Source organism: Micromonospora sp. SYSU B005 (assembly GCF_055362685.1).
The window spans coordinates 57,081-111,350 of the sequence record NZ_JAXCFU010000014.1; the positions used below are offsets into that span (position 1 = coordinate 57,081).

Sequence of the window (54,270 nt, forward strand, 5' to 3'; positions counted from 1 at the left end):
GACGCGCTCACCAAACGCGGCGACTTCGAGGCGGCGACCGCGGCGCTGGAGGAGTCGGTTCGGCTGGCCCGGGAGCTCAACCCGGCCTCCGAGCCGGGCTTCCAGCTGATCTGGCTCGCGGCCATCCGCGCCCGCTCCGGCGACGTGGCCGGCGCCAAGGCCGAACTGCGCCGGTTCGTGACCGACCGGGACGGCCGGGACGGCGCGTTCGGGCTGATGATGCTCGGCAGCATCGCCCGCTCCGACGGCTCGCTGGACGAGGCGCAGGAGTGCCTCGCCGAGGCGATGCGCCGCCAGGCCGAGACGCCGCTCGTCGCCCCGCAGTTCCGGGGCCTGCTGCTGGCCGAGATGGGCCACCTGGCGCTGGCCCGCGATGATCTGCCGGGCGCGCGCCGGTGTCTCGACGAGGCGACCACGCGGGCCCTCGCCGCCCGGGACATGCCGGTGGTCGCGATCGTCACGGTCGGCTGGGTGGCGTTGGCGGTGGCGGAGGGCCGGTACGAGCGGGCCGCCGAACTGCTCGGCGTCTCCGACTCGCTGCGCGGCCGGCCGGATCGGTCCAACCCGGACGCGCAGCGGCTCGCCGAGCGGCTGCGCGCCGAGCTGGGTGAGGACGGGTACGCCGCCGCGTACACGAGGGGTCACGGCCGTAGCCGGGCCGACGCCCTCGCGTTCGTGGGCGGCGACCCGGCTGGTTGATCCTCGTGCGGCCCGGCCCGGCCCGGCGCGGACCGGTCCCGGGCGGCGCGGCCGGTCAGGCGCGGCGGCGGTAGGCGCGGACGGCGAGCGGCGCGAACACCGCGATGATCGCCACGGTCCAGAGCAGCGACCGGCTCACCGGCCCGGCCACCGGACCACCGATCATCAGGCCCCGGGCCGCCTCCATCACGTCGGCCACCGGGTTGACCCCGACCCACCACTGCAACCAGCCGGGCAGCGTGTCCGTCGGCACCATCATGTTGGTGCCGAAGGTCAGCGGGAACAGCAGCAGGAACGCCGTGCCCTGCACCGCGCCCGGGCTGCGCATCAGCACCCCGAGCAGCACGCCGATCCAGCTGACCGCGAACGCGAACGCGATGGTCAGCAGGCACGCGGCGAGCGCGGACAGCGGATCGGTGCCGATCCGGAATCCGAGGGCGTAGCCGAACCCCAGCAGCACCACGATGGAGACCACGAATCGGACCAGGTCGCCGACCACCGAGCCGACGAGCGGCGCGGACCGGGCGATGGGCAGGCTGCGGAACCTGTCGAACACACCCTTCTCCACGTCGGTGTTGAGGCTGACGCCGGTGGCGATGGACGCGAACAGCACGGTCTGCACCATGATCGCGGGCAGCAGGAACTGCAGGTACTCGTGCTGTGAGCCGGCGACCGCGCCGCCGAGCAGGTAGACGAAGATCAGCACGAAGACGACCGGCTGGAGCGTGACGTCGAGCAGTTGCTCCGGGGTCCGGATCGTCTTGACCAGGCTGCGGCCGGCCAGCGCCAGACTGTGCCGGGCCATCCCGAACGGACGGACCGCGGCGTGGGCGGTGGCGGGCCGGGACGGCGTCGCCGTCGTACGAGTGGTCGTGGTCATGCCGCCACCTCCGCCTGCTCCTCGGCACCGTGGCCGGTCAACGTGAAGAACACCTCGTCGAGGCTGGGCAGCCGCAACGCCAGCTCGACCACCCCGATGCCGGCGTCGTCGAGCCGGCGGACCACTGCGGTGAACGTGGCGTCGTCGTCCACCGGCACGGTGAGCACGCCCGGCCGGGGCAGCTCGGGATCGGTCCCGGTGGCGGCGCGCAGGATCTCGGCGACCGCGCCGATCCGGCCCGGATCGGTCGGCCGGACCACGATCGTCTGACTGCCGGCGATCCGCTTCAGCTCGCCCGGCGTACCGTGCGCGATCACCCGGCCGTGGTCGATCACCGAGATCTCGTCGGCGAGCGCGTCAGCCTCGTCCAGGTACTGCGTGGTCAGCAGCACCGTCGACCCGTCGTCGACGAGCGAGCGGACCACGCCCCACATCTCCTCCCGCTTGGCCGGGTCCAGGCCGGTCGTCGGCTCGTCCAGGTAGATCACCTCCGGCCGGCCGACCAGGCTCGCGGCCAGGTCCAGGCGGCGGCGCATGCCACCGGAGTACGTCTTGGCCGGGCGCCCGGCCGCGTCGGTCAGGCCGAACCAGGCGAGCAGCTCCGCAGCCCGCGCCCGCGCCTCGCGGCGGCTCAGGTCGAGCAGCCGGCCGATCAGCACCAGGTTCTGCGTACCGGTCAGGTCCTCGTCGACCGAGGCGTACTGGCCGGTCAGCCCGATCAGCCGCCGTACCCGGGCGGCGTCGGTGACCACGTCGTGGCCGCCGACAACGGCGCGCCCCCCGTCCGGGCGCAGCAGCGTGGCGAGGATCCGTACCGCTGTGGTCTTGCCGGCGCCGTTGGGCCCCAGCACCCCCAGCACGGTCCCGCGGCGTGCGGCGAGGTCGATCCCGGCCAGCGCGGTGGTCGTACCGAACCGCTTGACCAGGCCCTCCGCCTCGAATGCGTAACTCATGCGCCGACGATGACCGGGGCCGCTGGCACCGGGCGCACACGCCGCGCACACCGCCGTGTGCGCGGCGGCGGAATCGAGTACGCGTGCTCATTCGCCCGCCCCGCCGGCCGGGCAGGATCGGAGGCGTGACGACGAGACGTACGCTGCTCGGCGGCCTGATCCTGGCGCTGGCCACGGCCGGCGCCTGGGTGGCCTGGCTGAGCTGGGAGTCCGGCTGGACCGTGGACCCGCGGACCGGCGACATGAGCGGGCCGTATGCGGTCTGGCAGGTCGCCGCCGCGGTGCTGACCCTGGGCGCGCTGGCCGCCGTCGCCGGCTGGTGGCTGAACGTCTGGCTGGTGGCGACGGTGATGACAGTGGCGTTCACCGTTCCGTGGGCGGTGCACGCCGCCTCGACCGACGACACCGGCCTGTGGGCGGTCGGTGCGGCGATGGTGGCGATCGGCACCACCATCGGGACGACGCTGGTCGGCGGGGCCGCCGGGTGGCTGCGCCGCCGGACCGCGTGACGGGCCGGATGCCGCGGCTGCGCCTGCTGCTGCCATAGGATGGCGTCATGAGCGCTGAGGCAGTCGGCATGCACATGCCCGCCGTCGTGACGCTCGACGACGTGGCGGCGATGAATGCCGCGGACCCGAACGGTCACCGCTACGAGACCAGCCCCGACGGGGTTCTGTCGGTCATGCCGCCGACCGACTCCGAGCACGCCATCATCGCGAGCCGGATCTTCGCCTGGCTGATCATGGCGGGCTGGCCCGCCGAGCAGGTGCTTCAGGCCGTCGGTGCGCGGGTGCCGGGGCCCAGCGGCGACGGTGGCCGGATCCCCGACATCACGGTGTGGCGGAAGCCGCCCAGCCGTCGCGTCTGGTCCGCCGTCACGGACCTGGTGCTGGTGGTCGAGATCGTCTCGCCCGGTTCGGAGACCATGGACTCGGTGACGAAGGCCAGGGAGTACGCCTCGGCCGGCATCCCGCGTTACTGGGTCGTGGAGCGGGACGGCGCGCAGACCGTCACGCTCCACGAACTCGGTGGCGACGGCCGGTACACCGAGCACGCCCGGATGCCGCTCGCCTGGCTGCTGCAGACCGCACCCGCCGACCACCTCGACGGGTAGGGCGGTCGTACCGGCAGGCGTCAGTCGCGGTTCAGGCGTTCGGCGTACGCGTCGCGCAGGTCCGCCCAGCCGAAGTCCTTCGCCTCCGCGCCCCGGATCGGGCCGACCGGGTCGCCGTCGAGCAGTTGAACGGCGACGTCGAGGCAGAGGTGCCAGCCGGCGGCCGTCATCGGGGCGAGGTCCGGACCGCCGACCCGGTGCCGCAGCGTGAGCGTGGTGCCGTCGCCGTTCGCTGTCAGCTCCCAGCGGAGCCTGTCGTCGCCCCAGGCGTACTCCAGCAGGTGCGGCCGGTCGGCGCGCAGCACCCGGGCCGGCGCCGGGTGGGTCCGGTCGCCGTCGACGGCGCTGAGTACGGCGTCGCCGGGGCGGCTCAGGTCGCGGTCGGCCAGGAACGGCGCCCACTCGGCGAGCCGATCCGGGTCGGTGAGCGCGGCCCAGACCGTCTCCGGCGGGTGTCGCAGGTCGCGGACGAAGACCAGTTCGTTTTCGGGTGTCAGCTTCACCCGGGCGAGCGGGCCGGGGCGGAACGAGTCGCGGTCCATCTGTCACTCCTGACTGTCGAGATGGCGTTCCAGGGCGTCGAGATGCGCGGTCCACATCGACCGGTACGGCCCGAGCCAGTCGTCCACTGCCCGTAGCGGCGCTGTGTCGACCCGGTAGATCCGCCGCTGCGCGGCAGTACGGCAGGTGACCAGGCCGGCGTCGCGGAGCACCCGCAGGTGCTTGGAGACGGCCGGCTGGCTCATGCCCAGCGCGTCCACCAGCTCGCCGACGCTGCTCTCCGCCCGGCGCAGCCGGTCCAGGATGCGGCGCCGGGAGGGCTCGGCCAGCACGGCGAAGGCGTCGACGGTCACCCTTGCAATATGCCTTACTGGTTATATGCCTGGCAAGGAATGACAGGTCGCGCTGCCCCGGCCCGGCGGGCTCCATATGCTCGGGGGATGGAACTGCGGATCTTCACCGAGCCCCAGCAGGGGGCCACATACGACCAGCTCCTCGCCGTGGCCCGCCGCGCGGAGGAGACCGGCTTCGCCGCGTTCTTCCGCTCCGACCACTACCTGAAGATGGGTTCGGTGAGCGGCGACCCCGGCCCGACCGACGCGTGGACCACGCTCGCCGGCCTGGCCCGCGACACCACCCGGATCCGGCTCGGCACCCTGATGACAGCCGCGACGTTCCGGCTCCCCGGCCCGCTGGCGATCACCGTGGCGCAGGTCGACCAGATGAGCGGCGGCCGGGTCGAGCTGGGCATCGGCACCGGCTGGTACGCCGAGGAGCACTCCGCCTACGGCATCCCGTTCCCGGCGCTGGGGGAGCGGTTCGACCGGCTGGAGGAGCAGCTCGCCGTCATCACCGGGCTCTGGTCCACCCCGGACGGTGCCACGTTCGACTTTCCCGGCACGTACTACCCGGTCAGTGACTCGCCCGCGCTGCCGAAGCCGGTGCAGCGCCCCCGCCCGCCGATCCTGCTCGGTGGTATGGGCCCGAAGCGCACGCCCCGCCTGGCCGCCCGGTACGCCGACGAGTTCAACCTGCCGTTCGCCTCGGTCGAGGACACCGTCGCGCAGTTCCAGCGGGTACGCGACGCCTGCGCCGAGATCGACCGGGATCCGTCCACGATGACCTGGTCCAACGCGCTCGTGCTCTGCTGCGGCCGCAACGAGGCCGAGGTGAGGCGCCGCGCCGAGGCGATCGGACGCGACCCGGCCGAGCTGCGCGCCAACGGCGCCGCCGGCACGCCCGCCGAGGTGGTCGAGACGCTCGGCCGGTACGCCGAGGCCGGCAGTTCGCGCGCCTACCTCCAGGTGCTGGACCTGACCGACCTGGACCACCTGGAGCTGGTAGCCGCCGAGGTGATGCCCCAGATCTGACCGGGCTCGCCCGCCCCGCCTCCCGTCCCGCCTCCCGCCTCCCGTCGAGATCTTGGTAGGAGACGGCCCCCATAGGGGCCCTTTCCTACCAAGATCTACACCGGTCCACCTCGCGGAACGACAATCTCGCGTCACGGGAGGCACTCCCGCACCACCCCCACAAACCCGCGATCTTGCGGTTGCGGCCCTTTCTGTGCCGGATTTGCGGCTCTTGTCGGGGCAGTAACTGCATGATCAACGGTGTGGGCGCCAGAACTCCAAGATCGTCGCCGAGTCGCGTGAGCGCCGGGGCGCGTCAGCGTGGGGTTGCGCGGCGGACGGTGTCGAGGCGGCCGTCGCGGTCGCTGTCCAGGTATGTCACGTCGGGCACACCGTCGCCGTCCAGGTCGACCTGCACCACGTCGGCCACGCCGTCGCCGTCCAGGTCGGTCACCACCTCGACGGAACCGTCCAGGTGCCGGGTCACGATCGACCGGCCGGACGCCTGGCGCGGCGGCGGCCCCGGGTGGGGCACCGGGTCCGGCTCGGGCTCCGGCGTGGGCCCTGGCACCGGCGCGGTCGCGGCGGGCGTCACCCCCACACCGGCGGTTCCCACACCGGCCGGTCCCACACCGACGGGCCCCACACCGGCTGGCGGCATCTCCGCAGCGTCGGGGTCCACGCCGGTCGGGTCGATCTCCTCCTCCGACGGGTACACGTCGCCGCGGAGGCTCGGGTCGCGGTAGCTGCTCATCCCGCCAGGATTCCCGCCGAGTGGCCGGGGCAACCCTGCCGGCGCATGATGGCGCATGATGCAGCGCATGACGGACACCAACTGGGCCGGAAACGTCAGCTGGTCTGCGCGTACCCGATCGCGGCCGACCTCGACCGACGACCTGCGCCGGCTGGTCGCGGAGGCCGACCTGGTCCGGGCCGTCGGCACCGGCCACTCGTTCAACCGGCTCGGCGACACCACCGGCACCCAGATCGCGCTGGACGGCCTGCCGCCCACCGTCGCGCTCGACCCCGACCGCGGCACCGTCACCGTCGCGGCCGGCGTCCGCTACGGCGACCTGGCCACCGCGCTCCAGGCTCAGGGGTACGCGCTGGCGAACCTCGCCTCGCTGCCGCACATCTCGGTGGCCGGCTCGGTCGCCACCGCCACCCACGGGTCCGGCGCGCGGAACCGCAACCTCGCTGCCGCCGTCGCCGCGCTGGAACTGGTCACCGCCGACGGCGACCTGATCACCGTCGACCGCGGTGACCCGCGGTTCGCCGGGATGGTGGTCAACCTGGGCGCGCTGGGCGTGGTGAACCGGCTCACGCTCGACGTGGTGCCCACGTACGCGGTGCGCCAGCACGTCCGCCTCGGCCTGCCTCGTGCGGCGCTGGACGAGGCGCTCGACGCCGCGTACAGCGTCAGCGTCTTCACCTCGTGGCGCTCGGAGCGTTTCGACCAGGTGTGGGTGAAGCAGTACGCGGACCAGGCGCCGCCGCCCGCCGACTGGCTGGACACGGTGGCCGCCGACTCGCCCCGGCACCCGGTGCCCGGCATGTCGCCGGAGCACTGCACGGCGCAGCTCGGCGAGCCGGGGCCGTGGCACGAGCGGCTGCCGCACTTCCGGCTCGGATTCACGCCGAGCAGCGGCGACGAGTTGCAGTCCGAGTGGCACGTGGCCCGGGCCGACGCGTCGGCGGCGCTCGCCACGCTCGATCCGGTCGCCGACCGGATCGCCGCCGTGCTCCAGATCTGCGAGCTGCGGACGATCGCCGCCGACGAGCTGTGGCTGAGCCCGAACTTCCGGCGCGACTCGCTGGCGCTGCACTTCACCTGGATCGGTGACCCGGTGGCTGTCGCGCCGGTGCTGGCCGAGGTGGAGGAGCGGCTCGCCCCGTTCGCGCCGCGCCCGCACTGGGGCAAGCTGTTCGAGCGCGATCCCGCCGCCGCGTACCCCCGGCACGCCGACTTCGCCGCGCTGCTGCGCGAGTTCGACCCGAAGGGGAAGTTCCGCACCGCCGAGATGGACCGCTACTTCCCCCGGGACTGAGTCAGCTTTCCTCGGGGCTGACTCAGCGCCCGGCGGGCGTCTGCTGGCGCAGGCTGCCGCGCTGGACCGCCCGGCTGATGTCGCTGGGCGAGACGATGCCGACCAACTGTTCGTCGATCACCACCAGCGCCCGGCCGTCGGTGCACTCGTTGAGGCGGGGCAGCAGGTCGGTGAGCTGCTCGTCCGGGCGGGCGAGCACCAGTTCGTCGGCCCGGCAGGACACCTCCGCCAGCGTGGTCGAGGCGCGGCGGTCCGCCGGGATGCCGCGTACCCGATCGAGCGTGACCAGACCGACCGGCCTGCCGTCGACGGTGAGCGGCAGTGCCGAGTGCCGGTACGCGAACAGGTAGTGGTCGACGAAGTCGGCCACCGTGAGGTCGCCGGACGCGGTCTGCGGCTGCGGCGTCATCACGTCGCCGACCCGGATGCCGCGCAGTGCGTCGCCCATCCGGGCGGCGCGTTCCTCCTGGCCGGCGGCGCCGAGCAGGAACCAGCCGATCAGCGCCAGCCAGAGCCCGCCGAACCCGGCGCCGGTGAAGAACCGCCACAGCCCCAGCCCGATCAGCACGACGCCGAGCACCCAGCCCGCGCGGGCCGCCACCACCGACGCCTTGGTCCGGTCGCCGGTGAACTTCCAGACCGCCGCGCGCAGCAGCCGCCCGCCGTCCAGCGGGGCGGCGGGCAGCACGTTGAAGATCGCCAGCAGCACGTTGATGCCCGCGAGCCAGGACAGCGCGCCGAGCAGCAGCCCGTGCCCGCCCGCGGCGGCGACCGCCACCGCGATCCCCGCGAAGAACACGCCGATGATCAGGCTGACCAGCGGCCCGACCCCGGCGATCCGCAGCTCGGCGCCCGGGTCCTTCGCCTCGCCCTTCAGCTCGGCGACGCCGCCGAACAGCCACAGCGTGATGCCCTCGACCTCGATGCCGTTGCGCTTGGCGACCACGGCGTGCGCGACCTCGTGGGCGAGCAGGCCGAGGAAGAAGACCACAGCGGCGGCCAGACCGGCCGCGATGTAGGCGACGGGGGAGTGACCGGGGTACGAGGCCGGGAACAGGCTGGCCGACAGCGCCCACGCGATCAGCACGAAGATGACCAGGACACTCCAGTTGACGCCGACCGGTACGCCAGCGATCCGACCCAGACGGAAACTCGCCCTCATGTTCCCGTCATACCCGGCGCACCCACCCGCACACCAGAACCTGCTGCACGGCGTGCCGGACCTGCGGTGAGTGCAGAGCCAGGAGGATCGGGGTGCCAGGAGGCAGCGCACATGATTGATCAACTTTGATGAGAGAACTAGCCTTGCGTAGATGAGGAGTGTTCGCGGCGTAGCCGTCTGGGTGTTGTTGGTCTTCTTGGGAGGGCTTGTACTGCTGCTTTCCCCGCCCCTGATCGACTACGCCTTCGATCCGAGTACCGACTGGGAGCGCTTGGCGAATATCGGCCAAGCCTACGGCTCGGTATCCATGCTTCTCTCTGCGCTGGCTCTCGTGGGTGTGGTCGCCACCACCATCAGTCAAAACAGGCAGGCCCGCATCGCATTGGAATACGCGCAACGTGACCAGCACGCCTTGTTGCTCAAGATGGCCATAGACGATGCCGTGCTGATGGAGTGCTGGGGGTCGCTGACCCAGGACCCTGCCCCTGAACGGCGAAGGCAGCGGGCCTACATCAACCTGATCCTCAACTTCTGGGCCGCGACCTGGCAACTGGGCGGGATGCCTGAGAGTCAGTTGCGAGGTCTGCTGGCGGCTGACATCTTCGCCACCGAGATCGGCTTGAGGTTCTGGGAGCAGGCGCGGCTTACGCGAAAGGTCGTGCACGCGGGGGCGCAGCCAGCAGCGTTCGACCGGATTGTGGAGGACGAGTACCTGCGCGCCCTTGCGAAGCTACGAAGCGCGGAGGCTTCGGGCACCGGATCGTAGGGCAGGGTGGGCAGGCGATGCCTGCCGCGTTCAGCTCCGGAACGTCTCGTACTTGACGCTCGCAACGAAGGTCGACCAGGCTGCCGGGTCGAAGGCGAGGATAGGACCTCGCGGGTCCTTGCTGTCGCGTAGCCCGACCACGCCGGGCAGGTTGTCGGCGACCTCGACGCAGTCTCCGGAACCGTTGCTGCGGGTGCTCTTGCGCCAGGTCATCGTCGCCTGGTTGGCCTCGTCCACCCGCGCCGTCCTCTCATAGCTCGTCGATCGCCCCCAGGATGAGGTCGCGCGACTCCCGGGCGCCGGCCGCCGTGGCGACCAGATGCTCGAAGACGCGGCTGTACTCCCTGACCTGTTGGCCTTCGAGATAGAGGCTACCCGCGCGGGTCTCGACGTAGACGACCCCCGGATCGGCCGGCTCGGGGAAGGCCAGCACGCTGAAGGCGCTGCCCATCGACCCGTACTCGCCGGCGCCGAACGTCAGGATCTGGATGGTGCGGCCGGGCCGATCGGCCTCCTCGGCCAGTCGCCGCAACTGCGCCGCGAACAGCTCCGCGCCGCCGACCGGCCGCCGTAGCGCTGCCTCGTCCAGCACCACCCAGAGCTTCGGCGGAGTTTCGGTGTCCTGACGGCGCATGCGCAACTCCACCCGCCGGTCGACCTCGTCGTTCGGGGCGTCCGGGTGCTCGGCGCGGATGACCGCGCGGGCGTAGTCGGCGGTCTGGAGCGGACCCGGGACCAGTTGCGGTTGGAACGCGCGGATCTCGGACGCCTCGGCCTCCAGCCCGACGTAGACCTCGAACCAGTCCGGCAGCACGTCGTCGTACGCCTGCCACCAGCCGCGCTTGCGCGCATCTCGTGCGACCTGGACGAGTGCGTCCACTTCGTCGCCCTCCACCCCGTACAGCTCAAGGAGCCCACGGGCGACCGGCGGCATGACGGACACCTGGGCGTTCTCGATGCGGCTGATCGCCGACTTCGAGATGCCCACCTCCTTGGCGGCCTGGTCGGCGGTCATGCCGGTCTGTTCACGGAGGCGACGCAGCGCAGCGGCCAGGCGTCGACGTCGGACGGTCGGGCTTCCAGTCATGCCGGTCAGTGTGGCGGAACCGGACGAGCTTCGCAATGACACACTCCCGAATCGGGAGTTGCGTAAAGGGTGCAGTTCACTGCACGATGAGTGAGTGGCCGGATCGGCTGGGTTACCGCGTTGTCGATCTGGGTCACGCGCTGTGCCCTGCTGACGTACTGCTGGTCGAAGGCTGCGACGGCAGGTGCCGGGGTGGGTCCGCCGGTGCGGGGCGGGCCGGCGGGCCCGCCCTTCCACGGTTCGATCTCGACGGTGAGAGGCAGGTCCTGTCATGCGCGTCTTCCTTCGGCGTGTCCGGCGTCGCCGGCGGTCGGTCCTCGGATCGACCTGCTACCGCTCGTCGGCCTACCACCCGCTGCGCCCCTGGCAGGTCCGTGAGCGGAGCTTCCGGCCGACCCCGCTGGGACGGCGCGGGCTCGATCCGCAGGAGGTGCGGGAGTTCCTCGACCGCGTCGCCGGTGACCTGGCCGCCGTCTACGACGCGCTGGCGCAGAGCCGCCGGGAGACCGACCGGATCAAGAACGCGCTTCGCCGCTGGCAGTCGGAGCAGGCCCGGGCCCGTAACGAACGGGGGTACGACAGATGACCGAGCGCTGGGTGATCCACCTGCCGGTCGTCGTCAACGACCTGCTCTCCGCTCAGCGGCTGGCCCGCGTGGTGGCGCACTGGACCCACGTCCTGCCGCAGACCGAGCCGGGCGGCACCACTGTCTCGGCGGAGGACGACCAGAACGTCCGTCACTGGGTGTTCTGCGACCGGTTGCTGCCCGGTGGGCAGCGGTGTCTGCTACGGCCCGGACACGACGACGAGTGCTCCCGGCGGTTCCGGCCGCGATGAGCATGCGCCGGAGCAGCGTCGGACGCCCGCAACCGGAAGCGGAATATGCACGAGCCGCGGTCGAGAACATCGGTTATGCAGTGACCGACGAGGACGTCGAGCGGGCCCGCCGGAGGCTGGCACAACAGCCGCCGATCACCGACGAGCAGCACGACCGGAACATGGAGTGGCTGCGCCAATTCGGGGGCGACAGGGCGGCTGGCGCGTGAACGGGCTCGTCCTGGACACCTCGGCGCTACTCCCGGCGGCCCCACCCGGCATCGAGGCCCGGAGTCGGTCAGTCGGCCTTTCCGGCCGGGACGACCCACGTCGTCGGCTGGCCGGTGATCGCGGTGATCAGGTCGAAGTCACCGTCGTAGTGCAGAACGGTCACGCCATGCCGTTCGGCCGTCGCGGCGATCAGCAGATCGGCCATCGAGAGCGCTCGGTGGTTGCCCTTGTGCAGCGCCTGCACCTGGACGTCGATCGCACGATCCCAGATGTCGTCGGGCATGGCGAGCCAGTCGAAACCGCGGAGCAGCCACCGAGCGCGCTTCGCGTCCTTGGCCGAGCGGGCGCTGTGCACGACCTCGATCTCGATGGCGCCGCAGACCGCCAGCAGGCCGCGATCGGACAACTCGTCCAGGACCGATGCCACGGCGGGCTTCGGCCACCGGGCCAGCGCCGACTTGTCGAGGAGGTAGCGCTCCCGCGTCATGCCGCTTCGGGCTTCGACGCCTGCCCCGGGTCGGTGAGGTCCGGCAGGCCGCCGCTCTTGAGCCAGTCGGCGAACTCCCGTCGTTTCTCCCGGTTGACCACGTCCTGAAGCGCGGCGTTGACGGTGGCCTTCTTGGTGCCGGTACCGAGGATCTCGGCGGCCTCGGCCAGGAGTTCGTCGTCGACGTCGAGAATGGTGCGGGACATGGCATGCCTCCTCGTCCAGCGGGCGAACGAGGTGATGATATCAAGTTTTCGGTTTCTTGATATACGCATGCGGAGGTGTCGGGCTGGGTCAGCGTCGTCGAGGGGCCTCGGCGACCACCGTCGGGGAGAACTCGTTCGCCGCCTCGACCGCCCACTCCAGCGCGAAGTCCGCCTCCTCCTCCCAGCCCGGTTCGCCGCCGACGAAATGCGACCGGCCGGGGAACTCCCGGTAGCCGGTGAGCGCCGTCGAACTCCGGTAGAGGTTGGCGATCGAGCTGGCCAAGGTTGCGGGCACCACATGGTCCTCGCCGCCCGCGGTGATCAGCAGCGGGGCGCGGTCGCTGCGCTTCTTGTCGATCTCGGTGGCCGAGTTCGGGTCCAGATTGGCGAACGCGGCCTCGAACAGCACGTGCCCGGCGCCCGGTACGGCGTACCGCTCCCAGGCGGCGTCGGACTGCTCCTGGCTGATGGTGTTGCCGAACGCGTACCGGAAGTCCTCCGGCGTGAACGGCACCGCCCGGTGCCGGTTCGCCGGGTTGTGCAGGATCGAGTACCCGGAGCGCAGCGTGCTGGGCGGCAGCTTGAGCACGCCCCGTACCGGCGCGGGGTGCACGGCGACCACCGCGGCGCCGAGGTGCCGGTCCGCCAGCAACTGGGCGATCAGGCCGCCGAACGAGTGGCCCATGACGATCGGCGGGCGCGGCAGGTCCCGGATGATCGCCTCGTAGTGGTCGGCGATGTCGGCGATGCGCTGCGCGGCGATCGGCGCGGGGTCGGCCCGCAGTTCCTCCACCTCGCGGTCCATGCCGGGCCAGGCGGGCGTGAGCACCTGGAAGCCGCGCGCGGAGTACCGCTGCGCCCAGTGCTCCCAGCTCCGCGAGGTCATCCAGAGCCCGTGGATGAGCACGATCGTGTCGACCCGTCCCGTCGGTGCGCTCATGTCCGCCTCCCCGTTTCGCCGCTGGACGGCCCGCGCGTACCCGGACTGGGTGCCGGCAATCCTGTCTGATCGAACAGACGGGAAACGGCCGGCGACCCGGATGATCGCTGTCCTGAGTCGACTGTCAGGATGACGGCATGACGGTCAGACTTGCCGACAGGGTCGCCCTGGTGACGGGCGGGAGCCGGGGAATCGGCGCCGCCGTCGCTCGCCGGCTGGCCGAGGACGGCATCCACGTCGCGTTCACCTACCGCACCGCGGAGGACAGCGCGAAGTCCGTGGTGGCCGAGATCGAGGCGTACGGCCGGACCGGCCTGGCGATCAACGCGGACAGTACCGATGCGACGGCCGTCGTCGGCGCCGTGGAGCGGACCGTCGCCGAGTTGGGGCGGTTGGACATCCTGGTCAACAACGCCGGGGTGTTCGCGGGTGGGCCGATCGAGTCGGTCAGCCTCGACGCCCTGGACCGGGCGATCGCGGTGAACGTGCGCGGGACCTACCTCGCCACCCAGGCGGCGGTACGCCACATGGGTGCCGGTGGGCGGATCGTCAACATCGGCAGCAGCTTCGCCAGCCGCGTCCCGGCACCGGGGGTGAGCGCGTACGCGATGACCAAGAGCGCCGTGAACGGGCTGACCCGGGCGCTCGCCCGGGAACTCGGTCCGCGTGGGATCACCGTCAACCTGATCCTGCCCGGCTCGACCGACACCGACATGAACCCGGCGGACAGCGCCGGCGCGGACGGGCAGCGGTCGCACATCGCCCTCGGCCGGTACGCGGAGCCGGAAGACGTGGCGGCTACTGTCAGTCACCTGGTGGGCGCCGGTGGACGGCACATCACCGGCGCGTCGATCGCGATCGACGGCGGCGCGACGGCCTGAGCGGCCCCAGAACGTGCGGCGTCGGCGGTGTGACCGCCTGACAAATGTCACGGCCGTAAGGTGACTGCCGCTCCGGGGAACCGGACACCCGGCACCGGAGCATCGTGGGCATGACCGAACCCGCACCGGCCGTCGACCTGGCCGGACTCACAAAGACCTTCGGCCCGGTGACCGCCGTCGACGGGCTCGACCTGCGGATCGCCCCCGGCGAGGTGGTGGCGTTCCTCGGCCCCAACGGCGCCGGCAAGACCACCACCGTCGACATGCTGCTCGGGCTGGCCCGCCCGGACGCCGGCACCGTGCGCCTGTTCGGCGGCGAACCGGCCGACGCCGTCCGGCTCGGCCGGGTCGCCGCCGTGATGCAGACCGGCGGCCTGCTCAAGGACCTCACCGTCGCCGAGACGGTACGGATGACAGCGCACTTCTACGGTCACACCCGGCCGGTGGCGGAGGTGCTGGAGCGCGCCGGCATCGCCGGGATCGCCGACCGCGCGGTGGGCAAGTGCTCGGGCGGTCAGCAGCAGCGCCTGCGGTTCGCCCTCGCACTGCTGCCTGACCCGGACCTGATGGTGCTGGACGAGCCGACCACCGGCATGGACGTCGAGGGCCGGCGTGACTTCTGGCAGGCGATCCGGGCCGACGCCCGCTCCGGCCGGACCGTCCTGTTCGCCACCCACTACCTGGACGAGGCCGACGCGTACGCGGACCGGATCGTGCTGATCCGCCAGGGCCGCGTGGTCGCCGACGGCACCACCGCCGAGATCAAGAACCTGGCCGCCGGGCGGGTGGTGCGGGCCACGCTGCCCGGCGCCGACCAGGCCGCGCTCGCCGCGCTGCCGGGCGTCCGCTCGGTCGAGGTACGCGGCGACGTGGTGCTCGTGCACAGCGAGGACTCCGACGTGGTGGCCCGGCACCTGCTGACCCGCACCGGCGCCCGGGACCTGGAGATCACCTCCCGCAACCTCGAGGACGCGTTCCTCACCCTGACCGCCTCCGCCTGAACCGACCCTCGGGGAGTCCTGCCATGACCGCCACGACCTCGTCCACCACCGGCACCCGCGCGGCCGACCGCCGCCCGCCCGCGCTCGGCGGCTTCTGCGCGCCGGTGCTCGGCATCGAGATACGCCGGGTGCTGCGCAACCGCCGTACGCTGCTGTTCATCCTGGTCATGCCGGCCGTGTTCTTCCTGCTGTTCGGGCTGCCCACGCGTGGGGAGAAGTTGGACAACGGGCTGCCGGTCACCGGCTGGATCATGATCAGCCTGGCCGTGTACGCGGCGATGGTCGCCACCACCAGCGCCGGCGCGGCTGTCGCCACCGAACGCGCACTGGGCTGGAGCCGGCAACTGCGGCTGACCCCGCTGCGCCCGGCCGCGTACGTGGCGACGAAGGTCGCCACCGCGATGGTGCTCGGCCTGCTCGGCGTACTCGTCGAGTTCGCCGTCGGGGCCGCCTCCGGGGTCCGGCTGCCGGCGCACGTCTGGGTGGAGTCCGGCATGACCGCCTGGATCGGCGCGCTCGTGTTCGCCGCGTTCGGGCTGTTCGTCGGCTACCTCGCCCCGGCCGAGAACGTCATGCAGTTCATGGGCCCGGCGCTGGCCATCCTGGCCATGCTGGGTGGCCTGTTCGTACCGCTGGAACTGCTGCCCGACGTGATGCAGCAGATCGCCGAGTTCACCCCGGTGTACGGGGTCGGTCAGCTCGCCCGGGCGCCACTGACCGGCACCGGGGTGGACTGGGCGGCGGTGGCGAACGTGACCGCCTGGACCGTGTTCTTCGGACTCGGCGCGGCCCGGCTGTTCCGCCGGGACACCACACGCGTCTGAGGTGGCACTAGCGTGATCGGCGTGACGTCGCCACCCGTCCCGGCCCGGCCGGTGAACCGCCACTGGCGGTTCACCGGCTGGCTGCTGGCGGCGGTCTGGCTGTTCTTCCTCAACATCCCGTTCACCACCGCACTGCACCAGCCGCAGATGTGGCGGCGGCTGGTCGGGATCGGCTCGCTCGTCGCGTTCGCCGTGGCGTACGTGCTGATCTTCGAATGGGCCCGGGCCCGGCGGCAGCGCCACCTGCCGGTGCCGCCCGGCCGGGCCCGGCTGCTGATCGCCGTGCTGCTCGCGCTCGGACTAGCCGGGATCCCCGGCACCGGCGGTGACTGGCTGACCACACTGGTCTTCGTCGCGGCTGCCGCGGTGTTCCTGCTGCCGTCGGTGGAGGCGCTGGTCGTGGTGGTGCTCGCCGCGGCAACGCCGCCGGTGACCGCGCGTCTGGTGCCCGGCTGGGAGCACGAGAGCACGCTCGTCTTCGCGGTGCTGCTCGCCTCGTTCGCCATGTTCGGGGTGAGCCGGCTGGCCCAGCGCAACGGCGAACTCCAGGCCGCGCAGCAGGAGATCCGCCGGCTGGCGGTGGCGGAGGAACGCGCCCGCGCCGCCCGGGACCTGCACGACATCCTCGGGCACTCGCTCACAGTGGTGGCGGTCAAGGCCGAGCTGGCCGGCCGGCTGATGGAACTTGACCCGGCCCGGGCCGCCGCCGAGATCGCCGACGTGGAGCGGCTGGCCCGGGAGGCGCTGGCGGACGTGCGGGGCACCGTCGGGGCGTACCGCGGGGTGGATCTGGCCTCCGAACTGGCCGGCGCCCGGTCGGCGCTGGCCGCCGCGGGCGTCGTCGCGGAGCTGCCGGAGTCGGTGCCGCCGCTGCCGGCGGACCGCGACGAGCTGTTCGGCTGGGCGGTCCGCGAGGGGGTGACGAACGTGGTGCGGCACAGCGGTGCCCGCCGGTGCGTCATCCGGGTGGAACCGTCGGCGGTGGAGGTACGCGACGACGGCCGGGGCCCGGCGGACCAGCGGGGCACGGCCGGGCACGGCCTGGCCGGACTGCGGGAACGGGCCCGGCGGCTGGACGCGACGGTGACAGTGGCGCGGCCGGACGACGGGCGTGGTTTCCTGCTCCGGGTGACCGTGCCCGGGGCGGTTGCGGACGGAGGGGCGCATCGGTGACCGAACCGATCAGGCTGCTGCTCGCCGACGACCAGGCGCTGGTCCGGGGCGCGCTGGCGGCGCTGCTGTCGCTGGAACCGGACCTCACGGTGGTGGCCGAGGTGAGCCGCGGCGACGAGGTGGTGCCGGAGGCGCTGCGCACCGGCCCGGACGTGGCGTTGCTCGACGTGGAGATGCCGGGTCTGGACGGGGTGGCCGCGACCGCCGCGCTGCGGGCCGCGCTGCCGTCCTGCCGGGTGCTCGTGGTGACCACGTTCGGGCGTCCCGGCTACCTGCGCCGGGCGATGGAGGCGGGTGCGAACGGCTTCGTCGTCAAGGACACCCCGGCGCGGCAGCTCGCCGACGCGGTCCGCCGGGTGCACGCCGGGCTGCGGGTGGTCGACCCGGCGCTCGCCGCCGAGACGCTCGCCACCGGGCCGAGCCCGCTGACCGAGCGGGAGACCGAGGTGCTGCGTACGGCACGCGGCGGCGGCACGGTGGCCGAGCTGGCGGCGACGTTGCACCTGTCCGAGGGGACCGTCCGCAATCATCTCTCCGCCGCCATCGGCAAGACCGGCGCCCGTAACCGGGCGGACGCGGTGCGGGTGGCTGAGGCGAACGGCTGGCTGCTGGGCTGAGCCCGGTCAGGGCAGGCGGTCCACCACCACGAAGGCGGTGCCCGGCTCGACCTCGGTCAGCAGCAGGCGCTGGGCGCTGCGGGTCAGCCGGATGCAGCCGTTCGTGACGTTCTTGCCGAGCGTGTCGTCGTTGTACCAGCTGTGCAGTCCGATGTGGGCCCCGCGCAGCCCGGTCGGCACCGCGTCGGGGTCGTCGGGGATCGCGCCGAGGGCGAAGATGTCGACGCCGCCGTAGACGGCCTGCGGGGGCGGGGTGCGGCCCAGCACGAACGTACGGCCCAGCGGGGTGAGCTGCCCGGACATACCGAGGCTGACCGGCCAGGTGCGCATCGCGCGTCCGTCCCGGCTCCAGGTGAGGCGGTGGGTGCGACGCTCCACCACGATCTGGTCGCGCAGCACCACTGTGGTCCAGCCACCGGACGGCAGCCAGGCGATGGTGCGGTTGGCAGACGGCAGCAGCACCGCCGTCCAGCCGGAGCGGCGGTCGACGATCGGCACGGTGAGCCGTACGCCGCTGATGGTCGGCGCGAGGAATGCCAGCGGACGGCCGCCCGGCGCGTCGTACGCGGCCACGTTCCGGTTCGGGCGCAGCCCCTCGCTCAACGGGCGGGTGTCGGCCGGGTCCGGATCGGGCGGGAAACCGCGCGGCGCCGGGTCGTAGGTGACCACCGGCAGGTCGTCCGGCGGCGGCGCGGCGGGCGGCACCGACTCCACCGGCGACGGGCTCGGCGCGGCGGTCGTAGCAGGGGGTGGGGCGGCGGGTGGCGTCGCTTGGCGCGCGGGCGTGGCGGTGAGCGCGCGGCCGACCAGCAGCGCGGTGACGAGCAGCAGCGGTACGGCGAGCGCGGCGATCAGCCAGCCGGGAGGCCGACGTGTGGCGAACCGGTCGAACAGCACGAAACCGACTGTAACCGACCGGAAGCCCTCGTACCCGGTACTACGGGTACGAGGGCTTCGCGGCCCGGGTGGCTCAGCTCAGCTTCGCGCCGATGTGGATGGCGATCCCGTCGTGCGCGGGGACGTTCGCGGCGAACCAGCCGGACGAGTCCACGGTGATCACCGGCCCGCTGCACGAGCCGTTGCTGAACGTGCCGTGGACGACGTCGCAGTAGCGGCCCGCCGGCAGCCCGGTGTAGTACGAGCGGCCGTTCACCGCGCTGTCCTCGTCGTTGATGGTCAGATAGCCCTTGCCGGTACGGCTGAACGCGATGTGCTGGTAGCCGTTGTCGTACCAGTTGGAGACCCCGGCGCCCTCGGTGGCGTTGCGGAAGCCGACCATGTTGGCGATCACCGGCCAGCGGTGCTCGCACTCCCAGCCCGAGTAGCAGGTGACGTTGGTGATCCGGTTGCTGCCGTCGGCGGGCGGGCCCTGGTCCCGGCCGCTGTAGGTGAAGCTCGACATCACCGCCGGGGTGCCGTACGGCCAGGCCAGCATGAACGCGTTGGCGAGCGCGTACGTGCCCCGGTTGCGGTAGGTCAGCACGCCGCCCTCGCGCTGGGTGTCGTGGTTGTCGGTGAAGACCACCGCCTTCGCGCTCGACAGGTAGCCCCAGGACTCGCCGAAGTTCTTCAGGTACGCGAGCCGCTCGTTGTTGAACATCCGGGCCAGGTCCTTGCCGTACCGGAACTCGTGCACGTCGCCGTTGCCGGTGTACTCGGTCGGCTGGATCGGCTCACCGGCGCCGTAGATGACCTCCTGCACCAGGTACGCGCTGCGGTTCAGCTTGGCCTTGATCGCCGCGATGTCGGCGGCCGGCATGTGCTTGCTGCCGTCCAGCCGGAAGCCGTCGACGCCGAGCGAGAGCAGGTCGTTGAGGTACGCGGCCAGCCGGCCGCGCACGTACTCCGACTCGGTCTTGAGGTCGGCGAGGTTGACCAGCTCGCAGTTCTGCACCTCGTACCGGTCGTTGTAGTTGGCGATGTCGTTGTTGCCGTTGCGGCCGCAGTAGTGGAAGTCCTGCGCCGAGTAGACGCCCGGGTAGTTGTAGTGGCCGTACGACGAGCCGGCCCAGCCGGTGCCGCCGTTCTCCTGGCCGGACATGTGGTTGACCACGGCGTCGACGATCACCTTGACGCCCGCGGCGTGGCAGGTGTTCACCATGGACTGGAACTGCGCGCGGGTGCCCTTGCGGGACTCGATCCGGTAGCTGACCGGCTGGTAGGACACCCACCACGGGCTGCTGTTGACGTGCTCCTGCGGCGGGGACACCTGCACGTAGCCGTAGCCCTTCGGGCCCAGCGTGCTGGTGCACTCGGCGGCCACCGAGGTCCAGTTCCACTCGAAGAGCTGGACGATGACCTTCTTGGCGCCGGGGGTGGCGGCGGCGGCCGGGGGTGCCGCCGCCGTGAGGGGGACGAGCAGGCTCGCGGCCAGGCCCAGGGCGAGCGCGGCGGCGCGGCATCGGCGTCGATGCATCAGGACTCCTGCGGGGTGCGGGGATGCGGGGGAGTGGAGCCTGTATCAGTGCCGGCTTCTTGCAACCGGACTGAAATTTTGCGGCAAGGTTACGAGCCTGTTGCAAAGTCTGTCAACGCATGGGCATCCGTCGTTGCGTCAGGCGCTACACGCGCGTCCGGTCCCGACGGTTCGAGAAACCGGCCGAGAAATTCGCCACCGGAGGTGATCCGTCCGCGCCGTCCCTCCGTACCTGAGTGGGGAGCAGGGTCGGCCGGTGGGGGCGCCGCCGCGAGACGATCGAGGAGCAGATGGCCCGGGCACAGCAGAACGAGAAGGCGACGACCGTCCGGACCACCAGCACCAGCCGTGGTGCCCGGACGATGTCGAAGTCCGCGATGGTGGCGCTGACCGCCTCCGCACTCGGCCTCGCGTGGGCGGGTGTGGAGCTGGCCGGCGCCGGCGGCGTCATGTACTCGTACGGATTCTTCTTCACCGAGTTCTTCGCCGGGGTGGTCGCCCTGGTCTCGCTCAGCATCACCGTGATGCTGGGCCTGCTCGCCACCGACCGCCTGGTGCTGCTCATCCGGCACCGCGTGCTGCTCCAGTCGGCGCACCGCGCCACCGGCGTACTCGGCGTGGCCGGACTGGTCTTCCACGTCATCACCAAGGTCGCGATCGGCCGGGCCGGGCCGACCGACGCCGTGGTGCCGTTCCTCAGCGGCAGCGGCCTCTACGTCGGACTGGGCACCGTGGCCGCGCTGCTGATGGTGGGCGTGCTCTGGACCGGCCTGGTCCGGGTCCGGTTCGCCGGCGTCGGTCCGAAGTGGTTCTGGCGCGGACTGCACTCGATGGCGTACGTGTCCTGGCCGTTCGCGCTCGTGCACGGCCTCAACGCCGGCCGGCCCGCCGCCGGCTGGGTGGTGCTGAGCTACCTCGCCTGCGTGGTGCTCGTGGTGATGGCGTTGCTGGTGCGCGTCTCGGTCCACCTCGGCAAGCGCAGCCGCGAGCAGCACCAGGCCGTCGCGCTCAACAAGGCGATGGCCGGCAAGGGCGAGGAGCGTACCGGCGTGTTCGCCGCGCTCACCCGGAAGAAGGCCGCCGACAAGACGGACAGCGGCACCGGCCGGGGCCGCTGGGCCGAGGCGAGCGCCACCTGGACCGCCCCGGCCGGCACCGCCCGGCGGCGCGACCCGGAGCGGTTCGCCGTACCCGTGGTGCCGGAACCCGGATCGCTGCGCGAGCCGGTCCGCGCCGCCGCCGCCCGGCGGCGCGAGGCCGAGCCGGACGCGCCCGCCCGTCGTGCCCGCACCCAGGAGGCGCCCGCCCGCCGCCGCGACGAGGAGCGCGAGCCCGTCGTCCGCGCCCGCGACGAGGAGGCGGCGCCGGCCCGCCGGACCGACAGCGAACGGCCCCGCCGCCGTCGCCGCGACGACGAGGAACGCGTGCCCCGCCGCTCCCGGACCGAGGAGCGGGTGAGCCGCCGCTCCCGCGACGACGAGGACCTGGTGGCCCGGTACTCCGCGCCGCCGGAGAGCGGCGGCCGGCACTCGGCGCCCCCGGACACCGGCGGTCGCCACTCCGCGCCCCCGGACAGCGGCCGGTACGCCACCGCGGCCGAGGTGGCCCGCTACTCCGCGCCGCCGCGCGCCACCGACGAGCCGGAGGAGCCGTGGGACAGCCCGCGCCGCTGGGAGTCCCGCCCGGTCTCCGGCGAGCCGATCTCGGCCGACCCGATCTCCGGCACCCCGCTCTCGGCGGAGCCGCTCAGCGGGTCCGGGCGCCGCTACCGCGACGAGGAGGACGTGCCGGAGGAGCCGGACTACTGGCGCCCGCCGGCCCGCTACGCCGCCGACGAGGCGTTCGTCGACGACACCCCGACGCTCGTCGACCTCGCCTCCCGCCGGGCGATGCGCGCGGGCAAGGAGAGCCGGTCCGGCCGTCGCAAGCGGGCCGACGCGGACGCCGTCGACGGCGCGTACTGGGCCGGGCTGCGGGGTGAGGCCCGGTGATGCGCGCGACGATCCCGCCGGTCGCCTGTGTCGGCGAGCCCCGCCTGACCGCCGGCTTCGCCGAGTTCGGCCGGCTCGACCTGCTGGCCCACGAGGAGGTGCACGGCCCGATCGGCCCGATGGAACCGGCGGCGCTGCTGCGGCTCGCCGAGGCGATCGACCTGAAGGGCAAGGGCGGTGCGGGCTTCCCGTTCGCCCGCAAGCTGCGGGCCGTGCTGGAGTCCTGCGAGCGGCAGGACCTGGGCGCCGTGGTGGTCGTCAACGCCACCGAGGGGGAGCCGGCGAGCTGGAAGGACAAGGTGCTGCTCACCCGTGCCCCGCACCTCATCCTGGACGGCGCCGCGCTCGCCGCGTTCGCGCTCGACGCCGAGGAGATCGTGATCGGGGTCGCAGACGACGACGTGGGCCGGCCCTCGCTGACCGAGGCGCTGCAGGAACGACGGATGCCGGTGCCGACCACCATCGTCACGGTGCCGCACCGGTTCATCTCCGGTGAGGGCGGCGCGCTCGTCAACGGCATCAACGGCCTGCCGCACATCCCGCCCGGCACGAAGAAGCGCTCCAGCGACTCCGGTGTCGGCGGGCTGCCCACGCTGCTCTCCAACGCCGAGACGTACTCCCAGCTCGCCGTCGCCGCCCGGATCGGCCCGTACGAGTACGCCGCCCTCGGCACCGACGACGAGCCGGGCACCGTGCTGCTCACCGTCACCGGGTCGGCGAAGCGCCCCGCCGTGGTGGAGTGCGCCGCCGGCACCCCGCTGCGCGAGATCCTCGACCTGTGCGAGGTGCCGCCCGGCCCGGGCATCCTCATGGGCGGCTACCACGGCAAGTGGATCACCGCGGCGGCCGCCGAGCGGGCCGAGGTGTCCCGCAAGGGGCTCACCGCCGTGGGCGGCACGCTCGGCGCCGGCATCATCGTGCCGCTCGGCGCCGACACCTGCCCGCTCGGCGAGGCCGCGCAGGTGGTGCGCTACCTCGCGGGCGAGTCCGCCGGGCAGTGCGGCCCGTGCAAGATGGGCCTGCCCGACCTGGCCCGCTCGGTCGACCTCGCGGTCTCCGGCAGCGCACCGGTCGAGCTGGTCCGGGCCGCGGCCGGCGACGTCAAGGGACGCGGCGCGTGCAGCCACCCGGACGGCACCGCCCGGTTCGCGCTGTCCGCGATGGAGGTGTTCGCCGACGACCTGCGGCTGCACGCCACCGGCGAGGGCTGCGGCAAGCGGGTCAAGGGCATGATGGGCCTGCCCGGCGCGCCGGACGCCAACCCGCAGAAGCTCACCCTGGACTGGTCGCGCTGCGACGGGCACGGGCTCTGCGCGCACGTCGTACCGGACTTCATCCGGCTCGACGGCAACGGCTACCCGGCGTTCCCGCCCACCCCGGTGCCGACGTGGCTGCGCGAGGGCGCGCTCAAGGCGGTAAAGGTCTGTCCCGAACTCGCGCTCCGCCTCGTTCGGGCCGAGTAGAACCAGGAGCCGCCGATGCGTACCGCCGTTCGTGTCACAGCCGCCGCCGTGCTGGCCGCCACGCTCGCCGCCGCGACCGCCTGCGCCGCCGGGCCCGAGGGCGGCGCACCGGCGGGCGCGGTGGTTCCCGCGTCCCCGGCTCCCGCGTCCCCGGCCGCCGGCTCGCCGTCCGCCGGGCCGGCGTCTGCGTCACCCGCCCGGGTGCCGGCCGCGCTGTCGTTCACCGGCAAGACCCTCGACGGTACGGCGTTCGACGCCGCCGCCCTGGCCGGGCGGCCGGTAGTGCTCTGGTTCTGGGCGCCCTGGTGCGCCACCTGCGCCAGCCAGGCGTGGACGGTGGCCGAGATCGCCCCCACCTACCGCGACACGGTCCCGATCGTCGGCGTCGCCGGACTCGGTGAGCAGAAGGCCATGAAGTCGTTCGTCACCGAGTTCGACCTGGGCGGCACGACGCAGATCGACGACCGGGCGGGCGCGCTGTGGCGCCGGTTCAAGGTGGCCGAGCAGAGCACGTTCGTCGTCCTGGACCGCACCGGCCGCGTCGTCCACCAGGGATTCCTGGACGGCGAGGCGCTGACCCGGCAGGTCGAGACGCTGGCCCGGGGATGACCGGCGCGCTGCTGCTCGCCCTGACCGCGGGCATGCTCGGCGCGGTCAACCCGTGCGGCTTCGCGATGCTGCCCGCGTACCTGTCGTTGCTGGTGGCCGGCCCCGACGGCGGGCGCGGCACGGTCGGCCGCGCGCTCACCGCGACGGCCGGACTCACCCTCGGGTACGCGCTGGTGTTCGGCGCGTTCGGGCTGGCCCTGGCACCGGCGGCGGACTGGCTGCGGCCCCGGCTGCCGTGGCTGACGGTGACGCTCGGCGTGCTGCTGGCGCTGGCCGGGTGCTGGCTGCTCGCCGGCCGGAAGCTGCCCGCACCGCGCCCGCTGCGCGTCGCGCCCCGGCTCACCCGCACCTGGCCGTCCATGATGCTGTTCGGCGCGGCGTACGCGCTCACGTCGCTGACCTGCGCGATCGCGCCGTTCCTGGCGATCGTGGTGGCCAGCCTGCGGGCCGGGTCGCCGCTGCGCGGGCTGGCGCTGTTCGGCGCGTACGCGCTGGGGATGGCGCTCGTGGTCGGCGTGGCCGCGCTCGCCGTGGCGCTGCTGCGCGGCCGGATCGTGGCGCGGCTGCGCGGCGCGGGCGCGTGGGTGCCGCGGCTGAGCGGCCTGGTGCTGCTGGTCGCGGGCGGCTACGTCGCGTGGTACGGCTGGTACGAGGTACGCCTCGCCCAGGGCCGCTACGACGCCTTCACCGACCCGATCATTCGCACAGCCGCCCGCATCCAGCAGGCGTTGGTGAGCGCCGTCGACACGCTGGGCCCCGCCGTCCTCGCGGCGCTGCTCCTGCTGCTCCTGCTCCTCCTCGCCGCCCGCCCCCGCCCCCGCCCCCGCCCCCGCCCCCGCCCCCGCGATCTTGCAGTTGGTGCCCGGGCGGAAGGGGTGAAGCGGACTTCTCCTGGGCCGGAAGTGCAAGATCGCGGGGAAGCGGCGGGTGCGGCGGGGGCGGGGGAGCGGGTCAGCGCGGGGTGAGGCGGTCGGTGCCGAGCTTGTCGCGGAGGACCTCCGGGACCACCACCGAGCCGTCGGGCTGCTGGCACTGCTCCAGGATGGCCGGGAACAGGCGGCTGGTGGCCAGCGCCGAACCGTTGAGCGTGTGCACGAAACGGGTCTGCTTCGCGCCCGGCTCGCGGTAGCGGATCGCTGCCCGGCGCGCCTGGTAGTCGCCGGCCCAGGAGACCGACGACACCTCCTTGTACTTGCCGGTGCTCGGCATCCACACCTCGACGTCGAGCGTCTTCTTCATCGAGGCGCTGGCGTCACCGGCGGCGAGCAGGCTGGTCTGGAAGTGCAGACCGAGCTTGCCGACCAGGCCCTCGACGTGCCCGACCATCGCCTCCAGCGCCTCGCCCGCCTGCTCCGGCAGCGTGAACTGGAAGATCTCCACCTTGTTGAACTGGTGGCCGCGTACGGTGCCGCGCTCGTCGGAGTGCGAACCGGCCGCCTCACGCCGGTAGCACGGCGTGTACGCGAACGCCTTCAACGGCAGCTTCGGCGTCTCCAGGATCTCGTCCTGGTACGCGCCGAGGATCGCCGTCTCCGCCGTGGGCAGCAGGAACTGGCCGCGCGAGGACGACTGCTTGTCGATGTGGTAGACGTCGTCGTGGAACTTCGGGAACTGCCCCGCGGCGAAACCGGCGCTGTCCAGCAGCAGGTGCGGCGGGAGCAGGAACTCGTAGCCGGCCTGGATGTTCTGCTCGATCAGCCAGTTCACCAGCGCCCACTCCAGCCGGGCGCCCAGACCGGTGTACATCCAGAAGCCCGAGCCGCCGAGCTTCACGCCCCGCTCGTGGTCGACCAGGCCGAGCGCGCGGCTCAGCTCCACGTGGTCGCGTACCTTCTCGATGGCCGGCGCCTCGCCGAACGTGCGCACCACCCGGTTGGCCTCCTTGCCGCCGGGGACCACGTCGTCGGCGGGCAGGTTCGGCAGCTCGCTCATCGCCGAACGGAGCCGGGACTGCACCTCGTCGAGCTGGGACTCCAGCTCCGCGAGCTGCTTGCGCTCGGCCTCCGGGGCGACCGGCTGCGGCGTGCCGCCGGACCGTTTCGCCTCCGCGTACGCGCGCGCCTCGGCCTTGCGGCGCTGCCGCTCGGCGTCGATCTCCGTGATCAGAGCGCGTCGTTCCTGGTCGAGCCGCTGGATGTCGTCCAGCGCCCGGGTGACCTCGGCGGGATCCAGACGCTTCGCCAGCGCGGTCGCCACCGCCTCGCGATCCTTCCGGATCAACTCCATGTCGAGCATGCTGCTCGTACGCCTCCGTCCAGGCAGTCAGGTGGGACCTCCAGATGCTACCGTCGCGCCCCCGTCGCCCCGGCCCGGCCCGCGCAGCCCGCCGCCGCGAGGCCCTTTTCGGTGACGGTGCGTGGTGGCTCAGCCGTCGACGGGGCGTGCTCACGTTGTGTGATGGTGCTCCGATGTCCGCGCCGCCCCGCTGCGGCTCGCTAGCTCGCTGAACTGGTCAATCTTGCGGATCCGCTCTCCGGCGGACATGCCCCTCTGGCGACTTTGCTCTGCAGCCACCGACGCAGCGTTCGACGGAGCGTCAGCGTCGCGCGGATGGCTGCAGAGCAAAGTGCGCGAGGGGTGAAGCATCTTGGAGGCCAGCGGCGTCACGCACGGTAACGGATGGCCTTCGGAGTGCGGCACCGGCACCGGCACCGGCACCGGCACCAGCACCGGCACCAGCACCGGCACCGGCGCGCGGGGAACGTCAGAGGCGTACCGGCATCAGGACGGAGAAGGCGTGCGCGTCGTCGGGCCGCCGCACGGCCAGCGGGGCGATCGGGCCGTCCAGCTCCAGCACGAGCTGGCCGTCGCCGGACCCCAGGGCGTCCAGCAGGTACTCCCGGTTGACCGCCACGCGAAGCGCATCCGCGCCGCCAGCCGCGTCGGCGGCGTCGCCCGCGCCGTTCGGATCCACCAGGCGCAGCTCGCCCCGGCCGTCCAGGCCGAGCGCCACCACCTCGTGCTCGACGCCCTCGTGCGCGCGGTGGCAGACCGGGACGCCGTCGGCGGTGAGCGCCGCGCGCAGCGCCGCGCCGTCGAACGGGATCCGGTACGCGGGTACGTCGCCGAGCTGCGCCCGCAGCAGCCGCCGGTAGTCGGGGAAGTCGTACGGCAGCGGCACCGCGGTCAGCGGCCGGCCCGCCACCGTGACGGTCACCCGGTCGGTGGCGACGACGACCTCGGCGGAGTCGGCGCCGTCGAGGTCCAGCAGCGCCCGCAGCTCGTCGACGGCGGCCACCGGCAGCAGCGCGCTCACCGGCGGGCCGTCGACGGTGCCGCCGACCCGGGCCACGGCGAGCCGGTGCCGGTCGGTGGCGACCAGCCGGACCCCGTCCGGCTCGACCTCCAGCAGCACGCCGGACAGCACCGGCAGGTCGGGATCGGCGCCGACGGCGAAGCGTACGGCGTCCACGGCGGCGGCGAGGTCGGTGCGGGACAGCACGAGGCGGGTGGTCACGATGGTCTCCTCCGGGTCGATCAGGCTACGGATCCGGGAGAGTTCGCGACGCGCGTCGGCCAGGCCGTCCTCCAGGCGGCGCAGGTGCGCGTCCAGCAGCCGGTGCACCTCGGCCGGCCGGTGCCGGTTCCGCAGCGCCTCGGCGATACCGGCCAGCGGCATCCCGACCCGGCGCAGCCCGGCCACCAGGCGGGCCGGGCCCACCTGCTCCTCGGTGTACCAGCGGTAGCCGGTCACCGGGTCCACCCGGGCCGGGGCCAGCACCCCGGAACGGTCGTAGAACCGCAGCGCGCTGACCGTCAACCCGCTGGCCCGGGCCAGTTCGCCGATGCTGCGAAGCTCGCTCTCCACGGCCGTCATCCTGTGACCTCAAGCGGGTCGAGGGTCAACCTCACGCCGGCAGCGTGCGGAACGTGATGCCCGCGCGTACCAGCCGGTCCAGCAGCGCGTCACCCATCGCCGCGACCGGCGTGACCTGGCCGGCGGTCTCCGGCAGGTCGTCGAAGGCCAGGCAGAGCGCCGACTCGGCGAGCATCTTGGCGGTCTCGTCGTAGCCCGGGTCACCGCCGGCCACCTCGGTCACCACCCGCCGTCCGCCGCCGGTGCCCACGAACCGCACCCGGAACCACGACTTGGCCCGCTGCTCGGCCGTCGGCCCCTGTCCGGAGGCGAGCCGCCCGAGCAGCCAGCGCCGCGTCGGCGCCACCTTCACCAGCCCCACCACACCGGCCAGCCCGACGCCCGCGACGAGCACCGTGGGCAGCCGCTTCATCGCGGCGAAGTGCCGGTAGCGGAAGTCCGGGCCGTATTCCGGGCGGGCCGCCGCGGACCGGCGGACCACCTGCGGGTCGATGGTGGGCAGCGGCACCGCCCACTGGCCGAACTCGCGTACCCGGCCGACCTTGCCCGGCACCGCGCGGACCCGGCGTCCGTCCGGGCCGGGCTCCATCGCCCGGCGGGCCCGCGCCGCGCGGCTCATCTCACCGGTACGGGAGAACGCGGTGAGCGCCGAGTGGTACGTCCCGGCGGAGAACCGGCCTCCGGCCCGCACGTACCCGTCCACGGCGATCGGCCCGTCGGCCGGCAGTTGCTTGACCGTGTACCAGACGCCCAGGTCGTGCGGGATCGAGTCGAAGCCGCAGGCGTGCACCAGCCGCGCCCCGGTGCGTACCGCCTCGGCGTGGTGCCGCACGTACATCCGGTCGACGAACTCCGGCTCGCCGGTGATGTCGAGGTAGTCGGTGCCGGCCGCGGCGCATGCGGCCACCAGCGGCTCGCCGTGGTGCACGTACGGGCCGACGGTGGTGGCCACCACCCGGGCGCTCTCCGCCACCGCGCGCAGCGACGCCGGGTCGGTCACGTCGGCGGTGAGCAGCGGCAGCTCGGCCAGGGCCGGGTCGATCGCGGCCAGCCGGTCCCGTACCGCTGCGAGCTTGTCCGGGTTACGCCCGGCGAGGGCCCAGCGCAGTCGGTCCGGCGCGTGCCGGGCCAGGTATTCGGCGGTCAGCCCGCCGGTGAAGCCGGTGGCGCCGAACAGGACGAGGTCGTACGGACGGTCTGCGCGCATCCGCCGAGTGTGCCATCCACGGCGCTCACCTTCACGGTGTGAAGACCACCCGGACGCAGCCGTCGGCCCGGTCCCGGAACAACGCGTACCCCTCGGCGCCGCGCTCCAGCGGCATCCGGTGCGTGGCCAGGTGCTCGGTGACCAGCTCGTCGCGGGCCATCCGGTCCAGCAGCGCCGGGATCGCGGCACCGCCCCGGCGCCGGGCGGCGCGGACGGCGAGCCCCTTGTCCGCGAACGCGCCGAGCGGGAACCGGTCCACGAATCCGGGCCGGGCGCCGAGCACCACCACCACGCCGCCCTTGCGGCAGGCGTGCACCGCCTCGCGCAGCGCCGCACCGCCGTCCGGCTCGGCGATCGGCCACCGGCCCGGCACGGCCGGCACCCCGGAGGCGTCGACGCACACGTCCGGCCCCCGGCCGCCGCTGCGTTCGCGCAGCTCGGCGAGCACGTCCACGTACCTGTGGTTGAGCGCCTCCACGCCGTCGTGCCCGGTGACCATCCGCAGCCGGTCGTCCCGGTCGTCGACGACCACCACCCGGTCCGCGCCCCGGGCCACCGCCGCGCCGGCGGTGAGCTGCCCGACCGCGCCCGCACCCCACACCGCCACCACGTCGCCGGGGGCGACCTCGCCCAGCTCGGCGCCGTACCAGCCGGCCGGCGCGGCGTCGGCGGCGAACACCGCCCGCTCGTCGCTCACCGACTCCGGTACGGCGAACGCGCCCACGTCGGCGTACGGCACCCGCACGTACTCGGCGTGACCACCGGGGAAGCCGCCCAGACGGGCCGGGCGGCCGTAACCCCCGGCGGGCGGCTGCCCCCACTCCGGCTCGGCCGCCACGCCGCTCGTGCCGTTGTCGCAGCACGCCGGCAGCCCCTGCCGGCAGAACCAGCACGCACCGCAGGCCACCGCCGCGCCCACCACCACCCGGTCGGCGACCCGGTGCCGGCGTACCTCCGGACCGACCTCGACCACGTCGCCGAGGAACTCGCGTCCGAGCACCTCCCCGGCGGACGCCTCGGGCACCTGCCCATCGAGAAGCGGCAGGTCCGCGCCGCAGGTCGTGCTGCGCCGGACGCGGACGATGATGTCCTGGGCGTTGCGCAGCTCCGGGTCCGGAACGCGGCGCACCTCCACGAGGCCGGTACCGGCCCAGCACAGCGCCCTCACGTCGCGCTCCCCGGCCGGTCCAGCGGCGAACGGTCCGCCCGCAGCACCTCGCCGGTCTCCAGGAGTTGCTTGGTCTGCCGCAGCACGTGGCGCAGGAACCGGCCCGGGTCGTCGCCGACCAGGTGGGCGGCGAACCCCGGGAGCGTGCACTCCCCGCCCAGCGGGCGGACCGCCAGCTCCGTACCGCGCCCGCCGGGAGCCGGACGGGCCCACAGCTCGACCGCGCCGTCGAGGCGGCGCAGCGGCTCGGGCCACCGCCCGGCCGGGAGCACCTGCTCGGGTGCCCCGGCGATCGTCACCACCTGCCATCGGCCCGGCCGCGGGTCGGCGCCGGACCGCCGTGCCCGGCGGCGGGCCAGCACCCGCGCGCCCGCCGGAGCCAGCACCCGTGCCCCCGCCAGCGCCAGCGCGCCCGCCGCCAGCCGTCCGCTCCGCGCCACCTGACCTCCCGCCGTCCCGAGGGCGCCGCCACCCGGCCGCCGCCCCGCGTGCCTACAGGGTGCGCGGCGCCCGGGTGAGCGGGGTTCGCCCGGAAGGGGTGAACCGGCGCGGTGCGGGTAACCGCTGCCCGTACCGACGGGGGGAGGGACGCATGCCGGAGGAGGCAGACCAGGTCGTCACCGCACCGAGCGGCACAAGCGACATCACCGGTACGCCCGATCTGCTCACCACCGGCCTCGATTCGCCCGATGTCGCCGGTGGTGCGCTGCCGGGTGGCCCGCCGCTGCTGGCGTCCCGGTTGACGCCGCCCGTGCCGCCCGAGCCGGTCCTGCTGCGTCCGCGGCTGCTGGACCGGCTGGAACAGGGCGCGTCCGGACCGGTGACGCTCGTCTGCGCGCCGGCCGGCTGGGGGAAGACGACGCTGCTGTCGACCTGGGCGCGGGGGGAGCGGGACGGGCCGGCGCCGGCCTGGGTGACGGTGGCCGAGGGGGAGACCACCCGGCGGCTCTGGGGCTACCTCGCGGCGGCCCTGCGTACCGCCGCCGCCGACGATCCGGACGACGGGCCGCCGCCGGTGCCGGACGGACCGCCCCGGCCCGAGCAGCTCGAAACGCTCGCCGCCGCACTCGCCGCCCGGGAACGGCCCGTGCTGCTGGTCCTGGACGACCTGCACCGGGTCACCGACCCGGCCGCCCTGACCGGGCTGGAGTTCCTGCTCCGGCACTCCGACGGCCGGTTGCGGCTGGTGGCCGGCGCGCGCGGCGAACCACCGCTGGCGCTGCACCGCTGGCGGCTGGCCGGTGAGCTGACCGTGATCGGCGCCGACGACCTGGCGTTCACCGCCGACGAGGTGGCCGACCTGCTCGTCGCGCACGGCGTGGCCGTACCCGCCCCGGCCGTGGCCCGCCTGGCCGAGCGCACCACCGGATGGCCGGCCGGGTTGCGTTTCGCCGCGCTCGCGCTCGGCGACGGCGCCGACCCGGCCCGCGCGGTGGAACGGTTCGCCGGTGACCAGCCGGACGTCGCCGCGTACCTGCGGGACGAGGTGCTGGCCCCGCTGGAACCGGCGACCCGCGACGTCCTGCGCCGGGTGGCGGTGGCCGTCGCGGTCCACGCCGATCTGGCCGCCGCGCTGACCGGGCGGCCCGACGCCGGGCACCTGCTCGCCGAGGCGGCCCGGGAGGGCGGTTTCCTGCATCAGGACGGCGGCAGCCCGCAGTGGTACCGGCCGCACCCGCTGCTGGCCGACGTGTTGCGCGACGAGCTGGACCGGCTGCCCGCCGACGAGGTGCGGGAGCTGCACCGGCGCGCCGCCGGGTGGTACGGGACCCACGACCGTCCGGCCGAGGCGCTGCGGCACGCGCTGCTCGCCGGTGCGTGGGCCGACGCCACCGAACTGCTCGTCACCCGCTGGCCCGAGCTGGCACCGGACGAACCGGCCGCCGTACCCGCCCCACCCGAGCCGCCCGCCGAGGCGGTCCGCCGGGATCCGGAGCTGGCGCTGGCCGCCGCCGCCGAACGGGCGCACGCCGGGGATCCGGCCGCCGCCGACGCGCAGCTGCGGCGGGCCCTCGCCGACGCCGCCGGCCTGCCCGCGCCGCGCCGCGACCGGTTCGGCCGGCTGGCCGCCGCCGTGGAGCTGAGCCTCGCCCGGCTCGGCGCCGACCACGAGGAGGTACGCCGGGCCGCCGACCGCCTGCTGGCCACCGGCCCGGCGCAGGAGTCCCCGGGGCCGGACGACGGAGCCGGCGATCCGCGCGCCGGGACGGCCGAGCGGGACGACGTGCGTGCGGTGGCCGGCGCCGCGCACGGGCTGGCCGCGCTGGCCGAGGGGGACCTGTCCACCGCCCGGGACCGGTTCGCCACGGCGCGGGAGGCGGCGCGGCGGGCCGGGCGGCCGCGTACCGAGCTGCTCTGCGTCAGCCGCTCGGCGCTGCTGGAGGCGGCCCGGGGCGCGCTGCGGGCCGCCGAGGAGCTGGCCCGGGAGGCGCTGGCGATGCCGCCGTGTCAGGGCTGGTCGTCGCGGTCCGACTGCGGCTACGCGTACCTGGCGCTGGCGATCGTGGACTGGCAGCGGGACCGGCCGGCGGAGGCCACGGCCCACCTGGCGCTCGCCGGGCCGGCCGGCGCGGAGCCCGGCGGCGCGGCGCTCACCGCGCTGTGCCGGGCCGGGCTGCTGGCCGACGGCGGCGACCCGGGCGGCGCGCTGCGCACGCTCGCCGAGGCGCGGACCGCCGCGCCCGGCCCGGAGCTGGGCGCGTGGCTCGCCGCCGACGAGGCGCAGCTACGCGCCGTCGTCGGTGACGTCGACGGTGCCCGGGCGCTGCTCGACGCGGCGGGAGACGGGCCGGCGCCGGCGCTGGCGGAGGCGCGGCTGCGGTTGCGTGCCGGTGACGCCCGCGCGGCCGAGCGGGCGCTGCCCGACTGGACCGGGTCCGCCGCGGCGGACTGGCCGTTGCCGGTGCGGCTGGGCGCCGGGCTGCTCGACGCGGCGCTCGCCGACGCCTCCGGTGACGCCCGGCGCGCCGGGCGGCTGCTGGAGGAGGTGCTGGCGCTCGCCGAGCCGGACGGCTTTCGGCGCGTCTTCACCCGCGCCGAACCGGGGGTACGGGACCTGCTCGCCGCGCGCCTGGACTCCGGCACCGCGTACTGGGCCACGGTGAGCGAGCTGGTGCGCGGCGTGGACGCGCAACCGGTGGCCGCGACTGCCGACGGTCCGGCCCGGACGCTCGACGAGCCGCTCACCGAGCGGGAGCTGACCATCCTGCGCTATCTCCAGAGCATCCTGTCCAACGTGGAGATCGCCGCCGAGCTGTCATTGTCGGTGAACACGGTGAAGACGCACGTGCGCAACATCTACCGCAAGCTCGACGCGACCCGCCGGCGGGACGCCGTCCGGCGGGCGCGCGAGCTGCGGCTGATCTGACCGTCAGCCGTCGTCGGTGGCGGCGTCCACCACTGCCAGCAGTTCGGCCAGGTCGTAGCCGCCGTCGTGCCGGACGTCGTTGACGAACAACGTCGGCGTGCCGTCGACGCCGCTGCGGATGCCGCCGACGAAGTCCTGCCGGACCCGGTCGGCGTACTCCTGCCGGCCGACCTCCGCGGAGATCTCCTCCGGCGACAGGCCGATCTGCTCCACGCCCAGCGACAGGTGCACCGGGTCGAGCTGGTCCTGGTGCTGGTAGAGCCAGTCGTACATCTCCCAGAACCGGCCCCGGGCGGCGGCGGCCTCGGCGGTCTCCGCGGCACTCTCCGCGTACGGGTGGACGTTGGTGATCGGGAAGTGCCGGTACGCCAGGCGCACCATGTCGGCCCGCTGGCGCAGCACCTCGGCCAGGTTCGGGTACGCGGCACCGCAGAACCGGCACTGGAAGTCGCCGTACTCGACGACGGTGACCGGCGCGTCCACCGGCCCGCGGACATGGTCTCGGTCGGTCACCGGAACCCGCAGCCGCGCGGTGGTGACCTGAAGTGGCGTGGTCATCCGGCACTCACCCGCCGATCCGAGTCGGATCACTCATGCCGCCCACGATGCCCGCGGCCCGGGTGAGGCGGGCTCACCCGGGCGGGGTGGTTCCGCCTCATCGCACGGCGAGGTGGTTGCGCACCTCCCGGATGCCTGGTGCGTTCCACACCACCCGCTCGATCTCCTCGCGTTCGCCGGGCGAGTGGACCCGTCCGTCCAGCAGCACCGTGTCGCCGTGCACCCGCACGTCGACCTCCTCGGCCTCGGTGGCGCGGTTGCGGGCCAGCGCGTCCACGATCCGCTCGGCCAGGTCACCGCCGTCGGCGCGCACCGCGGGGCGTACCGCGATGCCGTTGCTCACCCCGCACACGCCGGTGAGCCGGGCGACCGAGCGTTCGGCGGCCCGCCGCTGGTACTCCCACTCGACCTCGCCGTGCAGCGTGACCCAGCCGTCGGCCACCGTCACCTGCAACGCCTCGATCGGCACGAACGCGTCCCACTCCAGCGCCCGTACGGCCGCGACGGCGATCTCCGGGTCCTCCCGCCCGGCCGCGGTGTCGATCCGGACGGCGAGGTCGTTGGCGACCGCGCGGACCCGGGCGACCCGGTGCGCGGCCCGCTCGGCGGCCCACTTCTTGGCGTAGCTGTCGACCCGGCCGGCGAGCGTCACCACGCCCTCGGTGACGGTCACCCCGATCTCGTCCGCGCCGACCCGCGGTTCCCAGGTCAGCTCGTCGAGCACGGCGGACTGGATGTCCCGGTCGGTACGGGTGATCGTGTCGGTGGTCATCCGGCTCTCCCTCCCGTCGATCGCGGCACGGGCACGTGGTCCCGCACCCGCGATCCTGCGCCCGCCCCGGGTGAACGGGCCTCACCCGCTGCGGGTGAGGCAGCACGACGGCCGCCCCCGGAAGTCCCGGGAGCGGCCGTCGTCGTGTCGTACGGGCGGGTCAGCCGTCCAGGCCGGCGGGCGAGTTCGGCCGGTCCACGTCCACGAACTCGATCTCGTCGGCGGCGCGGTCCCGGCTGCCGGCGGCGCGCGCCGCCGTGCCGGCGGCCCAGCCGATCGCCGCGCCGGTGAGCGCCGCCGCGATCAGCAGCGTCCAGGGCAGGGCGGGCCGGCGGCCGGCGAGCGCGTCGAACGCGAGGGACGCCCGGCGGCGTGCCTCGTCGGCGGCGGAACCGACCAGGTCGGTGGCGTCGTCGGCCAGGCCGGACGAGCTGCGGCGGGCGGTCCGGGTGGCGTCGCGCACGCTGTCGCCGGCGGAACCGACGGCGGAGAGCAGGTTCTGCCACGCCTGGTCGGCGACCCGCTCGGCCTTGCCCCGGCGGTCCAGCAGGTTGGATCCGAACATCGTTCTACCTCCTCGGGTGCCGAAGGCCGGCGGCCACTTCGGACTCCGGTGCCCATCCGGCGGGTTCACTGTCTCGGGCAGTGCCCCACCGGCGCGCGCGGCAAACCACGCCGTGGTGCCCGGCCGTGAGCAGCGAACGGGACGAACCACCCGAACGCGCCGGGACCGGTGCCGACGGGACGTGCGTGCGCCAGCTACCCTGGTCGGCGGATCGGCGGGCCCGCCCGGTCGCACGGCTGGCCGCGGCCCGCCGTACAGGGGAAACTGGAACCCGGAGGTCCGGATTGGGTACGCCCAGGTGTGCCCAGTTCGCGAATTGCTCATCCCGGGGGGTGGCGACCGGGCCGTTGGAGGAATACTCTCGGTCGCGGCCCGCGTACTGATGAGGCGCCCGTCATGGGCGAGTGGAGGTGCTCGCGTGAGCCTGTCGATCGTGAAGTCGGTGCGGCCGGGTGGTGTCGTCCAGATCGCGCCCCGTGGGGAGATCGACGTCGACACCGCGTACGAGGTGCGGGAAGCGATCGCCGAGGTGCTCGCGAAGGGCCGTCCCGCGCGAATCGAGCTGAACATGCGGCTCGTCACGTTCATCGACTCGGTCGGTATCAGCGCCATGGTCGCGGGCTTCCAGACCTGCGAGGTCAGCGGCGTCAAGCTCGTGGTCACCGAGCCGAGCCGGTTCGTGCACCGGCAGCTCTGGGTGACCGGCCTGCTCGGCCTGTTCGGCGCGCCCGAGCCGTGGTTCGCCGACGACACCCCCGAGGTGCTGCCCGGCGCCTGAGCGCCGTTCACACCCCCTGCGGCCAGGGGACCTTCTACCCGTTGCCAGTCCGGCGTCGGTACGGGACGATCGTCGCGACGCACGACGGCGAGGGGGCCCGCTTGCAGAGCAGCGACAGCTTCAGCTACACCGTGCAGGCCCGGTGCACCCGGGCCGAAGCGGTGGCCCTGCTGGGTGACCTGAGTCGCCAGGGTGAGCTGCATCCGCTGATCGTCCGGGTCCGGAAGCTGCCGGCCCGGCCGGGCGCGCTGGCCAGCTACGCGATCACCGACCGGCTGCAACTCGGCCCGCTGCACTTCCCGGTCACGTACCAGGCGGACGTGCTCGTCGCGAGCGAGGACGAGGTCGTCACAGTGGCGCGGCAGCAACCCGCGACGACCGTCCGCAACCACACCCGCCTGCGCGACGAGCCGGACGGCACGGTACGCATCGACGTGGAGATCACGCTCACCGCGCCGGCGCCGCTGTTCGGGTACGCGTTCCGCCAGGCCCGGGCAGCTCACCTGGGCCTGGCGGCGCGTCTCGGCGCGACCCTGGAGGGCCGGCCGGCCTGATCCGGCCGACCCTGCAGGGCGTGCTCAGTACACCGACAGGTGCACGTGGTTGGTGTGGTCGCTGGACGGGTCGCCGTTGCCGCCGCTGTACGACTTCCACCCGCTGCTGGGCAGCCAGATCTGCTTGAACCAGATCACGTAGAGCACGGCGAGCGGGTCGGCGTTGCGCACGAAGTACGCGGCCAGGTTGTTGCCGTACGTCCGGTCACCGCCGGAGGCGACGCCGCCGAAGCCGTTCTTCTGCGCGGCGAAGTCGCAGGCCCGCCCCTTCGGATGCTCACCCGAGCCGCTCGGCCGGTGGCACGAGACGTACCTGGTGAAGCCGGCCGCCTTTGCCTGTTGCAGAGCGTGCAGCGTGCGCGGCGTGATGCAGCCGTTCGCCGGCGTCGGGTCGTTGACGCTGCACGACTCCGACGGCCAGGAGCCGTCCGAGTTGCGCGGCGCCGGCTTCGCGTTCTTGCTGGAGGTGCCCTGGACGCTGCCGCCGCCGCTGCTGTTGTTGCGCGAGGCGCGGTCGTTGGCGACCTCCAGGGCGCGCTCGGCCTGTTCCTTGCGCTTGCCCATCACCGTCACCTGCTTGCGCTGCTCGCGGATCTCCCCGTCGAGCTGGGCGCGGGTGCGGGTGGCCTCGTCCCGGGTGGTGATCAGGTCGCGCAGCGTACGGTCCTCGTGCGCGGCGACCTGTTCCAGCGCGGCGGCCCGGTCCATGAAGCCCTCCGGGCTGCTGCTGCCGAGCAGCGCCCCGGCGGTGCCCAGGCGGCCGTTGCGGTACGCCACCGCGGCGATCTCGCCGACCTTGGCGTCGCGTACGGCCAGCTCCGCGCCGACGGTCTTGAGCTGGTCGTTCAGTTGCTTCTGGCGGGTCACCGACCGGTTCAGCGCGGCTTTCGCCTCCAGCCAGCCCTTGCTGGCCGCGTCGAGCTGGGCGCGCAGTTCCGGTGTGCCGCCCTCGTCGTCGCCGCCGGGCGCGGCGGCGAGCAGGCCGGTCACCGGCGCCGCGGAGGCGGGGGAGACCGGAACGGTCGCGACGCCGAGGGTCAGCGTCGCGACGAGCAGGGCCGCCAACCGGGCGGCCGTCCGTCGTACAGGTGCCACTGGGGGCATTCACACGTCCTTCCGTCAACGCCGACCGGGTTAGCTGACGGGTTCGGGACGGAAGATCCCTACCGCTGACGCGGATGCACCCCACGTACGTGGTTCCCCGGCTCGTCCCTGCGGACGATTAGGCGACGGCCGCCCCACCGGGGCCGGGTGGCGTCCGCGGGTGCGGCCGCGACCGAGACTACCGGCGCTGCCCGGGCGCGGCTCCGTCGAGCAACGCCGCTAGGCGGGGCAAAACCGACATAAGACTACATTAGTCACAGTGATTTAAGTGTGTCCTAATCACCACTCGGTCTTGCCGCACACTCCGGCCGACGCTCCGGGTTCGACCTGCAACGTGGCGTGATCGATGGAGAAGTCCTCGTGCAGGGCGGCCCGCGCGGCGGCCAGCACCCCGGCCGGGTCCACGCCCGGGTCGGTGGTCAGGTGTGCCGAGGCCACCTCCATGCCCGAGGTGAGCGTCCAGACGTGCAGGTCGTGCACCTCGGCCACGCCCGGTACGGCGGCCAGGCGGTCGTGCACGGCGGTGACCTGGAGGTGCTCCGGCGCGGCCTGCACCAGGATGCGCAGCGCGGCCCGGCCGAGCCGCCAGGTGCGGGGCAGGATGAACAGGCCGATGCCGACGGCGACCAGCGGATCGGCCCACCACCAGTCGGTCACCGCGATGACCAGCGCGGCGGCGATCACGCCGAGCGAGCCGAGCAGGTCGCCGAGCACCTCCAGGTACGCCCCGCGCAGGTTGATGCTCTCCTTCGACCCGGCGCGCAGCAACGCGAACGCGACGATGTTGGCGAGCAGGCCGAGCACCGCCACCACGAGCATCGGGCCGGCCAGCACCTCCGGCGGCTCGCCGAACCGGCGTACCGCCTCGACCAGGACGTAGATCGCGACGGCGCCGAGCAGCACGGCGTTGGCGAGGGCGGCGAGCACCTCCAGCCGGTAGAGCCCGAACGTGCGCTGCGGGTCGGTGCCGGCGCGGCGGGTGGCGGTGATCGCCGCGAGCGCCATGCCGATGCCGAGGACGTCGGTGAACATGTGCCCGGCGTCGGAGAGCAGCGCCAGCGATCCGGTCGTGAAAGCGGCCACCGCCTCGACCACCATCAGGGCGGCGAGCAGCGCGAAAGCGGCCCAGAGGCGGCCCCGGTGGCGGTGCGCCGCGTTTGTCACCGCGCCGCTGTGGTCATGACCTGCGCCCACGCCAACACCCTCCCTGCCGCGTACCGGCCCGGCCCAATGTATGTTCACATCGCTATGTATGCAAGTGAACTGTGGGTGCCGGCGGGACCGGTCACCCCACCGGGTCGAGCGTGGTCAGACGCTGGGTGGCGCGGGACAGCGCCACGTACAGCGTGCGCACACCCGAGCCCGGGTCGGCCCGGATCTCGCTCGGCGCCACCAGCACCACGCCGTCGTACTCCATGCCCTTGGCCTGCAGGCTGGTCACCACCTGCAGGCGGCCCGCGCCGAGCCCGCCCAGCCAGCCGGCCACCTCGTCCCGGCGCGGCACCGGCGTGATCACGCCGACGGTGCCCTCCACCTGCGCGAGCAGCGCCTCCGCCGCCTCGACGGTGGCCGCCGGCAGGTCGGCGGCGGCCACCGTGCGCTCGACCGGCGGCACGCCGGTGGACCGCACCGCGTCGGGCAGCGGCAGGTCCGGGTAGAGGCGGCGGATCTCCGCCGCCGCCACCGCGAAGATCTCCGCCGAGTTGCGGTAGTTGGTGGTCAGCTCGTAGCGGTGCCGCTTGCGCCGGCCCAGCGCCTGGTCACGGGCCCGGTCCAGCTCCTGCGGGTCGCCGGTCCAGGCGGTCTGCGCCGGGTCACCGACCACCGTCCAGGACGCCAGCCGCCCGCGCCGGCCGACCATCCGCCACTGCATCGGCGAGACGTCCTGCGACTCGTCCACCACCACGTGCGCGTAGTCGCGGTAGTCGTCCGGACGCTCCCGCGCCGCAGCGCGGGCGGCGCGCTGCCGGTCGGCGTACGTGCTCAGCTCGCGCACGCCACCGGCGAGCTGGTACGGGTCGCGCCTGGGCCGGACCCGCTTCACCGGCTTGCCGAGCAGCGCGTCCAGCTCGTCCAGCAGCGCGATGTCGGCCACCGTCAGCCCCTCGGTCGCCAGCGTCCGGTAGGCGTCGCCGAGCAGCCGGATCTCCGCCGAGGAGAGGATCCCCCCGGCGTAGCGGCGCAGCCGGTCCGGGCGGGCCAGCCAGTCCAGCACGTGCCGCGGGTGCAGCCGGGGCCACCACGCCTTGAGGAACTCGCGGAACTCGGGCCGCTCGATGATCTCGTCCTCGAACGCGGGCTGCTCCGGCAGGCGTCCCACCCGCAGCGTGCGGGCCTGCGCGTAGAGCGCGGCGAGCACCGCGTCGAACGCCGCCCGGCGCACCTCGTTGCGGCGCGCCCCACGGGCCAGCGTCCGGTCCCGGATCGCGTCCAGCGCCTGCCGCTCCAGGCGCAGCAGCTCACCCCGGTAGAGCAGGCGCAGCTCGGCGGGGGAGTCCGGCACCGCGTCGCGGACCGCGCGTTCCAGCACCCGGCGCATCCGCAGCGACCCCTTCACCGCCGCCACCTCCGGCGGGTCGGTCCGGGACGCGGACAGCCCGGGGAACAGCGAGCCCAGCGAGTGCAGCGTGGCGGTCTCCTCGCCCAGCGAGGGCAGCACCGAGGCGATGTACTCGACGAACACACCGGACGGGCCGACCACCAGGATGCCGCCGCCGGCGTACCGGGCCCGGTCGGAGTAGAGCAGGTACGCGGCCCGGTGCAGCGCCACCGCCGTCTTCCCGGTACCGGGGCCGCCGGAGACGATCGTGACGCCGTTGCCGGGGGAGCGGATCGCCTCGTCCTGCTCACGCTGGATGGTGGCGACGATGTCGCGCATGCCCCGGCCGGTGGCCCGGGACAGCGTGGCCAGCAGCGCCCCGTCGCCGACCACCGCCATGTCCGGCGGCGCGGCCTCCGGGTCCAGCAGGTCGTCCTCGATCCGGGTGACCTTCTCCGAGGCGGACTGGATCGTGCGCCGGCGCACCACGCCGCGCGGCTCGGCGGGCGTGGCCTGGTAGAACGCGGCGGCGGCGGGTGCCCGCCAGTCCACCACCAGCGTCTCCGCGTCCACGCCCCGCACGCCGAGGCGGCCGACGTGCAGCACCTGCCCGGTACGCAGGTCCAGCCGCCCGAACACCAGCCCCTCGTGCTCGGCGTCCAGCACGTGCCGGCGCTGGGCGGCGTGGAAGACCATCGCGTCCCGCTCGACAAGCGCGCCGAAGTTGCCGACCCGGGCCAGCCGGTAGCCCTCCCGCTCGGCGTCGGCCGCCGACCGGCGCAGTTCGGCCAGCCGGGCGTACACCCGGTCGAGGTGGCGCTGCTCGGCGGCGATCTCCCGGTCCAGCGTGGTCTGGTCGGTCAACGCGGATGCTCCTGTGTTCGGAGGGCACGGCGGGCTGAATGAGGGTACGGGCCGCCGGCAACCGGCACGCCGGGGCATGCCGCGCAGTGGCGTACGTCAGTGCCGCTCGCGAGCCGGAGACGCTCAGAGGCGGGTCGCCGGGCGCCCGGCCAGCACCCGGTCCAGCACGCCGGCGAGGGCCGCGTTCACCTCGTCGGGGCGCTCCATCATCAGCATGTGCCCGGCACCCGGGCAGACCGTCAGCTCCGTGCTGGGCAGCGCCGCCGCGATCGACTCGGCGCAGGGCGGCGGAGTGAGCCGGTCCCGGTCCCCGACCAGCGCGGCGGCCGGCAGCCCGCCGAGCGCGGCGAGCGTCTCCAGCCGGTGCTGGGCGCCGATCGAGGCGCGGAAACCGCCGATCGAGCGCAGCGTGGCCCGGGCCACCGCGGAGGTGACCAGCCGGATGTCCGCCGGGTCGCAGCGGTCGCCGAACAGCATCCAGCGGATGCTCGGGCGCAGCGCGCGCAGCAGCGCGTGCGGTGGCCGCCAGCCGCCGCAGCGGGCCAGCACCCCGGCGCCGGTGGTCTCGGCCAGCCGGATCAGCCGGGTGATCCGCGGGGACAGGCCGTACGCGGTGTGCGTGTGCCCCTCGGCGGTCGTGGAGACGAACACCAGACCGGCGGTACGCGCGGCGAACCGGTCGGGGTGGCGGTGGGCGTACTCCATCACCGTCATCCCGCCCATCGAGTGCCCGACCAGGACGATCGGACCGGACGGGACGATCTCGTCGACCACCGCCGCGAGGTCGTCACCGAGTTGGGCGAGGGTGGCGTCGCGCAGTGCCAGGCAGCTCGACCGGCCGTGGCCGCGCGCGTCGTAGGTGACCAGGCGGACCCGGCCGCCGAAGCGTTCCCGCAGCTCGGTGACCTGGCGGTGCCAGCTGCGGCCGTCCAGCGTCCAGCCGTGCAGCAGGACCGCGGTGACCTCGGCGTCGACCGGCCCGGTGACGCTGACGTGCAGGCGTACGTCGTCGGGGAGCCGCAGTTCCAGGTCCGGCATCGTCCACCTCCCGGCCCGCCGATGTGTGTCCACCGGATGACCCGGCGGTGACACCGGCGTTACCCGCCATGAGACCACGGCAACCGGCCCGGAGAGAAGATTCCGGTCCGGCCCCACGGCGTCGGATCGGTGACCAGGCTGGGAGACATGCCGTCCACCAGTCCGCGCGCCGCGCTGGCCGAGCTGCTCGCCGGCAACCGCCGCTTCGTCAGCGGCCAGCCGGTGCACGGGCACGACGTCACCGCCGCCGCGGCGGTGGCCTCCGGCGACCAGCAGCCGTACGCGGTGGTGCTGGGCTGTATCGACTCGCGGGTGCCGTTGGAGGCGATCTTCGACCAGACGTTCGGTTCGATCTGCGTGATCCGTACCGGCGGGCACGTGCTGGACCGGGCCGTCCGCGGCTCGATCGAGTACGTGGTGGAGCAGCTCGGCGTGCGCCTGGTGATGGTGCTGGGGCACGAGCGCTGCGGCGCGGTCGGCTCGACGGTCGAGGCGCTGCGCACCGGACGGCGGCCCGGCGGCGACCTGGCGTACGTGGTGGACGGGATCGCCCCGGCGGTGACCGACGTCGGGGTGGACGACCCGGACGCGCACCCGCTGGCGATCCGCCGCCACGTCCGGCGCACGGTGGCCGCGTTGCGCGCCGACGACCGGCTGGCCGGGCCGGTGGACGCAGGCGAGCTGGCGGTGGAGGGCGCGCTCTACGACCTGGCCACCGGCGAGGTGACGCTGCTGCCGCAGGAGGAGGCGCGAAACCGCCCGCCGGGATGATCCCGGCGGGCGGTAGCGGTGGTGCGGGTGAGGGCGCTCAGCCCTCGAAGACGCCGGCCTCGACCAGGCGCTTCTCGGTGGCGTCCCAGCCGTGGTCCGGGTAGGACGCGGCCAGGCCGTTGATCTCGGCGCGGATCTTGGCGGCGTGGCCGGCGGCGGCCAGCACCCGGATCTCCTCGACGAAGGCGTCGGAGTCGGTGCGCAGGTGCGCGGTCTTGCCGTTGGTCAGGTTGCGCACGTAGGCGTGCTTGCCGCCGTTGAGCGGGATCAGGTACTTGAACTCGCCCAGCACGCTGAGGGCGCCACCCTGGCCAGCCTGGCCGGCCCGGACGGACGCGCGCGCGGTCTTAGAGGTGTTGCTCGCCACGGAGGTACTCCTTGCAGACGTACGGTGGGGACGGAAGGCCGTCCGGGGGCTGTGCGAGTGACGCCCGGGTGGGCGCCGGCCCGCGAAGATGTACGGCGGCACAGAACCGCCCAGAGAACTGTACACGACCACGACACCTGGCTGGTCGTCGCGGCGTCAGAGGGCATAACCGGGTCCACCACCCGGGTATTTCCCGCCCCGGCGGACCGGCGAATTTTCCGATTCGCTGGCGCACCACCAGTCACACGGGTCATCATGTGTGCCAGGTACCACTCGGTACGACGAGGTCGTAGGGGAAGACGCACCTCGGCTCACCGGGAGGTCACCGTGCCAACGCGTGGCGTCGTATACGTCCACTCGACCCCGCTCGCCGTGTGCTCGCACGTCGAGTGGGCGATCGCGCGCGTCCTCGCCGCGCCGGTCAACCTGCACTGGACGGCGCAGCCCGTCGATCCGGGCGCCCGTCGCGCCGAGTGCGGCTGGACCGGCAGCCCGGGGACCGGCGCGGAGCTGGCCGCTGCCCTCCGGCAGTGGCCCATGATCCGTTTCGAGGTCACCGAGGAACCCAGTCCCGGCGTCGACGGCGAGCGTTTCATGTACGTACCGGGCCGGGGCCTGTTCCGGGCCGCTGTCGGCGCGGCCGGCGACATCCAGCTCGGCGAGGACCGCCTCCGCAGCCTGATGGCCGCCGCGCGCGGCCCGGAGGCGCTGGCCCACGCCCTGGACAAGGCGCTGGGCACCGCCTGGGACGCCGAGCTGGAGCCCTACCGGTACGCCGGCGACGGCGCGCCGGTGACGCTGCTCACCCGGGTCGGGTGACGGCGGCCGAGTTGCCCCGATACGGTAGGCCGCGTGTCGATTTCCCCGCGGCGCTCCGCCGTCGCGCTCGCCGCACTGACCGCGCTGCTCGTCTCCGGGTGCTCGGACGGGCCGGACCGGCCCCGGCCCACCCCGACGAGCCCGGGGCCGTCGTCGGCAGCGCCCGCGCCGAGTGACCAGCCGGCCGCCGATCCGGCCGCCCGTGCCGCCGCGCTCGTCGGCACGCTGAGCGACGAGGACCTGGTCGGGCAGGTGCTGATGCCGTACGCCTACGGCAGCTCCGCCACCCAGGTGTCGGCCGGCTCGGCAGCCGGGAACCGGGCGCTCGCCGGCGTCGACACCCCCGCCGAGATGGTCGCGAAGTACCGCCTCGGCGGGGTGATCCTGGTCGGCTTCAGCGCCGACGACCCCACCTCGGGCAACCAGGCCACCACGAACGTGGACAACCCCAAGCAGGTCCGTGCGCTCACCGACGGGCTGCGCGCCGCCGCCGGCAAGCTGCCCGCCGGCACCGCGCCGTTCCTGATCGGCACCGACCAGGAGTACGGCGTGGTCACCCGGATCACCGACGGGGTGACCCTGCTGCCCAGCCCGCTCGCCGCCGGCGCCGCCGGGAACCCGGCACTCACCGAGGCCGCCTGGCGGGCCGCCGGGGCCGAGCTGGCCGCGATGGGCATCAACCTCGACTTCGCGCCCGTCGCCGACGTGCTGGCGACCCGCAGCGCGGTGATCGGCTCCCGCTCCTTCGGCGCCGACCCGGCGACCGCGTCCCCGCAGGTGGCCGGCGCGGTACGCGGCCTGCAGGCCGAGGGCGTCGGCGCCGCCGTCAAGCACTTCCCCGGGCACGGCCTGAGCGCCGAGGACTCGCACACCGAACTGCCAGTGATCAAGCAGTCCCGCGCCGAGCTGGACCGCCTCGCGTTCCCGCCGTTCCGGTCCGGCATCGGCGCCGGGGCCATGGCGGTGATGTCGGCCCACCTGGACGTCAAGGCAGTCGACCCGGGCACCCCCGCCACGTTCTCCCGCAAACTGCTCACCGACGTGCTGCGCGGCCAGCTCGGCTTCCAGGGCGTGGTGATCACCGACGGGATGAACATGGCCCCGGCGAAGAAGTGGTCGCCGGGCGAGGCCGCCGTACGCGCGCTCAACGCCGGCAACGACCTCATCCTGATGACCCCGAACGTCACCCAGGCGTACGACGGGCTGCGCGCCGCGCTCAAGGACGGCTCGCTGCCCCGCGCCCGCCTGGTCGAGGCGGTCACCCGGGTGCTGACCATGAAGTTCCGGCTGGCCGGGCGGGACGCGCCCGCCCTGTCCACGCTCGACGGCGCCGCACACCGCAAGGCCGCCGACGACCTGGCCACCGCCGCCGTGACGGTGCTGCGCGGCAAGTGCGGCGGCGCGGTGAGCGGACCGGTGAGCGTCACCTCCTCCGGCGGCCGGGAGCGCACCCGCAAGCTGCTGACCGAGGCGCTCACCAAGGCCGGGGTCAAGGTGGTGCCCTCCGGCGGGACTGTGGTGCACCTGGTCGGGTACGGCGACGGTGCGAAGGACCTGCGCGCCGACGCCGCCGTGACGGTGGCCATGGACACGCCGTACGTGCTGTCCGGGGCGAAGTCCCCGACGCTGATGGCGACCTACTCGTCCACCCGCGCGTCGATGACCGGGCTCGCGGCGGTGCTCGCCGGCAAGGCCCGCCCGGCCGGGCGCTCCCCGGTGCCGGTCTCCGGCCTGCCCGCCACCACCTGCCGCACCTGACCTTTGCCGTCGTAACTCGGGTGCGGTCCGGGGCGGCCGGCTGGCAGGGTGGCGCCCATGGGACAGGCGGCACAGGGCTTCCGGTACGTCGAGCGCGGCGACGGCACGGTCATCATCACGCATCACGGCCGGGTCGCCGGCACGTTGCGCGGCGGCCGGGCCGCGCAGTTCCTGGCCGAGGTCGGCGACGATCCGCAGCTGACCATGGCCCGGTGGACCGGCAACTACCGGCATGGCAACGAGCGGACCGCCCGGCAGCACCCCCGCAACCGCGGCTGAGGTGTAAGGAAGGGCCCCTACTCCGTCGGAGTAGGGGCCCTTCCGCACGTCCGCTCAGGGGCGGGTGAAGACCAGCGCCACGTTGTGCCCGCCGAAGCCGAACGCGTTGTTCAGCGCCGCCGGGATCTCCATGTGACGCGCCTTGTGCGCGGCGACGTCCAGCGTCAGGCCCTCGTCCGGGTCGTCCAGGTTGATCGTCGGCGGGATCACGCCGTCCCGGATGGCCAGGATGGTGGCGATCGACTCCAGCGCGCCGGCCGCGCCGAGCAGGTGCCCGGTCATCGACTTCGTGGCGGTGAGCACCGGGTGGTCGCCGACCGCCTGACGCAGCGCGCCGATCTCCAGCATGTCCCCGACCGGGGTGGAGGTGGCGTGCGCGTTGACGTGCACGATGTCGGTACGGGCCACGTCCGCGTCGGCGACGGCCCGGGCGATGGCGCGGATCGCGCCCTCACCCTCGGCGTGCGGCTGCACGATGTCGTACGCGTCCGAGGTGATCCCCGCCCCGGCCAGGCGCGCGTACACCCGGGCGCCCCGGGCGGCGGCGTGGTCGGCGCGCTCCAGGATCACCACGCCCGCGCCCTCACCGAGGACGAAGCCGTCGCGACCGGAGTCCCACGGCCGTGAGGCCCGCTCCGGGTCGTCGTTGCGGGTCGACATGGCCCGCATCGAGCTGAAGCCGGCGATCGGCAGCGGGTGGATGACCGCCTCGGTGCCGCCGGCCACCACCACGTCGGCCCGGCCGGCGCGGATGATGTCCAGGCCCAGCGCGATCGCCTCCGCGCCGGTCGCGCAGGCGCTGGCCACGGTGTGGACGCCGGCCTTGGCGCCCAGCTCCAGGCCGACCCAGGCGGCCGGGCCGTTCGGCATCAGCATCGGGATGGTGTGCGGGGAGACCCGCCGCGGTCCGGACGCCTCCAGGATGTCGTCCTGGGCGAGCAGGGTGGTGGCGCCGCCGATGCCCGAGCCCACGCTGACCGCCAGGCGCTCCGGGTCCGGCGCGGTCTCGTCCAGACCGGCGTCGGCCCACGCCTGCTTGGCGGCGATGATGGCGATCGCCTCCGAGCGGTCCAGTCGGCGCAGCTTCACCCGGTCCAGCACCTCGGACGGGTCGACCGCCAGTTCGGCGGCGATCCGGACGGGCAGTTGCGCGGCCCACTCCTGGGTGAGCGCACTCACCCCGGAGCGGCCGGCGAGCATGGCGTCCCAGGTCGACGCGACGTCCCCGCCGAGCGGGGTCGTCGCGCCGAGCCCGGTGACGACGACGTCGGGACGACTCATGATCAGGACTGCGCCTCGATGTAGCTGACCGCGTCCCCGACGGTCTTGAGGTTCTGCACCTCGTTGTCCGGGATCTTGACGCCGAACTTCTCCTCGGCCGCCACCACGACCTCGACCATGGAGAGCGAGTCGACGTCGAGGTCGTCGGTGAAGGACTTCCCCTCGGCCACGTCGTCCGGGTTCACCCCGGCAACCTCTTCGAGGATCTCGGCGAGGCCGGCGGTGATCTCGTCACGGGTCATTGCGGTTGGTTCCTCTCATCGGGGGTTCCGGTGACCGGCGTCGCCGGTCACGCACCTCGGCGCGTTCGCGCCCGAGGGGGTCTCAGGGGCAGCGCACGACCTGACCGGCGTAGGTCAGGCCGCCGCCGAAGCCGAACAGCAGCACCGGGGCGCCCGAGGGCACCTCGCGGCGCTCGACCAGCTTCGACAGGGCCAGCGGGATGCTCGCCGCCGACGTGTTGCCGGACTCGACGATGTCCTTGGCGATGATCGCGTCCGGGATGTTCAGCCGCTTGGCGATGCCGTCGATGATCCGGGCGTTGGCCTGGTGCGGCACGAACGCGGCCAGCTCCGACGGGTCCACCCCGGCGCGTTCGCACGCCTGCAGCGCGAGCGGGGCGATCGCGGTGGTGGCCCAGCGGAACACCGACTGGCCCTCCTGGGTGATGTACGGCTGCCAGCCCTCGATCCGGACCGCGTCGCTCTTCTCCGGTGCGGAGCCCCAGACCACCGGCCCGATCCCGGCCGGCTCGTCGTCGGCGGTCGCGCTGACCACGGCCGCCCCGGCGCCGTCGGCGAAGATGATGCAGGTCGAGCGGTCGGTCCAGTCGGTGAAGTCGGAGAGCTTCTCCGCGCCGATGACGATCGCGTTGCGCGCCGCGCCGGCCCGGATCGCGTGGTCGACAGTGCCCAGCGCGTACGCGAAACCGGAGCAGGCGGTGTTGAGGTCGTACGCCCCGGGCGCGTTGATGCCCAGCTTGGCCGCGACCCGGCAGGCCACGTTGGGGCTGCGGTCAACGGACGAGCAGGTCGCCACCACGACCAGGTCGATGTCGGCGGCGGTCAGCCCGGCGTTGGCGAGCGCCTTGCCGGCGGCGGCGGTGGCCATGTCGGCCACCGTCTCGTCGCCCGCGATCCGCCGGGTGACGATGCCGACCCGGTCCCGGATCCACTCGTCGTTGGTGTCGACCATCTGGGCGATCTCGTCGTTCGTGACGACGCGGGAGGGCTGGTAGTGCCCCATCGCGACGATCCGGCTGCCGGCCATTTAGTGCGTTCCTCCGATACGGACGAGGGGCTGGCCCGGTGCGACCGGGTCGTCGTGGTGTGCGAGCCACTCGACGAGCGGCCCGTTGTCGTGTGCGGTCACCTCGACCGGGCCCCGGCCGGTGGTGACGTGGCCGAGGACCTCACCGGCGCGTACCTCGGCACCCTCGGCCGGTCCGGCCGACAGGTCGAGGCGGCCGGCGGCGGGGGAGACGACCACCCGGAACGACGGCGCGGCCGGGCGGGCGGCGGGGCCGGCGTGCCGGGCGATCAGGCGGCGCGCGGCGGGCAGGTCGGCCGGGGTGTTCAGGGTGACGATCTCGGGTACGCCCTCGCCCTTGAGTTCCCGCTTGACCAGCCCGGCGAGCGTGCCGGCGGGCGGCAACTCGATCACGCCGGTGACGCCGAGGTCGGCCAGCGTGCGCATGCACAGGTCCCAGCGGACCGGGGCGGTCACCTGCCGGACCAGCCGGCGTACCGTCTCGGGGCCGTGCCCGACCGGTGCGCCGTCGAGGTTGGACAGCAGGATCCGGGCCGGGGCGGAGGCCGGGACACCGGCGGCGAGCGCGGCGAGCGCGGTCTCGGCCGGCGCCATGTACGGCGTGTGGAACGCGCCCGCCACCTGGAGCCGGATGACCCGGGTGCGGGCCGGCGGCTCGGCGGCCAGCTTGTCCAGCGCGTCGACCGCGCCGGCGGCGACGATCTGACCGGCGCCGTTGCGGTTGGCCGGGTGCAGCCCGTGCGACTGGAGCGCGGCGAGCACCTCGTCCGGGTCGCCGCCGAGCACGGCGGCCATCCCGGTCGGCTCCAGCGCGCAGGCGGCGGCCATCTCCCGCCCGCGTACGCCGGCGAGCGTCACGGCGGCCTCGGCCGGGAGTACTCCGGCCAGCGCGGCGGCGCCCAGCTCACCGACGCTGTGCCCGGCGACCAGCCCGACGTCGTGCATCGGCAGGTGCTCGGCGGCGAGCAGCGCGGCGGCGACCAGCAGCGGCTGGGTGCGGGCGGTGTCCTTGATCTCGTCCGCGTCCGCCCGGGTGCCCAGGTGGATCAGATCCACCCCGGCGAGCGCCGACCACCAGCGCAGACGCGCCTCGGTGCCGGGGAGGTCGAGCCACGGCGCGAGGAAGCCGGGCTTCTGCGAACCCTGTCCGGGGGAGAGTACGGCGAGCACGTGTACGACTCTGACGGATCCGGGCGTGCCGCGCTGTAACGTACGGCACCAAACCGCACTAGAACCTTTAGAGGAAACCTACAAAGATCGCTGGCGATCATCGCCTGTCGGAGACCGCCGGCACCACCGGGTCGAGCCGTCCCACTGTCAGCGCGACCTGCAGCGCGAACGCGTCGCGCGGGGCCAGTGGGGAGAAACCGGTCACCTCGGCGATCCGCTTCAGCCGGTAGCGCACGGTGTTCGGGTGCACGAACAGCGCCCGGGCGGCGCTCTCCAGCGTGCCGCCGGCGGCGAAGAACGCGTCGAGCGTCTCCAGCAGCTCACCGCCGGAGCGGGCCAGTGCCGCGTACACGTCGTGGCGCAACCGGCGGCGGGCCTCGGTGTCCCCGGCCAGCGCGCGTTCCGGGAGCAACTCGTCGGCGGCGACCGGGCACGGCGCGGTCGGCCAGGCCGGCGCGGCCCGGAACCCGGCCAGCGCGGCCCGCGCCGACTCGGTGGCCTCGTCCAGGCTGGGCACCGCCGGGCCGACCACCACCGGCCCCTCACCGAAGGCGGTACGCAGCTTCTCCGTGGCCGCCACCGGATCGGCCGCCCCGCCCAGCACGATGACCAGGCGGTCGCCGTGCACGCCGCCGATCACCTCGACGCCGATCCGGCGGGCCTGCCGGTAGACGGTGTGCAGCACGGCCGCGACCTCGCCGCCGGGGGAGCGGCCCACCGCCACCGCCACCGGCGGCGCGTCGGTCCAGCCCAGCGCGGCGGCGCGGCTGGCCAGCACGTCCGGGGAGTCGCCCCGTAGCAGCGCGTCGACAAGCAGCGCCTGCAACCGGGCGTCCCAGGAGCCGCGGCTCTCGGCGGCCCGGGCGTACACCCGCGCGGCGGCGAACGCGATCTCCCGGGAGAAGCGCAGTACCGCCTCCCGCAGCGACTGCTCCTCGCCCGGTACGGCCAGGTCCGACACCTGTTCCTCGACCACGTCGATGGTCACCTTGATCAGCGCCACGGTCTGCTGGAGGCTGATCGAGCGGGCCAGTGCCTGCGGCGCGGCGGCGAAGACCTCGTCCGACACCTCCTGGGTGCGGTCGGTCGCGCCGCCGCCCTGACGCAGCCACTGCACCAGGGAGCGCACGCCGGCCTGGGCGACGAGCATGACCCAGGAGCGCTGGTCGGCGGGCAGCTCACGGAACCACGGCAGCGTCTCGTCCATCCGGGCCACGCTTGCGGTCGCCAGGCCGCCCGCCGCCCGTTCGATGCGGCGCAGCGTCGCCGACGTCTCCGTTCCGCCCGGTTCGCTCACCGCACCAGCCTGACACGGCGTGACCAGCGGATCCACTTCGAGCCGGCGGGCCCGCGGTGGCGTGACGATCTCCACCGGTACGCGCTGACGATCTCGTCCGGCCGGGCCAGTACGGTGTCAGGGCACGCCGGGCCAGACTCCGGCCGGGCGGGCGAGGGCGACGCGTGAGGGGGGCCGGGGATGGCGCAGGGGGAGGCCGAGCACGGTTGCGCCCAGGGTGAGGCCTGCCGGCGGGGCCACGACCAGCCGGCGACAGCCATGCACCCGCGCCGGCAGTGCCTGAACCATCAGGGCGAGCAGCCTGCGGGCCGGGTGCCGGAGCGCGCCGAGGACGAGCCGGGCGTGCCCCGGCAGCGGGCGGCGGAGCCGGCGCACCCGGCCGACGACGAGCCGTCCGACCGGAACTGCCGCAGCGATCTCGCGGGCTGGGCGGGCGCCCATCGGCACGGCGCGGTACGCCCGCGCAACCGCACCACCCGCCGGGAGCGCCCGCCGCGCCGCTGGTGCTGACGCGCCGCCTGCCGGCGTGACGGGGTGCGGCCGGGCCGGACAGCCGCGGGGCCGTGCCGTGCCTCAGCGGGTGCGGCGGCGGACCAGCAGCGCGATGCCGGCCAGCCCGGCGGTGATGACGACCACGATGCCCACGTTGAGCAGCAGCAGCCGCTGGAGTTCGCCGAGCGCGGTGTCGATGTTCTGCACCGGGTCGAGCGCCTCCTCCGGAAGCACCCGCTCGCCGCCGCCGATGCCGCCGGCGAGCGTGTCGAACTGCGCCGGCATCGGCACGCCCACCGAGCGCAGCGTCTCGGGCATGTTGAGCCGGCCGAAGAACCAGCCGGCGCGGGTGCTGCTCAGGTCCGGCTGCTTGCCCGGCCGGTAGATCCGGGGACCGCCCTTGGCCAGCGGGAACAGGTCGTAGGTGCGCTGCGGGCCGGCGGCGGCGAGCACCACCACCGTGTACTTCGGACCGAGGTCCTTGGCGGCCGGGCCGCGCAGCTGACCGGTCGTGCCGAGCCACTTGACCTGGTCGACCACCAGGTTGACCTCGTTCGGGCTGACGTCGGCGCGCAGCTTCAACGGCGCGTCGAGCCGCTCGCCGGTGATGTCGACGCCGGTCGGGGCCGGCTTGGGCTTCGGCGCGGCCTGAACCGCTGCCGTGCCGGCCAGGGCCAGCGTGCACGTCAGAGCCGCCATGCTCCCGGTCACGGCGACGAGCAACCGTCTCACCCTTCGGACCATCGCCGCCTCCTCGCCCCGTTCGATGGCTGGCTTCCGCTGCAGGTCACACTGGACCGGTGTCCACCACAAAGACTCCGCAGAACGGCGCTCGGTTGCAGCTGGTGGAAGAGTATTTGGAACTATCTGCGAGCTGAGACCGGCCAACGAGCGGTCGATGATCATCGGCCGGATCCTACCCGGACGGAGGGAACCATGGGGGGCAGGGTCGCCCGTGTGACACGTACCTGGACGGTCGTGCTCGGGGTGGTGGCGGCGTTCGCGCTGCTGCCGGCCGCGCCGGCCGCCGCGCACAACTCGCTGACCGGCAGCGACCCGCGCGACGGGGCCCGGCTGGCCGCCGCGCCGGAGCGGATCGAGCTGCGCTTCCTCGCCACGCCGAAGGAGGCGACCACCGAGGTCACCGTCACCGGGCCGGACAACGTGGCCGCGACCGGCGGCGCGCCGACCTTCTCCGGCAAGCGGGTGATCGTGCCGTTCCGGCCGGGCGCGGCCGGCCTCTACATCGTGACCTACCGGCTGGCCTCCGACGACGGACACCCGATCAAGGGGGAGGTCCGGTTCACCCTGACCACCGGCACCCCGGCCGAGTCGCCGTCGGCGACCGTGCCGCCCACCAGCGCCGCCCCCGCGACTTCCGCCGCTCTGCCCACCAGCGCGGCGCCGAGCCCGACCCCGGCCGCCGCCGGAGCGGACGACGACGGCGGTACGGGCTGGCTGTGGGCGGCCGGCGCGGTGGTGGTGCTCGCGGCGCTGGGCGGCGGGCTGCTGCTGCGCCGCCGGGCCACCCGCCGGTGATCGTGGCCAGCGCGCTCGACCACTCTGCGTGACACTGCCGGCGCAATGATCGCCGAAAACGCATATGCCTCTGAGTCATAATCATGACTCAGAGGCATATCGCTCAATCGACGTACCGCTCTCCGGCCACGACACGCCCGAGCGTCGGAACCGGCGCCGTGCCTGCGGCTCAGACCAGGCGTACGCGGGCGGCGCGCAGCCGGGTCAGCGTACGGTCGCGGCCGAGCACCTCCAGCGACTCGAACAGCGGCAGGCCGACGGTGCGCCCGGTGACCGCGACGCGTACCGGCGCCTGTGCCTTGCCGAGCTTCAGCCCGCGCTCCGCGCCGACCGCCTCCAGCGTGGCCTTCAGCGACTCGGCGTCCCAGGACTCCAGCGCCTCGAACGCGACGATCGCCGCGTCCAGCAGGTCGGCGGCGCCCTCCTTCATCGCCTTGGCCCAGGCCGCCTCGTCGATCAGCGGGTCGGCCAGGAACAGGAAGTCGACGTTCGGCACGATCTCGCTGAGCACCGCGATCCGGGTCTGCGCCAGCGGGGCCACCGCCGCGAACGCGGCCGGGTCGAACTCGTCGGGCTGCCACGGCGGCGGGGCGATGGTGCCGGTGCCGGTGAGCCACGGCCGGCACGCCTCGACGAAGTCCGCCACCGGCAGCGCCCGGATGTAGTCGCCGTTGAACGCGCGC

Annotated in this window: 61 protein-coding genes and 1 riboswitch (2 of these 62 running past the window's edge); of the genes, 27 read left to right on the forward strand and 34 right to left on the reverse strand. The window is 73.9% G+C overall.

Translation table 11 applies throughout. The features are described from left to right. Positions 1-699, forward strand: partial view of an AfsR/SARP family transcriptional regulator gene (locus tag SM452_RS25395; protein WP_463840840.1) — the final stretch only. Its footprint begins 2,442 nt before the window's first position; 699 of the gene's 3,141 nt are visible here — the last part of the coding sequence; its start codon lies beyond the left edge, outside the window; the stop codon is at positions 697-699. 55 nt (positions 700-754) lie between these two features. Here SM452_RS25395 and SM452_RS25400 read toward each other — a convergent pair whose 3' ends face one another. Together SM452_RS25400 and SM452_RS25405 are read right to left on the reverse strand one after the other, a co-directional pair. After that, positions 755-1,579 (reverse strand): ABC transporter permease, encoded by an 825-nt coding sequence (locus tag SM452_RS25400; RefSeq protein WP_355508353.1) that lies wholly within the window; start codon positions 1,577-1,579, stop codon positions 755-757. After that, positions 1,576-2,532: an ATP-binding cassette domain-containing protein gene (locus SM452_RS25405; RefSeq protein WP_355508351.1), complete on the reverse strand. Its 957-nt coding sequence runs from the start codon at positions 2,530-2,532 to the stop codon at positions 1,576-1,578. Before SM452_RS25405 ends, SM452_RS25400 begins: the two co-directional genes overlap by 4 nt. 125 nt (positions 2,533-2,657) lie before the next feature. On the opposite strand from SM452_RS25405, the gene SM452_RS25410 reads away from it, so the two are divergent. Together SM452_RS25410 and SM452_RS25415 are read left to right on the forward strand one after the other, a co-directional pair. Further along, complete coding sequence (locus SM452_RS25410) at positions 2,658-3,041, forward strand: hypothetical protein (protein WP_463840841.1); 384 nt, start codon at positions 2,658-2,660, stop codon at positions 3,039-3,041. A 47-nt stretch (positions 3,042-3,088) separates the two neighbouring features. Next, positions 3,089-3,646 (forward strand): Uma2 family endonuclease, encoded by a 558-nt coding sequence (locus tag SM452_RS25415; RefSeq protein WP_463840842.1) that lies wholly within the window; start codon positions 3,089-3,091, stop codon positions 3,644-3,646. A 20-nt stretch (positions 3,647-3,666) separates the two neighbouring features. Here the strand turns inward: SM452_RS25415 and SM452_RS25420 are convergent, their stop codons facing one another. Further along, complete coding sequence (locus SM452_RS25420; RefSeq protein WP_463840843.1) at positions 3,667-4,188, reverse strand: SRPBCC family protein; 522 nt, start codon at positions 4,186-4,188, stop codon at positions 3,667-3,669. Between the two features lie 3 nt (positions 4,189-4,191). Beyond that, the gene (locus SM452_RS25425) at positions 4,192-4,500 is read right to left on the reverse strand and encodes an ArsR/SmtB family transcription factor (protein ID WP_269697445.1); all 309 of its coding nucleotides are present in this window, start codon (positions 4,498-4,500) and stop codon (positions 4,192-4,194) included. 87 nt (positions 4,501-4,587) lie between these two features. On the opposite strand from SM452_RS25425, the gene SM452_RS25430 reads away from it, so the two are divergent. Then, positions 4,588-5,517 (forward strand): LLM class F420-dependent oxidoreductase, encoded by a 930-nt coding sequence (locus SM452_RS25430; RefSeq protein ID WP_463840844.1) that lies wholly within the window; start codon positions 4,588-4,590, stop codon positions 5,515-5,517. Positions 5,518-5,812: 295 nt separating this feature from the next. Here the strand turns inward: SM452_RS25430 and SM452_RS25435 are convergent, their stop codons facing one another. Beyond that, entirely contained in the window at positions 5,813-6,250 is a 438-nt protein-coding gene (locus SM452_RS25435; protein WP_463840845.1) for a hypothetical protein, read from the reverse strand. A 67-nt stretch (positions 6,251-6,317) separates the two neighbouring features. On the opposite strand from SM452_RS25435, the gene SM452_RS25440 reads away from it, so the two are divergent. Next, the gene (locus tag SM452_RS25440; RefSeq protein WP_463840846.1) at positions 6,318-7,544 is read left to right on the forward strand and encodes an FAD-binding protein; all 1,227 of its coding nucleotides are present in this window, start codon (positions 6,318-6,320) and stop codon (positions 7,542-7,544) included. Between the two features lie 22 nt (positions 7,545-7,566). Here the strand turns inward: SM452_RS25440 and SM452_RS25445 are convergent, their stop codons facing one another. Continuing rightward, positions 7,567-8,706, reverse strand: coding sequence for a site-2 protease family protein (locus tag SM452_RS25445; protein ID WP_463840847.1), 1,140 nt, complete (start codon positions 8,704-8,706; stop codon positions 7,567-7,569). A 151-nt stretch (positions 8,707-8,857) separates the two neighbouring features. On the opposite strand from SM452_RS25445, the gene SM452_RS25450 reads away from it, so the two are divergent. Next, on the forward strand, positions 8,858-9,472 hold the full coding sequence (locus SM452_RS25450) for a DUF6082 family protein (protein ID WP_463840848.1): 615 nt from the start codon (positions 8,858-8,860) through the stop codon (positions 9,470-9,472). Between the two features lie 30 nt (positions 9,473-9,502). Here the strand turns inward: SM452_RS25450 and SM452_RS25455 are convergent, their stop codons facing one another. Both SM452_RS25455 and SM452_RS25460 read right to left on the reverse strand, forming a co-directional pair. Further along, positions 9,503-9,685, reverse strand: a complete 183-nt coding sequence (locus SM452_RS25455) for a DUF397 domain-containing protein (RefSeq protein WP_355508456.1) — start codon at positions 9,683-9,685, stop codon at positions 9,503-9,505. Positions 9,686-9,722: 37 nt separating this feature from the next. Beyond that, positions 9,723-10,559: a helix-turn-helix domain-containing protein gene (locus SM452_RS25460; RefSeq protein ID WP_463840849.1), complete on the reverse strand. Its 837-nt coding sequence runs from the start codon at positions 10,557-10,559 to the stop codon at positions 9,723-9,725. A gap of 271 nt (positions 10,560-10,830) precedes the next feature. On the opposite strand from SM452_RS25460, the gene SM452_RS25465 reads away from it, so the two are divergent. The 3 genes from SM452_RS25465 (at position 10,831) to SM452_RS25475 (ending at position 11,605) form a co-directional block, all read left to right on the forward strand. Continuing rightward, on the forward strand, positions 10,831-11,145 hold the full coding sequence (locus tag SM452_RS25465) for a DivIVA domain-containing protein (RefSeq protein ID WP_013475594.1): 315 nt from the start codon (positions 10,831-10,833) through the stop codon (positions 11,143-11,145). Next, positions 11,142-11,396 (forward strand): hypothetical protein, encoded by a 255-nt coding sequence (locus tag SM452_RS25470; protein WP_194802261.1) that lies wholly within the window; start codon positions 11,142-11,144, stop codon positions 11,394-11,396. Before SM452_RS25465 ends, SM452_RS25470 begins: the two co-directional genes overlap by 4 nt. A gap of 80 nt (positions 11,397-11,476) precedes the next feature. After that, positions 11,477-11,605, forward strand: coding sequence for a hypothetical protein (locus SM452_RS25475; RefSeq protein ID WP_018787132.1), 129 nt, complete (start codon positions 11,477-11,479; stop codon positions 11,603-11,605). A gap of 68 nt (positions 11,606-11,673) precedes the next feature. Here the strand turns inward: SM452_RS25475 and SM452_RS25480 are convergent, their stop codons facing one another. From SM452_RS25480 to SM452_RS25490, 3 genes are all read right to left on the reverse strand, one after another. Further along, positions 11,674-12,093, reverse strand: a complete 420-nt coding sequence (locus SM452_RS25480; protein WP_463840850.1) for a PIN domain-containing protein — start codon at positions 12,091-12,093, stop codon at positions 11,674-11,676. Beyond that, positions 12,090-12,299, reverse strand: coding sequence for a type II toxin-antitoxin system VapB family antitoxin (locus SM452_RS25485; RefSeq protein ID WP_463840851.1), 210 nt, complete (start codon positions 12,297-12,299; stop codon positions 12,090-12,092). Before SM452_RS25485 ends, SM452_RS25480 begins: the two co-directional genes overlap by 4 nt. A gap of 88 nt (positions 12,300-12,387) precedes the next feature. Beyond that, complete coding sequence (locus tag SM452_RS25490; protein ID WP_355508323.1) at positions 12,388-13,239, reverse strand: alpha/beta hydrolase; 852 nt, start codon at positions 13,237-13,239, stop codon at positions 12,388-12,390. 137 nt (positions 13,240-13,376) lie between these two features. Here SM452_RS25490 and SM452_RS25495 point away from each other — a divergent pair, with 137 nt between their 5' ends. From SM452_RS25495 to SM452_RS25515, 5 genes are all read left to right on the forward strand, one after another. Further along, positions 13,377-14,120 (forward strand): SDR family NAD(P)-dependent oxidoreductase, encoded by a 744-nt coding sequence (locus SM452_RS25495; RefSeq protein WP_355508321.1) that lies wholly within the window; start codon positions 13,377-13,379, stop codon positions 14,118-14,120. A gap of 110 nt (positions 14,121-14,230) precedes the next feature. Next, the gene (locus SM452_RS25500; protein WP_463840852.1) at positions 14,231-15,121 is read left to right on the forward strand and encodes an ABC transporter ATP-binding protein; all 891 of its coding nucleotides are present in this window, start codon (positions 14,231-14,233) and stop codon (positions 15,119-15,121) included. A 23-nt stretch (positions 15,122-15,144) separates the two neighbouring features. Beyond that, the gene (locus SM452_RS25505; protein WP_463840853.1) at positions 15,145-15,945 is read left to right on the forward strand and encodes an ABC transporter permease; all 801 of its coding nucleotides are present in this window, start codon (positions 15,145-15,147) and stop codon (positions 15,943-15,945) included. A gap of 21 nt (positions 15,946-15,966) precedes the next feature. Then, a complete protein-coding gene (locus SM452_RS25510) occupies positions 15,967-17,118 on the forward strand; it encodes a sensor histidine kinase (RefSeq protein WP_463840854.1) in 1,152 nt (383 codons plus the stop codon). Beyond that, positions 17,115-17,735 carry a response regulator transcription factor gene (locus SM452_RS25515; RefSeq protein ID WP_043329150.1) on the forward strand — a complete coding sequence of 207 codons (621 nt, stop codon included), beginning with the start codon at positions 17,115-17,117 and terminating at the stop codon, positions 17,733-17,735. The genes SM452_RS25510 and SM452_RS25515 overlap by 4 nt, the downstream gene beginning before the upstream one ends. A 6-nt stretch (positions 17,736-17,741) precedes the next feature. Here the strand turns inward: SM452_RS25515 and SM452_RS25520 are convergent, their stop codons facing one another. Next, complete coding sequence (locus tag SM452_RS25520) at positions 17,742-18,632, reverse strand: L,D-transpeptidase (protein WP_357209441.1); 891 nt, start codon at positions 18,630-18,632, stop codon at positions 17,742-17,744. Between the two features lie 73 nt (positions 18,633-18,705). After that, positions 18,706-20,151 carry an alpha-amylase gene (locus SM452_RS25525; protein WP_355508309.1) on the reverse strand — a complete coding sequence of 482 codons (1,446 nt, stop codon included), beginning with the start codon at positions 20,149-20,151 and terminating at the stop codon, positions 18,706-18,708. Positions 20,152-20,387: 236 nt separating this feature from the next. Here SM452_RS25525 and SM452_RS25530 point away from each other — a divergent pair, with 236 nt between their 5' ends. From SM452_RS25530 to SM452_RS25545, 4 genes are read left to right on the forward strand one after another with little or no spacing between them, the layout of a single operon-like run. Further along, entirely contained in the window at positions 20,388-22,142 is a 1,755-nt protein-coding gene (locus SM452_RS25530) for a ferric reductase-like transmembrane domain-containing protein (protein WP_463840855.1), read from the forward strand. Next, entirely contained in the window at positions 22,139-23,605 is a 1,467-nt protein-coding gene (locus SM452_RS25535) for an NADH-ubiquinone oxidoreductase-F iron-sulfur binding region domain-containing protein (protein WP_355508304.1), read from the forward strand. Before SM452_RS25530 ends, SM452_RS25535 begins: the two co-directional genes overlap by 4 nt. Positions 23,606-23,620: 15 nt before the next feature. Then, entirely contained in the window at positions 23,621-24,214 is a 594-nt protein-coding gene (locus SM452_RS25540) for a TlpA family protein disulfide reductase (RefSeq protein ID WP_355508302.1), read from the forward strand. Next, the gene (locus SM452_RS25545; RefSeq protein WP_463840856.1) at positions 24,211-25,179 is read left to right on the forward strand and encodes a cytochrome c biogenesis CcdA family protein; all 969 of its coding nucleotides are present in this window, start codon (positions 24,211-24,213) and stop codon (positions 25,177-25,179) included. Before SM452_RS25540 ends, SM452_RS25545 begins: the two co-directional genes overlap by 4 nt. Here SM452_RS25545 and serS read toward each other — a convergent pair. The 6 genes from serS to SM452_RS25575 all read right to left on the reverse strand — a co-directional run bounded on the left by serS (position 25,166) and on the right by SM452_RS25575 (position 30,846). Continuing rightward, positions 25,166-26,449, reverse strand: a complete 1,284-nt coding sequence (serS, locus tag SM452_RS25550) for a serine--tRNA ligase (RefSeq protein ID WP_184975299.1) — start codon at positions 26,447-26,449, stop codon at positions 25,166-25,168. The two genes, SM452_RS25545 and serS, sit on opposite strands and share 14 nt — an antisense overlap. A gap of 150 nt (positions 26,450-26,599) precedes the next feature. Continuing rightward, positions 26,600-26,902: a hypothetical protein gene (locus SM452_RS25555; protein WP_463840857.1), complete on the reverse strand. Its 303-nt coding sequence runs from the start codon at positions 26,900-26,902 to the stop codon at positions 26,600-26,602. A gap of 16 nt (positions 26,903-26,918) precedes the next feature. Next, on the reverse strand, positions 26,919-28,031 hold the full coding sequence (locus tag SM452_RS25560) for a DNA polymerase III subunit beta family protein (protein ID WP_463840858.1): 1,113 nt from the start codon (positions 28,029-28,031) through the stop codon (positions 26,919-26,921). A gap of 31 nt (positions 28,032-28,062) precedes the next feature. Then, entirely contained in the window at positions 28,063-29,238 is a 1,176-nt protein-coding gene (locus SM452_RS25565) for a saccharopine dehydrogenase family protein (protein WP_355508292.1), read from the reverse strand. 31 nt (positions 29,239-29,269) lie between these two features. Next, positions 29,270-30,406 (reverse strand): alcohol dehydrogenase catalytic domain-containing protein, encoded by a 1,137-nt coding sequence (locus SM452_RS25570; RefSeq protein WP_463840859.1) that lies wholly within the window; start codon positions 30,404-30,406, stop codon positions 29,270-29,272. Then, the gene (locus SM452_RS25575) at positions 30,403-30,846 is read right to left on the reverse strand and encodes a hypothetical protein (protein ID WP_357209448.1); all 444 of its coding nucleotides are present in this window, start codon (positions 30,844-30,846) and stop codon (positions 30,403-30,405) included. Before SM452_RS25575 ends, SM452_RS25570 begins: the two co-directional genes overlap by 4 nt. Positions 30,847-30,998: 152 nt before the next feature. On the opposite strand from SM452_RS25575, the gene SM452_RS25580 reads away from it, so the two are divergent. Beyond that, positions 30,999-33,773 (forward strand): helix-turn-helix transcriptional regulator, encoded by a 2,775-nt coding sequence (locus tag SM452_RS25580; protein WP_463840860.1) that lies wholly within the window; start codon positions 30,999-31,001, stop codon positions 33,771-33,773. Positions 33,774-33,776: 3 nt separating this feature from the next. Here the strand turns inward: SM452_RS25580 and SM452_RS25585 are convergent, their stop codons facing one another. The 3 genes from SM452_RS25585 to SM452_RS25595 form a co-directional block, all read right to left on the reverse strand. Continuing rightward, positions 33,777-34,331, reverse strand: a complete 555-nt coding sequence (locus tag SM452_RS25585) for a DsbA family protein (protein WP_463840861.1) — start codon at positions 34,329-34,331, stop codon at positions 33,777-33,779. Positions 34,332-34,428: 97 nt separating this feature from the next. Continuing rightward, the gene (locus SM452_RS25590; protein ID WP_355508279.1) at positions 34,429-35,103 is read right to left on the reverse strand and encodes a BON domain-containing protein; all 675 of its coding nucleotides are present in this window, start codon (positions 35,101-35,103) and stop codon (positions 34,429-34,431) included. 160 nt (positions 35,104-35,263) lie between these two features. Then, the gene (locus SM452_RS25595) at positions 35,264-35,668 is read right to left on the reverse strand and encodes a hypothetical protein (protein WP_135241476.1); all 405 of its coding nucleotides are present in this window, start codon (positions 35,666-35,668) and stop codon (positions 35,264-35,266) included. Between the two features lie 418 nt (positions 35,669-36,086). Here SM452_RS25595 and SM452_RS25600 point away from each other — a divergent pair, with 418 nt between their 5' ends. Then, positions 36,087-36,446, forward strand: a complete 360-nt coding sequence (locus SM452_RS25600; protein ID WP_013475611.1) for an STAS domain-containing protein — start codon at positions 36,087-36,089, stop codon at positions 36,444-36,446. 101 nt (positions 36,447-36,547) lie between these two features. Then, positions 36,548-37,000 carry an SRPBCC family protein gene (locus tag SM452_RS25605; protein WP_135241474.1) on the forward strand — a complete coding sequence of 151 codons (453 nt, stop codon included), beginning with the start codon at positions 36,548-36,550 and terminating at the stop codon, positions 36,998-37,000. Positions 37,001-37,024: 24 nt separating this feature from the next. Here SM452_RS25605 and SM452_RS25610 read toward each other — a convergent pair whose 3' ends face one another. The 4 genes from SM452_RS25610 to SM452_RS25625 form a co-directional block, all read right to left on the reverse strand. Continuing rightward, positions 37,025-38,104, reverse strand: a complete 1,080-nt coding sequence (locus tag SM452_RS25610) for a coiled-coil domain-containing protein (protein ID WP_355508275.1) — start codon at positions 38,102-38,104, stop codon at positions 37,025-37,027. A 4-nt stretch (positions 38,105-38,108) separates the two neighbouring features. Beyond that, positions 38,109-38,239: riboswitch (cyclic di-AMP (ydaO/yuaA leader) on the reverse strand. Positions 38,240-38,383: 144 nt separating this feature from the next. Next, entirely contained in the window at positions 38,384-39,298 is a 915-nt protein-coding gene (locus SM452_RS25615) for a cation diffusion facilitator family transporter (RefSeq protein WP_355508273.1), read from the reverse strand. A 91-nt stretch (positions 39,299-39,389) separates the two neighbouring features. After that, positions 39,390-41,507, reverse strand: a complete 2,118-nt coding sequence (locus tag SM452_RS25620) for a HelD family protein (RefSeq protein WP_355508270.1) — start codon at positions 41,505-41,507, stop codon at positions 39,390-39,392. Between the two features lie 123 nt (positions 41,508-41,630). Beyond that, positions 41,631-42,545, reverse strand: a complete 915-nt coding sequence (locus tag SM452_RS25625; protein WP_355508268.1) for an alpha/beta fold hydrolase — start codon at positions 42,543-42,545, stop codon at positions 41,631-41,633. 147 nt (positions 42,546-42,692) lie between these two features. On the opposite strand from SM452_RS25625, the gene SM452_RS25630 reads away from it, so the two are divergent. Continuing rightward, positions 42,693-43,316, forward strand: a complete 624-nt coding sequence (locus tag SM452_RS25630) for a carbonic anhydrase (RefSeq protein ID WP_355508266.1) — start codon at positions 42,693-42,695, stop codon at positions 43,314-43,316. Between the two features lie 37 nt (positions 43,317-43,353). On the opposite strand, the gene SM452_RS25635 is transcribed toward SM452_RS25630, so the two are convergent. After that, positions 43,354-43,683 (reverse strand): hypothetical protein, encoded by a 330-nt coding sequence (locus SM452_RS25635; RefSeq protein ID WP_013287842.1) that lies wholly within the window; start codon positions 43,681-43,683, stop codon positions 43,354-43,356. A gap of 327 nt (positions 43,684-44,010) precedes the next feature. Here SM452_RS25635 and SM452_RS25640 point away from each other — a divergent pair, with 327 nt between their 5' ends. From SM452_RS25640 to SM452_RS25650, 3 genes are read left to right on the forward strand one after another with little or no spacing between them, the layout of a single operon-like run. Next, on the forward strand, positions 44,011-44,502 hold the full coding sequence (locus SM452_RS25640) for a DUF3145 domain-containing protein (RefSeq protein WP_135241468.1): 492 nt from the start codon (positions 44,011-44,013) through the stop codon (positions 44,500-44,502). Between the two features lie 33 nt (positions 44,503-44,535). Next, complete coding sequence (locus SM452_RS25645; protein ID WP_355508264.1) at positions 44,536-46,260, forward strand: glycoside hydrolase family 3 protein; 1,725 nt, start codon at positions 44,536-44,538, stop codon at positions 46,258-46,260. Positions 46,261-46,317: 57 nt separating this feature from the next. Beyond that, positions 46,318-46,539, forward strand: a complete 222-nt coding sequence (locus tag SM452_RS25650) for a hypothetical protein (RefSeq protein ID WP_355508262.1) — start codon at positions 46,318-46,320, stop codon at positions 46,537-46,539. Positions 46,540-46,593: 54 nt separating this feature from the next. Here the strand turns inward: SM452_RS25650 and fabF are convergent, their stop codons facing one another. The 5 genes from fabF to SM452_RS25675 all read right to left on the reverse strand — a co-directional run bounded on the left by fabF (position 46,594) and on the right by SM452_RS25675 (position 51,631). Next, positions 46,594-47,820 (reverse strand): beta-ketoacyl-ACP synthase II, encoded by a 1,227-nt coding sequence (fabF, locus tag SM452_RS25655; protein WP_357209457.1) that lies wholly within the window; start codon positions 47,818-47,820, stop codon positions 46,594-46,596. A gap of 2 nt (positions 47,821-47,822) precedes the next feature. Continuing rightward, positions 47,823-48,062: an acyl carrier protein gene (locus SM452_RS25660; RefSeq protein WP_007072348.1), complete on the reverse strand. Its 240-nt coding sequence runs from the start codon at positions 48,060-48,062 to the stop codon at positions 47,823-47,825. 82 nt (positions 48,063-48,144) lie between these two features. Continuing rightward, positions 48,145-49,089, reverse strand: coding sequence for a beta-ketoacyl-ACP synthase III (locus SM452_RS25665; protein ID WP_357209458.1), 945 nt, complete (start codon positions 49,087-49,089; stop codon positions 48,145-48,147). Beyond that, positions 49,090-50,259 (reverse strand): acyltransferase domain-containing protein, encoded by a 1,170-nt coding sequence (locus SM452_RS25670; protein ID WP_463840862.1) that lies wholly within the window; start codon positions 50,257-50,259, stop codon positions 49,090-49,092. A gap of 97 nt (positions 50,260-50,356) precedes the next feature. Beyond that, entirely contained in the window at positions 50,357-51,631 is a 1,275-nt protein-coding gene (locus SM452_RS25675; protein WP_318335156.1) for a PucR family transcriptional regulator, read from the reverse strand. A gap of 105 nt (positions 51,632-51,736) precedes the next feature. Here SM452_RS25675 and SM452_RS25680 point away from each other — a divergent pair, with 105 nt between their 5' ends. Then, positions 51,737-52,066, forward strand: coding sequence for a hypothetical protein (locus SM452_RS25680; protein ID WP_355508253.1), 330 nt, complete (start codon positions 51,737-51,739; stop codon positions 52,064-52,066). A gap of 63 nt (positions 52,067-52,129) precedes the next feature. Here the strand turns inward: SM452_RS25680 and SM452_RS25685 are convergent, their stop codons facing one another. Further along, the gene (locus tag SM452_RS25685; RefSeq protein WP_463840863.1) at positions 52,130-52,792 is read right to left on the reverse strand and encodes a hypothetical protein; all 663 of its coding nucleotides are present in this window, start codon (positions 52,790-52,792) and stop codon (positions 52,130-52,132) included. Positions 52,793-53,005: 213 nt separating this feature from the next. On the opposite strand from SM452_RS25685, the gene SM452_RS25690 reads away from it, so the two are divergent. Further along, positions 53,006-53,587, forward strand: coding sequence for a copper resistance CopC family protein (locus SM452_RS25690; RefSeq protein ID WP_355508247.1), 582 nt, complete (start codon positions 53,006-53,008; stop codon positions 53,585-53,587). A gap of 169 nt (positions 53,588-53,756) precedes the next feature. On the opposite strand, the gene gltX is transcribed toward SM452_RS25690, so the two are convergent. Next, positions 53,757-54,270, reverse strand: partial view of a glutamate--tRNA ligase gene (gene gltX / locus SM452_RS25695; protein WP_308212770.1) — the final stretch only. Its footprint extends 896 nt past the window's final position; 514 of the gene's 1,410 nt are visible here — the last part of the coding sequence; its start codon lies beyond the right edge, outside the window; its stop codon occupies positions 53,757-53,759.

What these genes read in the sequence shown, in the direction of transcription:
- SM452_RS25630 (WP_355508266.1), top strand. Translation starts at nt 42,693, where the DNA reads ATGCCGTCCACCAGTCCGCGCGCCGCGCTGGCCGAGCTGCTCGCCGGC.
- SM452_RS25450 (WP_463840848.1), top strand. Translation starts at nt 8,858, where the DNA reads ATGAGGAGTGTTCGCGGCGTAGCCGTCTGGGTGTTGTTGGTCTTCTTG.
- SM452_RS25430 (WP_463840844.1), top strand. Translation starts at nt 4,588, where the DNA reads ATGGAACTGCGGATCTTCACCGAGCCCCAGCAGGGGGCCACATACGAC.
- SM452_RS25400 (WP_355508353.1), bottom strand. Translation starts at nt 1,579, where the DNA reads ATGACCACGACCACTCGTACGACGGCGACGCCGTCCCGGCCCGCCACC.
- SM452_RS25595 (WP_135241476.1), bottom strand. Translation starts at nt 35,668, where the DNA reads ATGTTCGGATCCAACCTGCTGGACCGCCGGGGCAAGGCCGAGCGGGTC.
- fabF (WP_357209457.1), bottom strand. Translation starts at nt 47,820, where the DNA reads ATGAGTCGTCCCGACGTCGTCGTCACCGGGCTCGGCGCGACGACCCCG.
- SM452_RS25625 (WP_355508268.1), bottom strand. Translation starts at nt 42,545, where the DNA reads ATGCCGGACCTGGAACTGCGGCTCCCCGACGACGTACGCCTGCACGTC.
- SM452_RS25480 (WP_463840850.1), bottom strand. Translation starts at nt 12,093, where the DNA reads ATGACGCGGGAGCGCTACCTCCTCGACAAGTCGGCGCTGGCCCGGTGG.
- SM452_RS25505 (WP_463840853.1), top strand. Translation starts at nt 15,145, where the DNA reads ATGACCGCCACGACCTCGTCCACCACCGGCACCCGCGCGGCCGACCGC.
- SM452_RS25470 (WP_194802261.1), top strand. Translation starts at nt 11,142, where the DNA reads ATGACCGAGCGCTGGGTGATCCACCTGCCGGTCGTCGTCAACGACCTG.
- SM452_RS25415 (WP_463840842.1), top strand. Translation starts at nt 3,089, where the DNA reads ATGAGCGCTGAGGCAGTCGGCATGCACATGCCCGCCGTCGTGACGCTC.
- SM452_RS25545 (WP_463840856.1), top strand. Translation starts at nt 24,211, where the DNA reads ATGACCGGCGCGCTGCTGCTCGCCCTGACCGCGGGCATGCTCGGCGCG.
- SM452_RS25590 (WP_355508279.1), bottom strand. Translation starts at nt 35,103, where the DNA reads ATGACCACCGACACGATCACCCGTACCGACCGGGACATCCAGTCCGCC.
- SM452_RS25525 (WP_355508309.1), bottom strand. Translation starts at nt 20,151, where the DNA reads ATGCATCGACGCCGATGCCGCGCCGCCGCGCTCGCCCTGGGCCTGGCC.
- SM452_RS25585 (WP_463840861.1), bottom strand. Translation starts at nt 34,331, where the DNA reads ATGACCACGCCACTTCAGGTCACCACCGCGCGGCTGCGGGTTCCGGTG.
- SM452_RS25500 (WP_463840852.1), top strand. Translation starts at nt 14,231, where the DNA reads ATGACCGAACCCGCACCGGCCGTCGACCTGGCCGGACTCACAAAGACC.
- SM452_RS25540 (WP_355508302.1), top strand. Translation starts at nt 23,621, where the DNA reads ATGCGTACCGCCGTTCGTGTCACAGCCGCCGCCGTGCTGGCCGCCACG.
- SM452_RS25440 (WP_463840846.1), top strand. Translation starts at nt 6,318, where the DNA reads ATGACGGACACCAACTGGGCCGGAAACGTCAGCTGGTCTGCGCGTACC.
- SM452_RS25420 (WP_463840843.1), bottom strand. Translation starts at nt 4,188, where the DNA reads ATGGACCGCGACTCGTTCCGCCCCGGCCCGCTCGCCCGGGTGAAGCTG.
- SM452_RS25465 (WP_013475594.1), top strand. Translation starts at nt 10,831, where the DNA reads ATGCGCGTCTTCCTTCGGCGTGTCCGGCGTCGCCGGCGGTCGGTCCTC.
- SM452_RS25680 (WP_355508253.1), top strand. Translation starts at nt 51,737, where the DNA reads ATGGCGCAGGGGGAGGCCGAGCACGGTTGCGCCCAGGGTGAGGCCTGC.
- SM452_RS25495 (WP_355508321.1), top strand. Translation starts at nt 13,377, where the DNA reads ATGACGGTCAGACTTGCCGACAGGGTCGCCCTGGTGACGGGCGGGAGC.
- SM452_RS25405 (WP_355508351.1), bottom strand. Translation starts at nt 2,532, where the DNA reads ATGAGTTACGCATTCGAGGCGGAGGGCCTGGTCAAGCGGTTCGGTACG.
- SM452_RS25435 (WP_463840845.1), bottom strand. Translation starts at nt 6,250, where the DNA reads ATGAGCAGCTACCGCGACCCGAGCCTCCGCGGCGACGTGTACCCGTCG.
- SM452_RS25485 (WP_463840851.1), bottom strand. Translation starts at nt 12,299, where the DNA reads ATGTCCCGCACCATTCTCGACGTCGACGACGAACTCCTGGCCGAGGCC.
- SM452_RS25460 (WP_463840849.1), bottom strand. Translation starts at nt 10,559, where the DNA reads ATGACTGGAAGCCCGACCGTCCGACGTCGACGCCTGGCCGCTGCGCTG.
- SM452_RS25560 (WP_463840858.1), bottom strand. Translation starts at nt 28,031, where the DNA reads ATGACGGCCGTGGAGAGCGAGCTTCGCAGCATCGGCGAACTGGCCCGG.
- SM452_RS25660 (WP_007072348.1), bottom strand. Translation starts at nt 48,062, where the DNA reads ATGACCCGTGACGAGATCACCGCCGGCCTCGCCGAGATCCTCGAAGAG.
- SM452_RS25445 (WP_463840847.1), bottom strand. Translation starts at nt 8,706, where the DNA reads ATGAGGGCGAGTTTCCGTCTGGGTCGGATCGCTGGCGTACCGGTCGGC.
- SM452_RS25610 (WP_355508275.1), bottom strand. Translation starts at nt 38,104, where the DNA reads ATGCCCCCAGTGGCACCTGTACGACGGACGGCCGCCCGGTTGGCGGCC.
- SM452_RS25565 (WP_355508292.1), bottom strand. Translation starts at nt 29,238, where the DNA reads ATGCGCGCAGACCGTCCGTACGACCTCGTCCTGTTCGGCGCCACCGGC.
- SM452_RS25685 (WP_463840863.1), bottom strand. Translation starts at nt 52,792, where the DNA reads ATGGTCCGAAGGGTGAGACGGTTGCTCGTCGCCGTGACCGGGAGCATG.
- serS (WP_184975299.1), bottom strand. Translation starts at nt 26,449, where the DNA reads ATGCTCGACATGGAGTTGATCCGGAAGGATCGCGAGGCGGTGGCGACC.
- SM452_RS25490 (WP_355508323.1), bottom strand. Translation starts at nt 13,239, where the DNA reads ATGAGCGCACCGACGGGACGGGTCGACACGATCGTGCTCATCCACGGG.
- SM452_RS25455 (WP_355508456.1), bottom strand. Translation starts at nt 9,685, where the DNA reads ATGACCTGGCGCAAGAGCACCCGCAGCAACGGTTCCGGAGACTGCGTC.
- SM452_RS25650 (WP_355508262.1), top strand. Translation starts at nt 46,318, where the DNA reads ATGGGACAGGCGGCACAGGGCTTCCGGTACGTCGAGCGCGGCGACGGC.
- SM452_RS25580 (WP_463840860.1), top strand. Translation starts at nt 30,999, where the DNA reads ATGCCGGAGGAGGCAGACCAGGTCGTCACCGCACCGAGCGGCACAAGC.
- SM452_RS25665 (WP_357209458.1), bottom strand. Translation starts at nt 49,089, where the DNA reads ATGGCCGGCAGCCGGATCGTCGCGATGGGGCACTACCAGCCCTCCCGC.